This window comes from Streptomyces sp. NPDC050433 (assembly GCF_044458565.1).
Lineage (GTDB): Bacteria > Actinomycetota > Actinomycetes > Streptomycetales > Streptomycetaceae > Streptomyces.
Genome location: NZ_JBITIB010000010.1, coordinates 115344 through 173014 on the forward strand (window position 1 = coordinate 115344; position 57671 = coordinate 173014).

Sequence of the window (57671 nt, forward strand, 5' to 3'; positions counted from 1 at the left end):
TCCTTCACCTGCCCCCGATGCCGTCGGTGCGGCCGAGGAGACGGCACGGCCGCCGGGGCCGCCGGGGCCACCTGGGCCCGCACCCGACACGTACGTCCCGCAGCTCGTCCGCGCGAAGCTCGCCCGGGCACTGGCCGTCGGCGAGGACGAGATCGACGGCTCCCGTGCCTTCGCCGAGTACGGGCTCGACTCGATCCTCGGCATCCGCTTCGTGCACGAGCTCAACGAGGCGCTCTCGCTCGACCTGACGACGAGTGTCCTCTACGACCACAGTTCCGCCGACCGCCTCGTCACGCACCTGCTCGACACGCACCACGACGCCATCGCGCCGACCGTCACGGCCGCGCCCACCGCGCCCACGACACCGACCGTGCCCGCAGGCGCCCGACGCACCACTCGTCCGCCGATCGCCATAGTCGGAATGAGCGGGCGCTTCCCTGGATCCGACACGCTCGATGAACTCTGGGACCACCTCGCCGCCGGCCACGACCTCATCACCGAAGCCACCCGCTGGGACCTCGCGGCCACCGACACCGACGGCAACCCACGCTGCACCCGAGGCGGATTCCTGGACCGCATCGACCTGTTCGACCCGCTGTTCTTCAATATCTCCGGGGTCGAGGCACGAAGCATGGACCCGCAGCAGCGGCTGCTGCTGGAGGAGAGCTGGATGGCACTGGAGGACGCGGGATACGCCGGCAGCGGTATGGGCGGGCGCAGTTGCGGCGTCTATGTCGGCTGCTGGAACGGCGACTACCAGCAACTTCTCGGCGAGGACGCGCCCGCGCAGGCGTTCTGGGGCAACATGGCGTCGCTCATCCCGGGCCGGGTCTCGTACTTCCTCGATCTCAAGGGTCCCGCCATCGCAGTCGACACCGCCTGCTCCAGCTCGCTCGTCGCCATCGACCTCGCGTGCAAGGACCTGTGGTCGGGCGAGACGGCCATGGCCCTGGCCGGCGGTGTCTTCGTGCAGGCCTCACCGCGCCTGTACGACCTGGCCGGGCGCGCCGGAATGCTGGCGCGGACCGGACGCTGCCATGCCTTCGACCACCGCGCCGAAGGCTTCGTGCCCGGGGAGGGCGTCGGCGTCCTGGTGCTCAAGCGGCTCGACGACGCGCTCGCCGACGGCGACCATGTCCACGGCGTGGTCCGCGGCTGCGGCACCCAACACGATGGCGCCACCAACGGGCCTACGGCACCCAGCTCCGTCTCCCAGGAGCGGCTGCTGCGCGAGGTGTACGACGGGTTCGGCATCGACGTGGAGACCATACAGGTCGTCGAAGCGCACGGAACCGGTACGAGGCTCGGCGACCCGATCGAGTTCGAGGCGCTGACGCGCGCGTTCCGCGCGGGGACCGACCGGACCGGCTACTGCGCCCTGGGCTCGGTCAAGACGAACCTCGGGCACACGCAGTTCGCGGCCGGCGTCGCCGGGGTGTTCAAGATCCTCCTTGGGATGAGGCACGGGCAGATCCCCGCCTCTCTGCACTTCGAACGGGCGGGTGAGGCGATCCGGTTCAACGGCAGCCCCTTCTATCCGAGCACCCGCACGCACCCGTGGGAAGTGCCTTCCGGTGCCCTCCGCCGAGGTGCCGTCAGTTCCTTCGGCGCCAGCGGTATGAACGCGCATGTGGTCCTGGAGGAGGCGTCGCCCGTTCCGCGCATCCGTCCGCCACATCCTCCGTACCTGGTCGTCCTCTCGGCCCGGTCCCGCGAGCAGCTCGGGGAGCAGGTGAAGCGCCTGGCGGCGCACTGTCGGCGCACGCCCGGTCTCGACTGCGGTGACATCGCCTACACCCTTGTCGTCGGACGCGAGCATTTCACCGAGCGCTTCGCCTGCGTGGTCCGGGACCGTACGGAACTGATCGGGATACTGGAAGAGGGCATCGGCGGACCGCGCGCGTACCAGGGCTCGGTGACAGCGGCCGGCGTCCCCTCGGCCGATCTGCGGCGCGGCGAGGAGATCCTGAGCCGTCCGGCTGGTCCCGCCGGCGTTGGGAAGGTCGCCACCCGTCGGGCCGGACTCGAAGCGCTCGCCGCCCTCTATGTCCGGGGCGCCGCACTCGCGTACGCCCGGATGTTCCCCCAGGGGGCGCAGCTGCGGGTGCCATTGCCGACGTACCCGTTCGCCCGCGAACGGCACTGGGCGGGGCCGAAACCGGTCCCGGCCCATGCCCTGGCTCGCCCTGGGGCAGAGGGGGCGTCGGGCGGGGCGCACCGGGGCTCTCTGATCGCGAATGTGACGCCCGTCCCGGGCGCGCCCGGGACGGTGCGCGGGTCGTTGACGCTTACCGGGAACGAGTGTTACCTGCGCGACCACCTGGTCCGTGGTCGGAGTGTCCTGCCCGGCGCGGTCCACGTGGAGATGGCGCGCGAGGTCGCGGCCCGCGCGCTGGGCGTGGCCGGCACGGCATCGCTCAGGATGCGCGACATCACTTGGGCCCGGCCTCTCTGCGTCGACGGGGCACCCAGGGACGTCGAGATCGTCGCCGAGCCGGTGGGCAGCGGTGGGGGCGGGGTCAACTTCAGGGTGATGTCGGAAAGTTCCGGGACAGGGCAGGAGGGGGCCGTCGTCTTCTGCGAGGGACGCGTCACTCGGTCCGGGGCCGTGCGCCCGCCGACGCTGGACCTGGCGCCCTTACGAGCCGGCTGCCCGATTCCGGTGCCGGCGGAACGGATCGCGAAGGCCCTGGTCGCGATGGGCGTCACCCATGGTCCATCACTGCGCGCGATCGAGGAGGCGTACGCGGGACCCGGCACTGTCGTGGCGCGGCTCACCGAACCGGCCACCGTGGCACGGCAGATCGCACCGAACGGCGGCGGCTCCCCCACGCCCGTCCTGTCTCCCGCGCTGTTGGACTCGGCGATCCAGGCGTCCATGGCGCTGCACCTCGCCAATGCCGAAACCGGTGCCGGTGCTGACACGTTCCGCGGGCCCGCTGTACCGTTCGCGCTCGATACGCTGGACCTCTTCGCCCCATGCTCTGCCACGATGTGGGCCGTCGTCCGTGTCGCGGACGGCCAGGACACGGTGAGTCCGCTCAGCCGGCTCGACATCGACCTTGTCGACCCCTCCGGTGACGTCTGCGTCCGGATGAGGGGTTACACCTCCCGGCGGATGCCCGAGTCCCCGCCGACGTCCAACCCGGTGCCTTCGATTTACGCCCCGGTCTGGGAACCGCTGCGGGCTGACGTGTCCGGGGCGGACATCATGGCTACCGACGCCCGGGTGCTCGTCGTCGGCGGCACGGCCGCACATGTGACCGACATCGCACGCCACACCCACCGCACCCGGCTGTGGGACCTGCCGCCGACCGCCTCCGTCGAGGAGGCGGCCGAGGCACTCGCTGTGGACGGACCGTACGACCACCTCGTGTGGATCGCCCCCGACACCGCCCCGGCCCCGACAGACGCCGCCGCTCTCACCGCCGCGCAGGAGGAGGGGGTCATAGCCGCGTACCGCCTGATCAAGGCGCTCCTCCGCACGGGATACGACGCACGCGCGCTCGGCGTCACCCTTGTCACCCGGGGCGCCCTCGCCACCCACTCCGCCGAGGAGATCCGGCCGGCGCACGCGGGGCTGCACGGCCTGTTCGGATCGCTGGCCCACGAGTACGGCCGATGGACGGTCCGCCGAATCGACCTCGAAGCCGACGGCGCCTGGCCGCAGGACCTGCAGACGCTCCCAGCGATCTCGGCCGACCAGTCCTGGGCCCGGCGGGCAGGTCAGTGGCTCAGCCGCAGTCTCGCCCCGTGCGACACGCGAGTCCCGGCTCGGCCCGCCTACCGACACGGGGGGGTCTATGTCGTCATCGGCGGCGCGGGCGGTCTCGGCCAGGCATGGACCCGGCACCTCGTGGAGCGCTTCGGCGCCCATGTCGTGTGGCTGGGACGCCGTGAGCGCGACGCGTCGATCGACGCGAAACTGCGCGGAATGCGGGGAAGCGGCACGGTTGACTACCTGACCGCCGACGCGTCCGACCCGGCGGCGATGCGCCGTGCGTACGACAAGATCAAAGCACGCCACGGACGCGTCCACGGCATTGTGCACGCGGCGCTCGTACTGAGCGACCAGAGCCTGGGCGGCATGGAGGAATCGGCGTTCCGGGCGAGTGTCGCGGCGAAGGTGGACACGAGCGTCACCATGGCCGAGGTCTACGCCGGTGAGCCGCTGGACTTCATCCTGTTCTTCTCGTCGCTCCAGTCGTTCACATCCGCCGCCGGACAGAGCAACTACGCAGCCGGCTGCGCCTTCGCCGACTCCTACGCGCACGCGCTGGGCCGTCACCTCGACTGCTCGGTGAAGGTGATGAACTGGGGCTGGTGGGGCAGTGTCGGAAGCGCCACCTCCGAAGTCCACCACCGGAACATGGCGCGGTGGAGCCTCGTCTCCATCGAGCCGCCCGAGGCGATGGCCGCGCTCGACACGCTCCTGTCCGGCCCGCAGCCCCAACTGGGCTTCGTCAAGCTCACCGACCCCGAGCGGATCGGGGTGATCGACCGGACGACCCGGACGGCGGTCCATCCACGGGCCGGATCACATACCGCTGCGGAGACGGTACTTCCGCGAGCCGCGCTGTCCGGCAACGACCGGGAGCGGGAGTTGCTCCGGGCGACCGCACAATGGCGCCGCAAGGAACGCGATCCGCTGCTCGCCCGGATGATCCGGGGCCATCTCGAAGCACTTGGCGCACTGGGCGAACCGGGCACGCTGAGTGACGTGAATGGTGTATGGGCCGGTGCGGACGTCGGAGCCACGCGACGGCCGACCGATGTCGCGGAGGCAAGGGACCGCGCGGGTATCCACGAGAAGTACACCTCCTGGCTCACCCACGCACTACGGGTCACGCCGGCGTGGGCCCCGCCACTGGACGAGCTGAACCGCGAGTGGGACGAGCAGTGCGCGCGGTGGTCCGACGACCCCGACAAGGCGGCCGAACTACGGCTCGCCGACGCCGCGCTGCGCGCCCTGCCGGACATCCTGAGCGGAAGGACCCTCCCCACGGAGGTCCTGTTCCCACGCGGCTCCGTCGAACTCGTCGAGGGGGTGTACCGCGACAACCGGCTGGCCGATGTCTTCAACCGAGCCGTGTCCAGTGCCGCTGCCGACCTCGTCGCACAGCGCCTGCGCCGGGAACCGGCCGCGCGGACGCGCATCCTGGAGATCGGCGCGGGCACGGGTGGTACCAGCGCCGCTCTGTTCGCCGCCCTGCGTCCCCATCAGGACGCCATCGACACGTACACGTACACCGATCTGTCCAAGGCGTTCCTGAACCACGCCCGGACCGAGTATGGGCCGTCCGTCCCGTACTTGACCTGCGCGAGCGTCGACGTGGAACGGCCGCTCACGGAACAGGGCATCGAAGCGGGCTCGTACGATCTCGTGGTCGCCGCCAATGTCCTGCACGCCACCAGAGACATCCGCGGCACGCTGCGCAACGCGAAGGCGGCCCTGCGTGACGGGGGCTGGCTGCTGCTCAACGAAATCGCCGCGTTCGACGTGTTCAGCCATCTCACGTTCGGACTGCTCGAAGGCTGGTGGCTCTTCGAGGACGGGTCGCTGCGGGTACCGGGCTCGCCCGCGCTGTCTCCCGGGAACTGGCGGGAAGTGCTGCACGGCGAAGGTTTCCCCGTGGTCGTCCCCGTACTGCCCGCGGCGCACGAGCTGGGGCAGCAGGTCATCGCCGCGCGGAGCGACGGGATCGTACGGCTGCCAGCCACGGAGGCGACACCCCGTCCGGCAGCAGCCACGGCGTCCCGGCGCCCCTCCGCACCAGCGGCATCGGCCGCGACGACCCCGACGACCGCCGAGGTCACCGGGACGCTGCTCACGTACCTCCGCGACCGGGCCGCGGAGACTATGGACGTGCCGGCGGAGAAGATCGACGCGACGAAGTCCCTCACGGCGTACGGGATGGACTCAATCCTCGTGCTCCAGCTCGCGAACGCCCTCCGGAAGGACCTCGGCGACGTCCCGTCCGCCCTGCTCTTCGAGCTGGACTGCCTCGAACGGCTGGCTGCGCACCTGATGGCGAACAACTGGTCGCAGGTGGGCGAACTCGTGACCCGGCTGAGTCCCGACCTGCGGACGTCGGCGACCATCGACGTGTCCGCCCACGCGTCCACGAACATGCCCATGGGTACGTCCACCGATGAGTCGATCGGCACCCTGTTCACCGCGATGTGCTCCACAGGCAGCGCCGCCCAGGGCATCGGACTGCTGACGGCCTCCGCCCGGCTGCGTCCCACCTTTGCCACCGGCGAGGCCGGTCCCGAGCCGGAGACACTGTTGCTGGCCGACGGCGGACAGCGGCCCGCGCTGGTCTGCCTGCCTTCCCTCGTCGCCCCCACCGGTCCGTACCAGTACCTCAAGTTCGCCGTCGCCCTACGGGAGTTGCGCCCCGTATGGACGGTCACGATCCCCGGCTACGGCGCGGACGAGCGGCTGCCGCAGACGCTGGACTCGGCGGTGGAACGTCAGGCGGACGTCTTGCGGCGTCGGCTCGCCGGTCGTCCGTACGCGCTGGTGGCGTACTCCTCGGGCGGCTGGCTGGCCCACGAGACCGTACGTCGGCTGGAGGCCACCGGTACCCCGCCTGCGGCGTTGGTGCTGATCGACTCGCCCTCCTGCCCCGATGAGAACACCGGGCGTGGCATGGCCACCATCACGCGCTGGCTGATCGACCGGTTTCCGCACCTGCCGGTCGACGACGCCCAGCTCACCGCCATGGCCTGGTACGCACAACTCCTGGACGGCTGGCAGCCGCGGCCGGTGACCACCCCGACGCTCTTCGTGGGGGCGGCCGAGGCTCAGTTCCTCTCCCAGGTTGTCAGCGGGGTGGAAGAGCGATTCCGGCGGCCCGATTGGTTGTTGCCGCATAGCCGCCTGGAGGTCCCCGGACACCACTTCACCCTTCTGGAACAGCACGCCGAATCCACGGCGCTCGCGATTCACCAGTGGCTTGCCGACCGGAGCCAGTGACAGTGAACCGGTGTGCGAGCCACTGACGAGAACTGGTGACGGGTCAGGGCCGGGCCGGACGCCTCAGGGATGCTGGCTCTGTCGGGGATCTTGGAGTTTCCCGGTGCGGCAGCGTGATCAGCGGCATCGGGATGTTCCGCAGGCCGATGTGGTTACCGAGGTGTTCGTTGTCTCTCTGTCCCCGTTCTGGTGAGCAAATTCCGGCACTGACCGTTCAGATCGCACGGGCAGGCAACCCGAACGGCACGACGGCGATGTGGGGGGAGACCGGCTGGACGGGTTGTGGGACGACCAGGACTTTTCCGACTGGTACCCGCGCGACGGCCGGCCGGGGCTCTCGCCTGCCCAGTTGGCCACAGTCTGCGTGCTTCAGTTCCTCCTCGGCCTCTCGGACCGGCAGGCGGCCGATGCAGTGCGCTGCCGCATCAACTTCAAGTACGCCATGGCTCTGGACCTGGACGATCCGGGATTCCACCACAGTGTGCTGGCCGACTTCCGTGAACGCCTCGTCGAGGGTGATCGCGCCGATCGGCTCCTCGACCTGGTGCTGGCCCGGCTCAAGGAAGCCGGGCTGGTGCGTGAACGCACCACGCAGCGCACCGACTCCACCCATGTCCTGTCCGCAGTCCGTGACTTGACCCGGCTGGAGCTGGTCACAGAGGCGGTGCGGGCCGCGCTGGACGAGCTGGCCGGCACCGCGGGGCATCTGTTGGCCGGCCTGGTCGACGAGGAATGGGGGCGCCGTTACGGCCGCCCGGTCCGTCTGGGCATGAACCCATCCCGCCCCAAGACCAGGATCCTCGCCACCGGCGACGACGCCGTCCGGCTGCTGGAGCACCTTGGGCAGCACGGGGCAGAACGCCTGTCCGGACCCGGGTCCAGGCCCTGCGGCAGATCGAGATGCAGAACTACTACCGCGATGCGGCAGGCCGCCTGCGCTGGCGCACCGCCGAGGACGGCGGGCTGCCGCCTTCGTCGGCTGCGGTCGTCTCGCCGTACGACCCGACGGCCCGCTATGCGCGCCGCGGTCATGTCACCCGTTGAAAGGGGTTCGTCGCACATCTCACCGAGACCTGTGATCCTGACGGCGTCAACGTGACCACAGATGTGGCCACCACCGACGCCACCGGCTACGACGCGAAGGCTCGAGACCGCCGACGGCCTTCCAGACCTACCTGGACCAACAGGGAATTCCCCGGTCAAAGTCCTGGCGAACCCTCAGAACCTGATCCCGACCACTCCAAGATCCCCGACAGATTCAGCATCCGTACGAGGTATGAGACCGCGCCCCAGTCAGCTCCCTCGGTCCTCCTGACGGGCACCGTCAGGAGGAGGCCCCCTGGCCGGCGCCGTCGCGCACGGCGGCCAGCCCTCGCAAGATCTCCTCGATCTCCGGTTCCGGGTCGAGATAGTCGGTGTCGAGGCCCTTGATGACCAGTCGGCTCGCTCCCTTGATGAACTCGACGGTCTCTTCCATCGTCATCCCGTTCGCGAGCAGATACGGCAGTGTCCACAGGCTCAGTCCGTAACCCGGCATCAGCGCCGGGCCGTTGACGTTCCGTACCAGGTAGTCCTTCCAGTCGGTCGCCTCCTGCCAGCTCATGGTGGAGTGCCGCCAGGCGTATCCGCTGCCCACGATCCCGTACTTCTCCCGTTGATTCTCGATCGGGGCCAGCACGTCGTGGTAATAGAGCATGACGTTGTAGAACGTGGGCTGAGTCCGGTTGAGGAAAGCGACGGTGTTCTTGACGCTCTCCTCGGTCTCCCCGGGGAATCCCACGATGATCGAGGCGAGAGTGGCGATGCCACGCCGGGTCAGCTCCCGGATGCCGTACTCGTACCGGTCCGTCTTGGCGAACTTCGTCATGTTCTTGAGGATGCGCTGGTCGCCGGACTCGATGCCGAGGAACACCGCGGTGCAGCCGGCTTCCGCCATGAGATCGAATGCCTCGTCGTCGGCGTTGGAGCAGCGGAAGAAGGAAATCCATTTGAGATCGAACTTATTCTCGATCATCATTCGGCAGATCTTCTTGAAGCGCGGCAGCGGCACGTTGAACGTGTCGTCGACGAAGATGAGATTGCGCACCCCGTGATCGCAGAGGTAGCGGAGTTCTTTCTCGATCGTACTCAAGTCGCTGAGGTTCAGCGGACCGGCGAGAGCGGGGTAGTTGCAGAATGCGCAGCCGAAGGAGCAGCTGCGCGAGGTGCGCATGTACGCGGTGGGCGCGTAGTAACTGGGGTCGAAATACGACCAGTCGACCGCGTTCTCGTCAAGGTCGTTGTTCTCGACCGTGGTCAGGGTGTGGAGCATGGGACCGTCGGGGGCAGCCGGGTCCCGGTAGATGAGGTTGGGGGTGCGGCTGAGGTCACCGCCCTTGTCGCGGAGCGCTGCCAGCACGGCCGCGAGGGTGTCCTCACCCTGGGTGCTGTTGATGTAGATGTCGGCGCCGAGAGGCCTGAGCCGTCCGTCACGGGACTCCGGTGATTGATCGGAGCAGAGGTTCTGTATCCGGGGACCGCCCACGATGATCGGGACGTCCGGGTTTTGCTCGCGCACGAAGCGTACAATTTGCTGGATCGGTTCGTCATAGACGTAGTACGTCGTGGTGATCGCCACCGCACGGGGTGAGCCGGCCAGCATCTCACGCAGCTGCTCGGTGGCCGAGTTGAAGGAATTGACGGGGGCGGCACTGAAACCGCGACGGCGCAGAAAGCTGGTGAGGTACGCAACTCCGAGGCTCGGCAGTTCGAAAGCGCTGAGTCGGGAGGGACATCCGGTCGTTCGTTCACGCACGATGTTGAGCAAGTCCATGTACGTCCGGCGCTCACCGCCGAGAAGTACGGAGTTGGTCAGCAGGTCGTGGTATCCGCCGGATTTCCCCTTTTCGGCCCGCTTCCTGCGTGCATGCTCGGCGAAGTCGATCTCGTTGTAGCCGATCACGATGCAGTCCGGATTCATGACGTCCGTCGTCACTTTGGTGTCGTGCACTGGACCTCCCGCAGTGGTAGTGCCGGTGGTCATCGTGCATCGACGCGCTTGCCCACTCTTGGTCGTATCGCTGGCCGCTCTTGCCGCTGCCTTGCGAACAGAGAGATCCGGGCACACAAAGCCGCAATGCACACCACGGAGTTCGACCACAGGGAAGCCGACGCCTTTCCCCGCCGGTTCGCGAGGAATAAGAGGAAGTCTCGCGCGGTGAGTTTCGCGAGTCTCTTGCTGCGGGTCGGCCACCCTGGCCTGGTCAGAAGGTGAGGACAAGCCGGCCGCGAACGCCGCCGGCTTCAAGGCGCCGGTGCGCTTCAGCGGCCTGAGAGGCGGGATACTCCGCAGCCACCCGCATGGTGAGCCCCCCTGTCTCAGCACGCACGCGAAGGGCATCGAGCTTGTCGCGCTCGTGGACGTAGTCCGGTACGAAGACCTCGTGCACCGTGATATCCCCGTGATCCTCCATCGAGGGAGCTCCGGCCATATCGGCGAACCGGACCATGGCAAGCTGTCCGCCCGGACGGATGGCCGGGAGGACCTCAGACCCAATGACCGCGGCGTCGACCAGGCCGGTCACACCACCGGGGACGGCTTCGCGAATGCGCTCGGCAACTCCAACCCCACGGGAGACAATAAGATCGGCGCCCAGGGACCGCACCAGGTTCTCATCGGCGGGAGCCGCATCGGCCACTACACGCAGGCCGATGGCCTTGGCCAGTTGGACGGTGTAGCCCCCCACCGCCCCGGCGGCACCGGTGACGGCCAGCCAGTCCCCCGCGGCCAGCGACAGAAGATCGATGGCCAGTTGCACCGTCAGCCCATTCGCTGGAATGGTGGAGGCCTCGGCGTGGCTGCTGCCGGCCGGAGCGGCGGCCACTTGCCGCGGGTCCAGGACGAGGTACTCGGCGTAGGCCCCGCCGGGGGGCATGTAAGGCACGACCATCGCCATCACACGGTCCCCGATGCTCAGATCGGTCTCGGCGCCGGGGCCGATTTCATCCACAACTCCTGCTGCCTCGTTGCCCGGCCGGTACGGCGGGGCAAGAAGACTGTCGAGCATCGAGTCCATCGCCCCCGCCCGCAGCACGGTGTCGGACGGATTCACCGTTGCGGCACGCACGCGCATGCGAATCTGGCCGCGACCCGCATGAGGTTCGGGAACGTCCACTAACCGCAGGACCTCTGGTCCGCCGTACTCCGAAACCACGACTGCCTTCATGTCTCTCCTCTGAACGGCCGGCTCTCGCCGGCAACCCCAATGCACACTCGTAACCCACGTTGCCGCGGCGCCCTCAGCCGACGCCGGCAAGCAGTCGCAATGTCTCCTCCCGGTTGGGCCCCGTCGCGGGGTCGGTTCCGGCGTATGCGCCTGCGACCGGATTGACCATCACCTCATCGACACCGTGCGAGGCGGCCAGCTCTTCCAGTTGTGCTCGCGCCTGAGCGCCGGATCCGATCACCCAGGTGGACCGGATCGCGTCCAGCAGCGACCTCTGCGAACTGGTCAAGTCGGACTTCTCGGCATCCTCGATCAACCGCTGGCGTTGCAGCGGGGCGCCCGTGCGCAGGGCCAGCAGCCCCAAGGCCAGGGGCAGGGATCGTCGCCAAGCCTCCTCCTCCGTTTCCGCGACGCAAGCATTGACGGTCAGGAACGTCGCCGGCTTGGCCAGTGCCGCCGACGGCCGGAAGGTGTCGCGATACAGGGCAAGGGCCTCGGAAGTGCCCTGGCCGGAGAAATGGTGTGCGAAGACGTACGGCATGCCGTTCTCCGCCGCCAGCCGAGCGGAGAAGTCGGAGGAACCAAGCAACCAGACGGCAGGCGTCGAAGCCGCGACTGGAGTCGCTCGCAACTGGTGGCGCCGCCCGGCCGCATGGACTTCGGCGCCCGAGGCTCCCATCATCGCGACCACCTGGTCGACATGCTCGGAAAAGGTACCGGAGGCGCCCGCGGCCCGGCTCAGCGCCCACGTGGTCAGGGGGTCGCTGCCGGAGGCACGGCCGATCCCGAGATCGATCCTGCCAGGGAAGCCTGCTTCCAGGATGGCGAACTGCTCGGCGACTACCAGCGGTGCGTGGTTCGGCAGCAGCACACCGCCGGACCCCACCCGGATCCGCTCGGTTGCCCCGGCAATCATGGCGATCAACACCGGCGGATTCGTGGCGGCGATATCAGGCATGTTGTGGTGCTCGGCGATCCAGTAGCGCTCGAACCCCAGCTCGTCGGCCAACCGGGCAAGACGCAACGAGCCGTTGATCGCATGGGAACTGGTCTGGTCGGCCCGGACGATGATGATGTCGAGGACGCTGAGTTTCACTTTCTTCCTCACAACGCTCGCGGGTGGGACGGGACGTGCGCGGTTGTCGTGCTCTGCCCTCAACTGACCTGCTCGCTCTCGGCGTTCCGCAGTGCGGCGTCGATGTCGAGGTCAACAACGGCGTCGATGACTTCCTGCAGGGCGGCGGCAGGGAGTGCTCCTGGCTGGGAGAAGACGAGTCTGCCCTTCTTGAAAGCCATCAGGGTGGGGATGGAGGTGATCTGAGCGGCTGCTGCGAGTGCCTGCTCGGCCTCGGTGTCAACCTTGCCGAATACCAGATCGGGATGCTGCTCCGAAGCGGCCTCGAAGACAGGTCCGAACGCGCGGCACGGGCCACACCAATCGGCCCAGAAGTCGACAAGCACGATGTCGTTACCGGCGATGGCCGGTTCGAAATTCTCGCTGGTCAGCGCAGTGGTGGCCATGACTTGAGTTCCTTCCTCAAACAGTTAAGTGGGCGCCATTGCCCACTTAACCGTGCGAGGGCTCCGCTTTATTCCGCTGTCGGGCAAGGCAGCTCGTTTCTGTCCGGCCGGGTGCAGACACCAGATGCATGGCACCGGTGTCGGCGCACCGTCCGGCGACACAGCCCGAAGACGAGGAGCACCGAGGCCGGACCTACGACGCCCGCCACGGTATCGAGTAGGGTTTTTCCCGTGGTGGCCAGCGAATCCGAGGCTCTCCGAGCCGACGCACAGCGTAATCGTGAGGCGATCCTCGCCGCTGCTCGTCGCGTGTTCGCCGAGAGTGGCCCGGATGCCCCCCTCGGCCTGGTCGCCACGGAGGCCGGTGTCGGACGCGCCACCATGCAGCGGCGATTTCCCGCACGCGAAGATCTGATCCTCGCGCTCATCAACGAGAACATGGACCGCCTGCAGGGAGTGGTGGACAAGACGCACGGCCGCCCCGACTGCTTCCTCCAGCTCTTGGTCGAGGTCAAGCGGATCGTGGTCAGGGACCGCAGCTTCATGGACTTCATCTACCGCTATGACGTCCCCGCATCGCTGCACGAGGACGTCGCGCGGCGTTTCCTCGAGATCGCGGCCGAGCCCCTCGCCGAGGCTCAGCAGGCAGGCCTTGTCCGGCCCGACCTGACGCCGGCGGACACGGTGATCGTCATCGACATGCTGACCGGGCCGCTCAATCATCCTGTCCCACACGACAACGACCTCTCGGGTACCGCTGACAAAACATTGGAGCTGATTCTGTCCGCACTGGGCGCGCCCCGCCGACGGTGACCTGAATCCTGATCCGGCGCTCACAGGGTGCGCGATTCCGGGACGCGGGGTGAGATCGGCCGGGTCGGCGCCGACGCCCCAGCCGGCGACGAGCTTGAGAGCGTCTTCGCCGCGGAATCCGGGTACGGCGCTCATCCAGCGGGCTCAGGCACGGTCGTACGGCCTCCGAGTGCGGTGGAGAAGTGGTCCGTGACGTGCGCCAGGGCCTCGACGGCAGTCGGTGCGACGGTCAGCGCGCCGTCGTCATCGACGATGATGTCCGTGTCGAGCGTGAACCAGCCCGGCACGATGTGCGCGGCGCCCATGGAACTCAGCACCGGACGCAGCGCATAGTCGATGGCCAGCGCGTGGGCCGTACTGCCACCGGTGGCCAGCGGTAGCACGATCTTGTCGATGAGCGCGTATTGGGGCAGCAGGTCGAGGAGTGACTTCAGCAGGCCCGAATAGGCGGATTTGTAGATGGGGGTGCCGATCACCACCCCATGGGCCCGCTCGAACAGGGCCGTGGCGTCGGCGATCGCCGGGTGCCGGAGGTCGGCGCCGAGCAGCGCTTCAGCGGGCAGAGTGCGCACGTCCAACGAGATCACGTCGTGGCCCTGAAGCCGGAGCCGATCGTCCAGGCAGCGCAGGAGTCGTGCGGTGCGGGAGGTGGCGGAAGGGCTTCCGGAGACGGACACAATGACGGCCATGTGGGGACCTTCCCTTCGGGATGTGGATGTACCGAGTGGGGTTGCCGGCTCAGGCTCCGTCGGCAGTGATCGGGTATACGTCGGGCTTGACGCCGAGGGCGTCGGCGATGAGCGCGTGAGAGTACCGGCGGGCCTCCTGATCGGGGCTGATGCTCTGGAGCATGATTTCGGTCGCTCCGGTCTGCTCGATCATCTGGAGGAGTTGGTCCCGCACCGTTTCAGGACGGCCCGCGAGCTGTCGGGGCCACCGTCCGTTCACGATCCTGGAAGGTTCGTCCTTCTGCGCGGTGGTCAACGTGCGAGAGGCTTCGTCGACGGACGGGACGATGATGGAACCACCGCTTCGGCCCAGGCCCAGGCTGGCGTAGACGGCCCGGGTCGGCCACGTCATCTGGTGGGCCTCTTCATCGGTGTCGGAGGCGAACACACTGACCCCGAGCATCACCTGGGGGGTCTCAGCACCGTACGGAGTAGGGGTGAACGCCTTGCGGTAAGCCCGCAAGGCGGGAACCGCACCGGCCGGGTTGATGAACGCGGCGAAGGAGTAGCCGATGCCAAGGGTGGCGGCCAGTCCGGCGCTGCTGCCGGAAGAGCCGAGAACCCACGGATCGGGGCGGGCGGTCACCGTAGGCATGAGCGGGATTTGACCGAAGGGATGATCGGCTGGGAAGTCACGGTGCAAGAACGCCAGCACTTCCTGAACTTGCTGACCGAAGTCGTCGAGCGGTCCGGCATCCCGGTCCCGCCTGAGGGCCAGGTCGACGAGTGGCCCGGCGGTCGCCCGCCCGAGCCCCATGTCGAAGCGCCCCGGTGCCATGACCTCCAACTGCAAGAACAGTTCGGCGACCTTCAACGGGCTGTAGTGGTTCAGCAGAATTGCTCCGGACCCAATGCGGATTCGCTTTGTCTCCCGGGCTACGGCGCCCATGAGCACCTCGGGTGAATGGGAGGCCACCGAACTGATCCCGTGATGTTCGGCGAACCACATCCGGTGGAAACCGTGCCGCTCGGCGTGCTTGGTGGTGGCCAGTGCCTCGTTGAACGCGTCGAACGCGGTCTTGTCGCTCGCTACCGTGGCCTGTTCCACGATCGAGAGTTTCACCATGATCCTGATCTCTTTTCGTTGTCTGGGTGGCCGGTCGTGCGCCGGGCGGCGAATGCGTGATCCCGCCCCGCCGGCCGCGTCTGCGGCGCCGCCTTCTCCGCTGTGACCAGCGCGCCATCGTTCGGAGCCACCCCCCGAACCCACTCTCATCTACGTCGTAGCCGCGATGGCGTTACCCCCTGGCCCGGTCGGAACGGATCAGGACATGATCGAGAACGGACGAGACCGGCCTGCGGTTGAGGCGCTTCGTGAGTGGCCACGACGGCTGCCATGAACAGTTGGGGGGGCAACGCTGTTCGGTCTGCTGAGGATGGCCATGATGCGTTCCGTTCCTGAGTACGGGCGCACGATGCCCCGCAACCTGTAGGTGCTAAGATGAAAGCAAGCAACTTCGACCTTAGCAGTAACGGAATGAGGGGGAAAATTGGTAAGCCGGATCAACCTGGAAGGCCGGGAGAACCCCTTGTGCGCGGCGGCGCAGCACGTCTGCGAGTGGTGGACGCTGCTGATCCTCCACGACGCCTTCGACGGCTACACCCGCTTCGACCAGTTTCAGGAGAACCTCGGTATCTCCTCCAGCATGCTCACCACCCGGCTCAAGGCCCTGGTCGCCGACGGCTTGCTGGAGCGCCGCCCCTACCAGACCAACCCCGTTCGTCACGAATACGTGCTCACCGACCTGGGGCAGTCCCTGTGGCCGGTCATTGTGGCGCTGACCGCATGGGGAAACTCTCGCCTGGCACCAGAAGAGCGCAGCATGGTCCTCGTCGACGCGACGACGGGCGAAGAAGTCGACCCGATCGTCGTCGACGCCTCAACATGCCGTCGCCTCGACGACAGCGACGCCTATGTCTACGCCGCCGGACCTGCGGCCAGTGACGCCATGCGTGCCCGCTACGACCGCAAGATCGGCAGCTCCGCCTGATAGTGCGGTGCGCTGTTCGACGTCGACGAGGCTCTCCGTCTCGAAGTCACCGATATCCGGGGCGCCGAGCACCGCCGCGAGCTGCGCGGCGTCCGCGTCGCGAGTACTCTGCCAGTGCGCGCTACTGCGTCTCGTAGGACACCGCGGGCAACTCCAGCGCATCGTCGCCGATCTTCATACGGATACTGCCCGGCCTCCACCGGCTCAGCGGGTCCTGAACGAGGCCGACCAGCACCGGCAGCAGGGCGCCGCTGCCGCGCAGGCCGAGCATCCTTGGTGTGCCAGATGTGATGGGGGATCCGCTCAACCTCTTCGTCCTCCTGGTCCGCGAACCGGTCGGCCATCCGTGCGCGCCCTCGGACACTCAGTTTCTGCGCGGCCTGGCGTGCAGGTTCTGCCGCTCTTCGCGCGACAACTGGTCGATGAGTGTCTCCTGGACCAGGACGTGGGTGAAGGAGAGCCGGCCCCGGGCGAGCGGGTCCTCGCTGAGCAGACCCTCCCTGATCGCCGTGTCCAGTGCCGCCGCCACCGGCTCGTCGTCGGGTGCGGTACGGGACAGGAGGTCCGTGTCGACCTCGGTACCGATGACCGCGCACCGGCGCAGTACCCGCAATACAGGCTCCGGCAGCGCGGACAGTTGCCAGCGCAGCACCTCGCGTACACCGTCGGGGATCTGGGCCAGCAGGATGCCCGCGGCGTCGGGGTCGTGCAGTCGCCGGGCATCGCCGATGTGGGAAAGAAATTGCATGACGAAGTAGGGATTGCCCTTGCTGCGCCGGTGCAGGGTCCGCACCACTTCTATTTCCACCCCAGGCCCTGCCTGCGCCTCTACCAGGGCCGCCACGGCGTCCAGGGAGAGGCCGCGGAGCTCCAGCGTCTCGGTCCTGGGGCCCTTGAGGATCTCAGCCACTGTCCGGCATGCCGCCGACTCGCTGGGCCCTTGATGCCGGGCGCTCAGTACGATGCTCAACGGGAAGGAATGGATGCGGGAGCAGAGCAGTCTGAGCAGGTCGAGGGAGGCCATGTCCGCCCAGTTCAGGTCCTCCACGAGCAGCACCAGCGGACGCTGCGTGGCGAGGGTGAACAGCACCTCGCAGACCGCGTCGTGGGTACGGAACCGCGCCTGGTGCCAAAGGACTTCGGAGAGCTCCGCAGGGGCGTGTCCTGCCGCCTGTTCGGGCAGCAGCGGGGCGAGCAGCGTGCCGAAGGGGGCCGCCGCGGCACGAAAGGCGTCCGGCCGCCCGGCCGACAGCCGGCGCAGGACCTGGGTCCACAGCCAGTAGGGCGAGACTCCCTCGCCGGGAATGCACTGACTGGTGACCACCTCCAGTTCGACCTCCGGGTCCTCCAGACGGGAGCTGAGCTCCAGCAGCAGGCGCGTCTTGCCGGTTCCGGCCGCGCCGACCACGCAGGCTACGTGCCCGTGGCCGGTGACCGCGGCCGCTGCCGCGTAGGTCAGACGGCGCAGCTCCTGGCTCCGGCCGACGAAAGGCACGGAAGAAGAAGAGGCGCCGGCCGGGGAAGCGCCGGGCGAAATGGCGCCGGAAACAGGTTCGGCCGTCACGGCTTCCAGGCCCCTGCCGGGCGTGACCACTTCCGTGGTGAAAGTCTTGCCGGTGGGCTCGCCGATCGCTTCGTCGGTGGGCTCGTCGGGGCGCCCGCCGATGGCTGGCTCCTGGCGGAGGATGGCCGTGTGCACCCGCTGGAGTTCGACGGCGGTGTCCACACCGAACTCCTCGACGAGGTGCCTGCGCGTCCGCTCGTACAACTCCAGTGCCTCGGCCTGCCGCCCGAGGCGGGATAAAGCTGTCATCAAGTGACCGACGAGGCGTTCGCGGATCGGGTTACGGCGTACTTCCGTGCCCAGGGCGTCCGCCACGTCGTCGGCCGCTCCCAGGGCGAGTCCGGCCTCGGCACAGAACTCGACGGCGGTGAGCCGGACTTGCTCCAGCCGAGTGGCCTCGTCGATGAGCGGTGGATGGGCGCTGAACTCCGTGTACGGGGAGCCGCGCCACAGCCGCAGCGCCCTGGTGAGCCTGTCGTGCGCGGCAGGGTGATCCCCCTGGTCCAGTAACGTCCGCCCCGCGGAGACCATGTGCTCGAAGCGGCGGAAATCGACCTGTTCCGGGGGGAGCTGAAGTACATAACCGGGTGCCCGATAGCGCAGTACGGAGGGTGTGCCCTGGCCGGCAGCCGCCCGGTCGAGCACGCGGCGCAGGTGAGAGATATGACTCTGCAGTGTGGCGACCGGCTTGTGTGGAGGTTCGTTTCCCCACAGCTCTTCGATGAGAAGTTCCGTGGGGACAACTCTGCCCAGACGTATCAGCAACAGCGCGAGCACTGCTCGTCGCCGCGGTGGACCGATGGGGAGTTCGCGTCCCTCGTGCTGGGCGGAAATCGGTCCCAAGACGCGGAGCAGCGGCCCGGACGAATCGGCTTGCCCCGGAGAGTGTGACCGGACGGGCGTCTGAGGTACGGGCATGTGAGGCCCCAATCATTCACACCTTGCGACGGTGATGTCGGACGACCCGGAGGGTGACCGGGAACATCCACCACGTGATCTTGGCATGGTGACCAGTTCATTCAAAGATCAAGAATTGCAATCAGTTGGCAATGCCGACGGTGGGTTCCACTGCTGTCCCAGCGGATCGCAGCCTTGTCACCTTCTACGTCCCCAAAGAGTCCGCCAAGGGACAGCTCCTCGCCGTCAAGACGGCATCAACACGATCTCGAACAGGCCGACTTGATGGACGACGAACACGCGCCCTTTGAGCGACCGCGACGCTGTCACCGCCCTATCCGAGCGACTCGCTCACGTTCCGACTCCAGCCAGCCCTACGCCCAGCGAGCTGGGGAACCGGTCCGCCTTCATCCCACTCACGCAGGTCGCTGACACCCTCATAAAGCGCCCGGTCAGGACAGAGCCACAGAAGGAGCTGGAGGTGTACGTCAGTTACAGCGGGGGGCGCGGCAACAGGATCGAGGGAAAGCGGCTGGGCCTCGTGCACAGCGACATATCCGTGGACGCCAGCGGCGCGGCATCGACTGGGGAGAATCTGGGGAGTTTCGACCGGCGTGCCGCTCGCCCTAACTCTCAAGCCGTCCGTCGATCGCCGTGCGCCCCTTGCATCCGGCCTCCGGCATGAAGTGAGCGTAGTAACCGAGGGTGATCTCCGCCGAGGAATACCCGAGCCACCGCGCCAAGGTCACGACGGACTCCCCGGCCTCCAGCTGTTCGCGGCGATCATCTACGTGTTGGTCAGCGGACGCGCCTGGCGGGCATTGCCTCCGTGCTTCGGGATATCGAAGTCGACGGCCCACCGCAGGTTTCTGCTCTGGTCAAGAGCCGGTGTCTGGGGCCGGCTCCACGAAGAGATCCTGCACCGCCTGGACGACGCCGGCCTGCTCGATCTCTGACGGACACTGCAGTACGGCAGTACGTACCTCTGTCAGCCACGAGAACGAGCGCCGTACTGCGGAGGGCCAGGCGAAGACCCAGATCGCCTGCGTGCTGCTCTGGGCCGAGGGCGGAGCGGGGACGGAACCGCAGCAGGTCATGACGCCGCACGCTGCCCCAGGCCATGATCAGCATCGGCGGAAACAGCGGGCAGAAGGGACACGCGTCGTGGGCACGAGTGGAGAAGGTACGTCTGAGCAGGACACCGCTCTGCGGCACGAGCGCGGGTGCCGCAGACAGGCCGCTTCGGCGGGGGGGGGGGGAAGTCGCCCCCTGCGTCTGCTTGCCCGTCCTCAGACGAGATGGTCGGCGAACCATTCGAGCATCAGCTGCGGATTCTCGGGGAAGTAGTTGTAGCCGTCGAACCGGCGGGTCGTGCCTTCGATCCAGTGCAGTTTCTTGTCAGTGGCGCCCAGGTTGTCGTAGATGCCCTGCACGTCGGACGGGTGGGTGCTGGAGTCATGGTGCACTTGCGCGACGAGGGTCGGCACGGTGACGTCCTTGGCGTAGGGCGTGGGCGTCAGCTCGTCGAGGTTGAAGCCGCTGAGATTCTTGAACTCCAGGTCGAAGGCGTCGATCGCGTCCGGTACGCCCTGCGAGCTGAGGAGAGCCTGCGCGACCGGGCGGAACGACGACGGCTGCAGCGCGATCAGCGCGCGGATCCCCTGGAACTCCTCCGGGTGTTTGGACATCGCGATGATCGTCGAGTTCGCGCCGAGGCAGCGACTGAAGAGAGCGATGCGCGAGTTGTCGATGCCCAGTCGTCGGCAGCCGTACCGCAACGAGCCGATCACGTCCTGATATTCGTGCAGCCCGAAGGACATGACACCACCGCCCGCGGAGTCGCTCTGACCGTGGTTGCGCAGGTCGTAAGCCAGCACGTTGTACCCGGCGTTGTGCAGATTCCGGTAGTCGGGCAGGAAGTTGACCTCGAAGTCGACCATGGCGTTGTAGGGCTCGATGTGGCCCGGGAATCCGTAGCGGTTGCCCGGCCCCGGGTGGTTGGCGATCACGAGCTTGTCCGAGTCCGCCGGGATGAACCAGCCTTCCAGAGTGGTGCCGTCCTCGGATGCGAAGCGGACGCCTTCGTAGGCCATGCCGTATTCGTCGGGACGCCGCATGATCGGGGCACGGACCGGGTGAGCGAAGGCGGTCGCCAGGCTGGCGACGATCTGCCGCTCGGTGCTGTCGCTGATGGTCATGTTCAAGCCTCTGTGCGGTCGGTGAAGGGGGTTGTCTCGTCGACTCACGGGCGCCGGACGCCGCTCTCGAACATGACCATCAATGTACTCACTGAGTACATTGATGGTCAATGGCCTCCCCCGATCACGGTGCATGCATCGGGATACGCTGGCAGGCATGTCCGAAAGCCGCCCGTACCACCATGGGAACCTGCGAGCTGTTCTCCTGGTGAACGCGGAGCGTGCCCTGCGCGAGAAGGGGGCCGACGCCCTCTCGCTGCGTGAATTGGCCCGCGAAGCCGATGTAAGCGCTCGCGCACCCGTCCGCCACTTCAAGGACAAGCAGGCCCTGCTCAACGCCTTGGTACTCAGGGGGTACGAACGGTTGGGCCATGCTTTGCAGGCCGCCGACGACCGAGGTGCGCCCTTGGAACTGCGGCTTTCCGCCTTCGCTCAGGCGTACCTCGGCTTTGCCGTCGACAATTCCGAGTTGCTGGAACTCATGTACGCCCGTAAACACGACCCGGACGCCTCTGAGCAGATGACCACGGCCATCGACCGGACGATGGGCGGCCTGCGGCGGGTGATCATGGAGGCGCAGAAGCGCGGCGAGATCATCGAGGACGACCCCGAGCGACTCACGCTCGTCGTGGCCGCTGGTCTGCATGGTGTCGCCGCGCTCACAGTCAACGGCGCGCTCGCCCGGCAGGCGGGCATGGACGGTGCTCGCGACGTGGTCCACCATCTGCTCCGCGGGCTCACGCCCAGGTGACGTCCGCCGGACAACCTGCCTGATGGCAGGGCGGGTTGGTGGCGGCCAGGGCTGTTGTTGTCGTCCTCATGCCGCGTCGACCGTGCTGTCGGCCGCGCGTCGGGTGTGAGGCCGAGGGCTTCGGCGATGAGCGCGTGGGAGTGGCGACGGGCCTCCTGGTCGGGGCTGATGCTCTGGAGCATGACTTCAGTCGCTCCGGTCTGCTCGATCATCTGCAGGAGCTGGTCCCGGTCGGTCTCGGGCGGCCGGCGAGCTGCCGGGGCCAGCGGCCGTTGACGATCCTGGACGGTTCGTCCTTCTGTGCGGTGGTGAGGGTGCGGGCTGCTTCGTCGATGGACGGGACGATAGGGGCGGTTTCGGTGCGGCCCAGACTGTCGAAGATGGCCCGGTCGGCCACGTCATGCGGTGGGCCTCTTCGTCGGTGTCGGCGGCGAACACGGCGACACCGAGCATCACTTGGGGGGTCTGGGCCCCGTACTGGGTGGGCTTGAACGTCTTGCGGTAGACGCGCAGGGCTGGGACCGCGCCGCCGGGGTTGATGAATCCGGCGAAGGAGTAGCCGATGCCGAGGGCGGCGGCCAGTCCGGCGCTGCTGCCGGAGGAGCCGAGGATCCACGGGTCGGGGCGGGCGGTCACAGTCGGCATGAGCGGGATCTGCTGGAAGGGGTGGTCCGCCGGGAAGTCGTGGTGCAGGAAGGCCAGCACTTCCTGCACCTGCTGGTCGAAGTCGTTGAGATGCCCGCTCTCCCGGTCGCGTTTGAGGGCGATGTCGACGAGCGGGCCGGTGGTCGCGCGTCCGAGCCCCCATGTCGAAGCGCCCTGGTGCCACGGTCTCCAACTGCAGGAACGGTTCGGCGACCTTCAGCGGGCTGTAGTGGTTGAGCAGGATCGCACCGGAACCGATGCGGATGCGTTCGGTCTCGTGTGCCACGACACCCATGAGGACCTCGGGTGCGTGCGAGCCGACGTTGCCGAGGCCGTGGTGCTCGGCGAACCACATCCGGTGGAATCCGTGCTGCTCGGCATGCTTGGTGGTGGCCAGCGCCTCCTGGAACACCTACGTCTTCACCGCGGGCCCCGCGGCCAGCGACGCCATGCGGGACCGCTACCGTCACCGCAGGCGGGGCCCTGACAGGAGCAGCCCTGTTCGCCAGGGCTGAACAGGGCTGCTGTGGGGTCGAGTTGGGAAGAGCGTCAATCGGGTGGCGCCCCTACCGATCCGCTGGGCAGCAGGGGCATTTTTGCAGATGAGCCCTCTGTTGCGGGCTGCTGACGCGTAAGGGGGTGCGGCCTGGCTTCGCGGAGGTTGCGGGTGGAGGCCCACTGCTCCCATGCCGGTGGCCGTGAGCGCCACGCCCTCACCACACGACGGGCAGCTCATTGACCCCGTAAACGAGCGTGTTCTCCTTGAAGGAGATGTCCTCGAAGGGGCCGGCGAGCCGCAGACCGGGCAGTCGTCGGAAGAGTTCGGGCAGGGCGATCTGGAGTTCGGCCCGAGCCAGAGGCTGGCCGAGGCACTGGTGGATGCCGTATCCGAACGCGACGTGCCGACGTGCGTTGGCCCGGCCCAGGTCCAGGTTGTCGGGGTCGGTGAAGCTCTCCGGATCGCGGTTGGCCACGTGGACCGGGACGATCACACCTTCCCCGGCGGAGATGGTGACGCCGCCGATCGTCACGTCCTCAAGGGCGTATCGGCGCAGTCCGCCGTGCACGATGGAAAGGAAGCGCAGCAGTTCCTCCACGGCGTTCGCGGCCTCGGTCGGGCCCGCGAGCAGCTGGGAGATCTGGTCGGGGTTGCGCAGCAGCGCGACGGTGCTGAGCGCGATCATGTTCGCCGTGGTCTCGTGGCCCGCGAACAGCAGAAAGACCGCCAGGTCGGACGCGTCCCGCTCGGTGACGGTGCTCGCGTCCACGTGTTCGGTGAGGCGGGTCAGCACGTCGACGCCGGGATTCCTGCGCTTGGTGGAGAGCAGTCCGACCAGATAGGCGTTGAGTTCTTCCCATGCCTGCCCGATCTGCTGTCCCGTCGCGTTTCCGTCCACGAAGACCCGTGAGCGCTGCTGGAAGTACTCGTGGTCCTCGTAGGGCACACCGAGGAGGTCGCAGATCACCAGTGAGGGCAGCGGGAGAGCGAAACGCTCCACCAGGTCCACCGGCCGCTCCGAACGGGTCATCTCGTCCAGGAGTCGTGTGGTGGTCCTGGCGATCCCGGGACGCAGTGCGCTGATCCTCTTGATGATGAAATCGCGGGTGAGTGTGCTCCGCATCGTGGTGTGGATGGGCGGGTCGTAGTTGGCGAAGAACCCATGAGCGAGCGGCGGCATGTCCGGATGTTGGCCCGGGAAGCCGGGGTGTGACTGGTCGCTGCTGAACGCGGGGTTTCCGAGGACCGCGCGGGCGTCCTCCCAGCGGGTCACCAGCCAGGCGCTGAGCCTGCCGTCCCAGATGGTGACCTGGGTGATCGGTTTCTCGTCCCGCAGACGGGAGTAAAGGGGTGGCGGGTCCAGGGGGGCGGTTCCCGGCCGGGTGAGGGAGTAAGCGGGAGTGTCCGCAGAGGACATGGGGGCTCCTGTCGCTGTTGCCTTGGCGTCGTGGGGTTGTTCACGCTGCTGGTGCGGTCCCGGCCGGTGAACGGGCCGGGATGACGGTCCACTCGCGGCGTGCAGCGATGGCCCCACGCCAGGAACGGACGGCGCGAGGTGGCATGCCGACGGCCAGGGCGCCGACCAGGTGCTCACCCTGCCGGTAGGCGGCAATGAAGCGGCGGGCCGCCAAGTCCCCCTCGACCACGACGACTTCGTCATGGCCGCGGAGATGGCCGTACGCCTGGATCCTCATGTCGTACTGGTCGGACCAGAAGTACGGCACCGGCGCGAACGGGCGGCGCTCCCGCGTGCCCTCGCACACGAGGTTGCGGGCGACGGCCATGCCCTGCTCGGCCGCGTTGGTGCGGTGCTCGATGCGCATGAGCGTGCCGAACAGCGGGTTGTACCAACGAGCCACGTCGCCCACCCCGTACACACCGGGTGCGGCCTCACTGAACGCGTCGCAGACCAGGCCGTTGTCCAGGGGCAGCCCGCTGCCTTCCAGCCACTCGGTGTTCGGGTGGGAGCCGATGCCGACCACGACGATGTCCGCCGGTTCGACGGTTCCGTCCGCCAGGGCCACTCCGGTCACCTCTCCGTCGCGGCTGAGGATCTCCCGCACCATGACCCCGGTGCGCAGGTCGACGCCGTGCCCGCGGTGCGCCTGGGTCAGGGCGCGGCCGACATCCTCGCCGACGGCGTGGGCCAGCGGTACTGGGGCCGGTTCGAGCATGGTCACGGAGAGGCCGAGCCCACGGGCCACCGAGGCGGCCTCCGCGCCGATGAAGCCGGCCCCCACCACCACGATCCGCCGCGCGGTGCGGAGTTGTTCCCTCAGTGCCACCGCGTTGTCCAGGGTGCGGATGACGTGGACCCCGCGCACGCCGTCGCCGCCCGGCAGCCGCCGGGGCCGTACACCGGTCGCCACGACCAGGGCGTTGTAGCCGACCATCTCACCGTCTGCCAGAGTGACGCTCCGGTCCTGTACGTTCACGCCGATGGCCGTCCTGCCCAGCCGCAAGTCCAGTCCGAGCGCCTCGATGTCGCCGCGGGCGCGGAGCGGGAGCCGGTCCGTGTCCCACTCGCCGCTCAGGATCTGCTTGGACAGCGGAGGACGGTCGTACGGCAGGTGTGTCTCGTCTCCGACCAGGGTGATAGTGCCGCAGTAGCCCTGCCCGCGCAGTGTCTCCGCAGCGGCCAGGCCGCCGGCGGAGGCTCCTACAATGACCACCCGGTCCATCGCGCTCACGATTCCTGTACGCGGATGGCCGCCGCAGGGCAGACCGTGGCCGACTCACGTACGTCGTCGTGGAGTTCGGGGGCGGGTGACTCGTCAAGCAGTACGACCATGCCGTCGTCGTCGCGCTGGTCGAAGACGTCGGGGGCGATCAGGACGCACTGCCCCGAGGCCACGCACTTCGGGACGTCGACTTCTACCTTCATCGTGGTTCTCCGGTCCTCGTGGGGGTCAGGGGGTGACGGTCAGCAGGCCGGTGGCGATACCGCCGCTGGTGCCGCCGTCTGTCAGAAGCGCCGCACCGGTGATGCAGGAGGCGGCCGGGCTGCCGAGGAAGAGCAGGACGTCGGCCTGCTCGTCGGGGGTGGCCGGGCGGCCGAGGGGGATTGGGAAGGTGTCCCAGAACGCCTTGCCGGTCATCGCCTCGAAGTCGGGTGTCATGGGTGTGGCGGTGGGGCCGGGCAGTGTGCAGTTGGCTCGGATGCCCTGCTCGCCGAGTGCGACGGCCGTGAACTGGGTCCAGATGACGACGGCCTCCTTGGATGCCGGGTAGGCGGCGGCGATCTCGTCCGGGTGTTGTTCGCACCATTCCCAGGCGTCGTCGAATCCCTTGGCGCGCACCAGGGGAAGCAGCTTTTCGAGGTTCGCGGCCCAGCGCGAGGCGGCCTGGGAGGCGACGGTGGTGACCGATCCGCCCGGAGGGATGAGGGGAACGACGGCCTCCGTGAGGTGTCGTACGCCCGCGAAGTTGATGAGCATGGTGTCCAGGGGCGAGGTGCGGTTGCCGGGAACGCCCACGCAGTTGAACAGGGCGGTGACCGGTCCGCCGATCTCGGCGACGGCGGCGCTGATCGCCTCCGCCGCCGATCTCGGCGACGGCGGCGCTGATCGCCTCCGGGTCCCTCAGATCGGTGCTGTGGAAGACAGTGCCCGTGGCGGCCGGCGGCTCCTTGAGGTCCAGCACATGGACCTCGGCGCCCAGTTGGCTGAGCTTTCGGACCAGCGAGGCCCCTATTCCGGCGCCCCCGCCGCCGCTGACGACGACTCGGCTTTTCGCGTAGGACTCGTAAGACTGGTGCGACATGACTTCTCCCCTCCGTACAGATGTGCGCGAGCGGGGTCAGAGACCTGCGACGATCTTCGTCTCCAGATGGGCCTCGAAGCCTTCGGGCCCGCTCTGGCGGCCGATGCCGCTGGCCTTGAAACCGCCGTAGGGAGCGTCGGCGCCGTGGGCCACTCCGCCGTTGATCGAGACCGTGCCGGTGCGGATGCGCCGGGCGACTGCCAGAGCCCGCTCTGAGGAGGCGGAACTGACGGCGCCGGACAGGCCGTACGGGCTGTCGTTGGCGATACGGACGGCGTGCTCCTCGTCGTCGTACGGCAGGACGGCGAGCACCGGACCGAAGATCTCCTCCTGCGCGATCCGCATCTCGGGAGTGACGTCCGCGAAGAGCGTCGGCTCGACGTAGTAGCCGCGCGGGAGATGCGCGGGGCGTCCGCCGCCGAGGACCAGTCGGGCGCCTTCCTCCTGGCCGATGCGGATGTACTGCTCGACCCTGTCCCGCTGCTGGGCGCTGATCTGCGGGCCCTGGATGGTCACCGGGTCGGTCGGGTCGCCGTAGGCGACGGCGCGGAAGGCCGCCTCGATGATGGCGAGGCCTTCCTCGTAGCGTGAGCGCGGCAGCAGTACGCGGGTCTGCAGCGCGCAGCCCTGTCCGCCGTGCAGGCAGGCCTGGAACGCCGAGGCGGCCAGGGCCCTTTCGAGGTCGGCGTCGTCGAGAACGATGTGCGCGGACTTGCCGCCGAGTTCCAGCAGCAGTCGCTTGGTCATCGGGGCGACGCGTTCCTGGATGTGGCGGCCGGTGGCGGTCGAGCCGGTGAACGAGATCATCTCGACCCGGGGGTCGTCCACGATGAGCTGGGCGCGTGCGTTGCCGGCGGTCGGCACGATGTTGACCACGCCTGCCGGGATGTCTGTCTCCTCGGCTATCAGGCGGCCGAGGTGGGTGGCGTTCCACGGCGTCAGGGCTGCGGGCTTCAGCACGACCGTGTTGCCGGTGGCCAGGGCCATGCCGAGCTTGTTGAGCGTGGTCTGGAGCGGGAAGTTCCAGGGCACGATGGCGCCCACGACACCGATCGGCTCCTTGTGGACCTTGCGCCAACTGAGCACCCCGAAGGCGTCGTTGTCCTCCAGGTCCCGTTCCCAGGGAAAGGTGTCGATGGCCTGGGCGGGCCAGAGCAGATCGTCGCCCAGCGGTGTCTCCAGCTGCATGTGGCGGGTCGTCGAGACCGGTGCGCCGACCTCGGCGACCAGGACCGATCGCATCAGTTCCTTGTTCTTCTCCAGGGCCTGCTGGAGTTGCAGGATGCACTGCTTGCGGAAGGCGTGGTCGGTGGACCAGTCGGTCTCGTCGAAGGCCCGGCGGGCCGCGCCGATCGCCCGGTCGATGTCGTCGGCGGTCGCGTCGAAGGTGAGGCCGAGGGACTCCTCGGTCGCCGGGTTGATGTTCGGGAAGACACGGATGTCGCTGCTCTCGACCAGGCGGCCGTTGATCAGCAGGCGCGGTTCGGCCAGTTCGTGCGTGGGCTGGAGGCCGGTGCCAGGGGTGCTCGTGGTCATGCTGCTGACTCCTCGCGGTGAGTCGTGTCCTACGGGGCCGGGGGTCACCAGGTGACGGGCAGGGCGTGGATGCCGTAGATCTCGACATCGGTCTTGAACGGGACCTCTTCCAGCGGAACCGCGAGCCTGAGTGTCGGTATGCGGCGGGCCAGCGTGCTGTAGACGATCTGGAGTTCCACACGGGCGAGCGGCTGGCCGAGACACTGGTGGATGCCGTAGCCGAAGGCCAGGTGGTCGCGGGCGCCGCGCCGGATGTCGAGGGTGTCCGGGTTGTCGTAGTGCTCCGGGTCGCGGTTGGCGGAGAAGGTCAGCGGCACCACGGCTTCGCCCTCCTTGATCTCCTGGCCGCCGATGACGGTGTCCTCCTTGGCGACCCGCCAGTTCGGCTCATTGAGGATGGTGAGGTAGCGCAGGAGTTCCTCGACGGCGAGCGGGGCGAGGGAGGGGTCCTCGTCGAGTGCCTTGTACTGTTCGGGGTGCTGGAGCAGGGCGAGGGTGCCGAGCGCGGTCATGTTGCCGGTGGTCTCGTGCCCGGCGACGAGCAGGATGAAGGCGATGCCCTGTACGGCGCGGCGGTCCAGCTTGCCGGTGCGCAGCTGGTCGTGGACGAGGCGGCTGATGATGTCGGCCTCGGGGTCGAGGTCGGGGTCGGCGTCGCGGGAGTCGACGAGTTCGTAGATGTAGTCGTTGAGTTCGCTGAGCTTGGTGGTGCGCTCCTCGTCGGAGACGTTCCGCCTGAAGAGGTACGTCGTGCGGTCCTGGAAGAAGTCGTGATCGCTCTGGGGGACGCCGAGCAGCCAGCAGATGACGGTGTTCGGCATCGGCTGGGCGATCGCTGTGAACAGGTCGGCGGGCCTGGGCCCGGCCAGCATGTCGTCGATCAGGTTGTCGACGACCTTCTGGATCCTCGGCCGCATCGCCTCCACGCGCTTGACCATGAAGTCTCGGGTGACAAGACGGCGCAGGTCGTCGTGGAGCGGTGGGTCCATGCGCAGGAAGGACGGAAGACCCGAGGTGGCCATGGCCGCGTTGACCTTGCCGCCGGGAGTCAGGGGGAAGTCGGGGCGGTCCTTGTCGGCGCTCAGTGCGTCGCTGAGCAGCGCCTCGCGGACATCGTCGTACTTGGTGACGAGCCAGGCGTCGTGGCCGTGCAGGCCCGCGGGGGCGACGGGACACTTCGTGCGCAGCGTGGCGTACTCCGGCGGCGGGTCGAAGGGCGCGGAGCGTGTCATGGGGAAGGTCAGCCGCTCCGCGCCGCCCGAAAGACGGCGGATGAGATCGCGCGTGTGGTCGTCGATACGGGTGTCGGGGCCGGCGGCCCGGTCCTGGCCGAGATCCGGCGTCCTCTTGGTGTCAGGCATGTCTCACAGCGCTCCGTTCACAGCAGGAACAGAAGTTGGTGAATGATGTTTACTGAGATAGTGAACACCGTAAACCATCTCGCTTGGGAGACGTGGCCCCAGGGGGCGGTTTTGGACACGGCGACCTCGCGCCCGGAGACTGGCAGGGTCGTGCGGACCGGAGGGGTGAGTCGTCGATGAGCGCTGCACCGCAGATCGCGAAGCGGGTGCCGAACCGCTGGGGAGAGGGGCAGCGGTTGCGCCAGGAGATCCTGGACGCGGCGAGGCGTCTGCTGGAGGAAGCGGGGAGGCCCGAGGACATCTCTCTGCGCGCCGTCGCCCGTGAGGCCGGGGTGACGGCTCCGGCGATCTACAAGCACTTCAGGGACAAGGACGAGCTGATGTGGACGCTGCTCGACGACGTCTACGCCACGATGGCCGAAAGGCTGCGCGCCGCACACGGGTCAGCGCCTGCCGAGGATCCCTGGGCCGGACTGCGTGCCGTCGTCCACGCGTACTGCGGCTTCGCGGTCGATGAACCCCGCCGTTACGAACTGCTGTTCCTCACCGGCCCGTCGCTTCCCCCGCCGCCGGAGTCCCTCGGCCACCCCATGGGACGCCTGCTGGATGCCTGGTGCGAGGCCACGGAGCCGTATCTGAGCGAGGCCGGAGAAGGCGTGGGCGATCACCTCGACGCCCGGCTGGCGGCCAAACTGCTGTGGAGCGGGCTGCACGGTCTGTTCGGCCTGTGGCGGAACGTCTCCGAAGTCAGCGACGCGTCCCAACTCGACGAACTGCGCGATGCCCTGCTGTTCTCGTTGTTCGGACGTATCTGACAGTGCGCGACGGGGCGGAAGGTGGCGACGGACTCGACGTAAGGGCGCCGACTTCCATTGTTCGGGCAAGGTGCGGCTTCGGCGGGAAACGGATCAAGCGGCCACGACGATTCCAGCATGCTCACGATGATGTCGTTCGGTGATGGATGGGTCCTGCGCTCCGGGTCAGGGGTGTGCCCGAGCTCTGATGCGTGTGGGCGACGATCTCCGCCGCGAGTTGGATGGCTGTTTCTTCGGGGACGCGGGCCGAGGCCGATCAGGGAGGCAGGCGACGGCGTGCCATGAAGTGGTGGAGCCGGGCCCGGAACGCGCGAGTGTCTGCCCGGGGCGTGCATCCGCTGACGGTGCATGCTCCTTGGACAAAAGGCCGGCGCCAGTTACCCCCTCATCTGACACCTCCTTGGCTCTACGCCTGCGACGGAACAGACGAACCGAACCTCCGTTACGCGCAGACCGAGACGAATGCCAACCGACCCTGTACAGAAAACCGGAGGTCGATCCCGACGGACGGCGCGTCAACTCCTGCCTCATGCTGGCCGTTCGCCTCGACAGTGCCGAGATCACCACCATCGAAGGTCTCGGCGAAGAGGATCAACTCCATCCGCTCCAACAGGCGTTCATCGACCAAGGCGCCTTCCAGTGCGGCTACCGCACCCCCGGCCAGATCATGTCCGGCGTCGGCTGCATCGAAGAAGGTCACACCAAGTCCAAGGGCGAGATCCGCGAGTGGATGAGCGGCAACATCTGCTGCTGCGGCTGCTACGTGAACATCGTGCGCGCGGTCGGGCAGACCGCCGGCAAACCGACCGCCATCGTGCTCATGTCGATCACGAACCGGTAGCGGACATCACCGGCCGCCAGCCGATCAAAAGCGGCGTCGATCTGGTCGGCACGGATGACCTCGACCTCGGCGGCGATCTTGTGCTCGGCGCAGAAGTCGAGCATCTCCTGTGTCTCCCGGATGCCACCCACCAGCGTGCCCGCCATTGAGCGCCGGTTGTACAGCAGGGAGAAGACATCCACACTGATCGGCTTCTTCGGCACACCGAGGTTGACGAACGTGCCGTCCAGCGCGAGCAGTTGAAGAAATGCCTCGTAGTCGAGGTTGGCCGGCGCGGTCGAGACGATGAGGTCGAAGGTTCCCGCAAGTTCGGTGAACGTCGCGGGGTCGGTGGTGATCCGGTACTCGGTGGCACCGCGCCGCAGGGCGTCGTCACGCCTGTCCAGGGTCAGGTCGAGAACGGTCGGGGGCGTACCCAGCGCCACCGCGATGGGCACTCCTACGTGCCCGAGGCCCCCGAAGCCGACGATCGCGACGCGCTTGTCCGGCCCTGCCTTCCAGTGCCGTAGCGGCGAGTACATCGTGATCCCGGCACAGAGCAGAGGAGCAGCGGTGTGCAGGGGAATGGAGTCGGGGATGCGGACCACGTAGGCCTCGTCGACCACGATCTTCTCGCTGTACCCGCCCAGAGTGGGTTGCCCGTCGCGGCCGGTGTCGTTGTAGGTCCTCACATGTCCGACGCGGCAGTACGGCTCCAGGCCGGCCCGGCAGTAGTCGCACTCCCGGCAGGAGTCGACCATGCAGCCGACTCCCACCCGGTCGCCGACCGAGAACCTGGTCACCTCACGCCCTGCGGCCGATACCACGCCTGCGATCTCGTGTCCGGGCACCAACGGATACGTGGTCGTCCCGAACTCGCCGCGTGCGCGACTGACATCGGTGTGGCAGACCCCGCAGTAGGCGATGTCGATGAGCACATCCGTCGGGCCAACGTCGCGTCGGTCGATCGTGGTGGCCTTGAACGGCTCCCCGGGTCCGGCTGTGGAGCGTGCGTTGACGGTGATCATGACTCTCCTCGTCCCTGTCCTCGTCAGCCGATGGCCTTGTACTCGAGGAACTCCTCGATGCCGTAATGCCCGAACTCCCGCCCGATGCCGGACAATCTGAATCCCCCGTGCGGGGCACGCTGGTTGACCGGTGATCCGTTGATGCGGATGCGGCCGGCTCGCAGGTTGCGCGCCAGGGCCCTGGCACGATCCGGGTCACCGGCCCAGATCGCCCCGGCGAGTCCGTACTGCGTGTCGTTGGCGATCTCGAAGGCCTCCTCCTCGCTGTCGAAGGGAATAATCACGACGACGGGCCCGAAGATCTCCTCCCTGGCGATCCGCGAGTACGGAACCGGTGAGGGAGACCATGTCGACCAGCGAGTGGGTCACCAGGGCCTCCCCGACACCCGGACCGGTACCGGAGACGAGGTTAAAGACGCCGTCGGGCAGGCCGGCTTCGGCGAAGATCTCGGCGAAGATGAACGAGCTGAGCTGAGCGACCTCCGTGCCCTTGAGCACGACCGTGCATCCGGCCGCGATCGCCGCACCGGCCCTTCATGCAGACCATGCGCATCGGCCCGTTCCACGGGGTGATCGCACCGACCACGCCCGCCGCCTCACGGGCGACGACGGTGGGACCCACCTGCTCCTCCCAGGTGATGCCGGGCAGGCTCTCGGCGATACTCCTCAGGTCCTCGATCGCCGCGGTTCCCTGCGACTCCTGCGCGATCTTCGCAGGCTGACCTATCTCACTGACCACAGCTCGCGTGATGTCCTCGCTGCGAGCCTCGGTCAGCTGAGCCAGCTTGTGGAGCATCTCGACCCGCTCGTCGACCGAGGTCCTTGACCACGCGGGAAAGGCGTCCGCTGAGGCCCGTACGGCCAAGTCCACGTCCTCGGCCGAGCCAGCCGGGATCGTGGCCACGGTCTCCTCGGTGACCGGGCTGGTCACCGAGATGACACCGGCACCCGAGGAGGGGATCCACTTGCCGTTGATGAAGATCTGGTCGCGTTCGATCACCGGGCACACTCCTGGCTTCTTTTCGACTGCATCGGAGCAACCCGGTCTTGGCGGGCACAGGATCCGCAGGCTGCACACGTGGAACTACGAGCCGTCGGCCAGCAGGCTTCCGGCTTCGCCGGACGCCAGGAAGGCAGCTCTCGTCCGGCGGTCGGTGAGGTCGGATGCCCTCCCTGACGCACACCATTTCGCATATCCGAACTCAGTATCGCAATTTCGACTGATTGCAAGCTACGCTCGGCCGCTGGCAGTGTCAACGGTTCAAGGGAGGGCCCGTGACGGAGACAGACCACGCCCGACGCGAGCAGGTCATGTTCGAAGGCGCACACAGCCTCGGACTTGCTGCCGACCGCTGGGAGCCCGACGAGCCGCAGGGCACGGTATTGATGCTGCACGGTGGGGGTCAGACACGGCACTCGTGGGCGCGAACGGCCAGTCGTCTGGCCGCACTGGGCTGGAGAGCCATCGCATTGGACGCCCGGGGGCACGGCGACAGTGCGTGGTCTCCGACAGGTGTGTACAGCCTGGACGACATGGTCGGAGACCTCCTGCGGGTGATGGACACGCTCGACGAACCGCCCATCGTGATCGGCGCGTCGATGGGTGGACGAACCGCCCTGGTCGCTGCGGGCGAGTACCCCGGCAGCGTCGCGGGGCTCGCGCTCGTGGACATCGCACCTCGTTTGGACCCGGCCGGGCAGGCCCGGGTTCGCGCCTTCATGCGAGGCGCCCCGGACGGCTTCCCCTCGCTGGAGAAGGTCGCGGAGGCGGTCCGCTCCTACATTCCGCGCCGTCGGCCGGCGGCCGGCCTGGACGGCCTGAAGAAGAATGTCCGGTTGGGCGAGGACGGCCGTTGGTACTGGCACTGGGATCCGGATTTCCTCAGCTTCACGGCCGACCCGGCCAACACCTCCGCAGAGAGGATGATCCGAGCCGCCCGGCACATCACGGCACCCACGCTCCTGGTTCGTGGCCGTCGATCAGACATGGTGACAGCAGAGGCCGCCGCCGAGCTGCTCGGTCTCATGCCCACCGCGCGCCTGGTCGAGGTCGCCGCAGGCCACATGATCGCGGGCCACGACAACGACATCTTCACCCGCGAGGTCCACAGCCTCCTGAACCTCGCGGTCGACCGGCGGTCAGATCGGTTCCCTCGCTGAAACGGTCTGCCGCGACCAGGAGTCGACGTGCTTGAGGAGCGCCTTGCGCAGCCTGGTCTCACGGGGCCCCATCTCGGCGGCCTGGCCGATGAGGATAGCTGCGGCGACGCTGTTCCCTGCCTGGTTGCGCACGACGGCCGCGAGCGCGAGCTGAGCCCCGTGATGACGGAGGTTCGTCGCGACGCGGCTCTTGTTGATGTCGGCGAACTCGGCGAGGAACTCGGAGACAAGTTCGGGGTTCTCCGACTGCTGCCGACGCAGATAGGCCTCCCGGTCGACATCCGGGCGCGCCACCAACAGGGCCTTGCCGCCCGCCGTCGTCAGGAGCGTGCGCCGGATGTTGCTGCGTGCCGCGAATCCGGTGAGGGCGTCCGTACCCGACTCCCCGATGTAGATCAGGTGATCGCCGGCCTCGACTCCGAGGAAGACGGTCAGGCCGGTCGCCCTGTGGAGCGCGTCGAGGTCGGTCTGCGTCACCTGTCCGGCGCGGATGTGGCCGCTGGCCAGGGTGAGTCCGTACACCGCGGGGCCGAGATAGAAGCGGCGGTTGTCCTCGTACAGCCAGCCCTTGGCCTGAAGGCCCCGGATGAAGCCATGCACCGAACTCTTCGGGGCGCCCAACGCCCGGGCGATCTCGGCGAAGCCGATGCCCGGGTTGTAGACAACCTCCTCGAGGATCCGGGTCACGCGGTCGACGGTCCGATGGTTCTTCGGGCCGCTGTCGTCGGAAACTGAAGACGTGTCCGTCACAGCGCCCAATGTAGCGGAGCCCGATCAGGAATTCATACCTGCGAACTCGTGAAGCGGGGTGGCCGTTTCTCGGCGGAGAGCGCGGTCCCCTCGGCGAAGTCCGCCGCGAGCGTCGCATCGCGGACCGGATCGTGGGCAACGACAACTGCGGGGGCCGCGATCTCCGCGAGGAAGGTGATCGCCGGGCCGCGCGAATCATCCGCAATCCAATCGCAGAGGTCGGGGAAGCCATCGCCCAGCACCCCAAGGCCGAAATGGCCTCGTCGGCCGGGACGATCCCAGTGTCTTCGAAGACCATGGCGCACCCCGCCGCCGCGACGCTACTACCTAGACGCCGCATGGTCGGCAGGGCCTGGCGCACCGACGGAGCACCTCGGTACGCCGGCCGTGCGAGGACCGCGACCACTCGTCCAAAGCCGTGGCGGCGGCGTCGACTACGCGGTTGACGTCCTCGGCCTTGCCCCCGAGGGGCGGTGGCGAAGACCTCCGCCGTCACCGGAATCTCGACCTCGATGCCCCCGTCCCGGCGGACGGCACCCACTCGCCGCCGATCAGCACCTCACGCGACGGTCGATCACATCAACTTCCCGGCTTCATGAGACCAGGAACAGCCGCCAGGGATGTTCCTGGGCCACCGGTGTGACGCTCATGCAAAAAGACCCCTGCGCACGAGCGTTGACACGCCTGGTGCGGGACCTTACCGTCGATCGCACATGCGGTCTTGAGTTCTCATATACGAACACCTTCATTCTCGAAGCACAGCCGTGTCAAGAGCCGGCCGCCGAGATCTCGTTCATCGACCCAAAGGGACAGGTTCATGAAGGTTGGCTTTATCGGGCTCGGTGCCATGGGCACCGGGATGGCGCTCAATCGACGCAAGGCTGGATGCGACCCCGTCGTCCACGACCTGCGCAGGGATGGAGTTAAGCCGCTGGAGCAGCCCAGCATCGGCATGCTCACCGTGCTCAACCGCCCTGCCCAGCTCAGTCACCACATCGAGGGCGCACTCAACAACGGCTGTACCGTCGACGACCTGAAGGAAGTCCTCCTCCAGACTGACGTCCACTGCGGACTGCCCGCCGCCGGTGAGACCTTCCGTGTCGCAGAAGAGGTCCTGCGCACCCGCGGACTCCTCGACTGACGCTCGCTCCTCAGAGCCTGCGCGGCGCAACCCCGCACCCTGTCGACTGACCGGTTCTGCCCGGTTGTCGGCCCTTCAGACGCCTCGACGAAGCCGCGACGACCACAGGGAGATGCAATGACGCACTCACCAGAAAAGACGATTCCTCCCGCCGCAGCACCCGGTTCACCGACCGAAGAAGCACCTCCGCCAGGAATGAGGCGAGTCGCGACCGCCAGCTTCATCGGCACCGTGATCGAGTTCTACGACTTCGGCATCTACGGCACAGCGGCCGCCTTGGTATTCCCCCAGATATTCTTCCCGGCTCTGGGCCAAGCCGAAGGCACCATCGCCTCGTTCGCGGCCCTCGGTGTCGCCTTCGTGGCCCGGCCGTTCGGCAGCATCCTGTTCGGCCACTACGGCGACCGCCTAGGACGCAAGAAATCCCTGATCGCCACCATGCTGCTCATGGGCCTGGCCACCATCCTCGTCGGCTGCATGCCGACCGCCAACCAGATCGGCGTGGCCGCACCCATCCTGATCGTGGTGCTGCGCGTCCTCCAGGGGCTGGCAGCGGGCGGCGAGTTCGCCGGCGCCGTCCTCTTCTCCTCCGAGCACGCCCCGCAGGGCAAACGCGGCTTCTGGTCGTCGTTCCCCAACCTGGGCGGAGGCGCGGCGATCATTCTCGCCAACGCCACCTTCTTCCTGACCGCGGTGTTCATGAGCGAGTCAACGTTCGTAAGCTGGGGCTGGCGTATCCCGTTCCTCTCCAGCTTCCTGCTCGTCCTCTTCGGACTCTGGGTACGGCTGCGGATGGACGAGACCCCGGTGTTCAAGAAGCAGGCCGCACAGGCCGGTACGTCCCGGATGCCGTTCGTCGAGGCGTTCACCCACCAGCCCAAGCAGGTGCTGCTCGCCGCGGGCACGGTGATGGTCGCATTCGCGCTGACCTACATCGGCGGAACCTACCTGGTCAGCTACGGCACGGCAGTACTCGAACTGCCACGCAGCTTCGTCCTGGGGATGGCAATGGTGGGTGGCCTGTCGATCTCTGCCGGTGTGGTACTCGGCGCGGTCCTCTCCGACCGCATCGGACGGCGCTGGGTCATAGCGGGCGCGGCCTCCGTGGCCGTCGTATGGGCACTGGCCCTGTTCCCCATCCTCGACATCGGCTCCCGCACGGTCTTCGCGATCGGGCTCCCGGTGACAATGTTCATCTCCGGGGTCGCCACCGGACCACAAGGAGCGTTCCTCTCCGAGCTCTTCCACACCCGCTACCGCTACACCGCGGCCGGTCTCAGTTACAGCCTGGCCGGCATGCTCGGCGGCGGTGTGCCACCGCTGATCGCCGCCTCCGTGATCGACTCCTTCGGAGGCTTCGTCTTCGGCTGCATCCTGGCCGGCGTCTGCCTCGTCAGCCTGGTCTGCGTGCTCACCGTCGGCGAGACACAACAGCTCGAACTCGATCGGGACACCGCGGAAGCCACGGTCTGACCCCGTCCGAGGCAGGGACGGCAGGCCAGTATCGGCCCCGAGACAGCTGTGCCACCCACGTCCGCGATCCGGGCGTGGGTGGCACAGGCTCCATCGTTACAGCGGCACCGCGCCCGCTGACCCCAGCGGAACCTACCTCACATCTCACCAGAAACCAGGAGGTGACCTGCGATGTCCGCAGCACCGATCTCGGCGCATCCTCCCTTCGTGCTCCTTCACGGCGGCCGACACGGCGGCTGGTGCTGGAAGCGTGTGGCCTCTGCGCTCAGGCAAGCCGGACACGTGGTGTACACGCCCACGCTGACGGGACTCGGCGAGCGATCACATCTGCTGAATCCAGAAATCGGCCTGGACGTTCATGTTCAGGACCTCGTGGCCACCTTCGAGTTCGAGGACATCGAGGACGCCGTTCTCGTTGCCCACAGCTACGGTGGCATGGTCGCGTGCGGCGCGATGGAACGAATAGCCGACCGCGTCAGGAGGCTCGTCTTTCTCGACGCGCACTTCCCCCGGACCGGGGAGTCACACTCCGACCTGGTCGGTCCCAGTCGTGCCGCAGAACACGTCGCGATGGCGGAGCGCGGCGGCGAGGGCTGGTACATCCCGCCCTCCGACGCCTCCTGGTACGGCGTCACCGACCCGGACGACGCAGCCTGGGTCAACAGCCGCACCACGGCACAGCCGTTGAAGACGTACCAGGACCCAGTAGGCAGTACGGACCGCGCCTGGAGCCACCCCGGCATGTTCATCGAATGCGTGCCGTCGTCCCAACAGCCGCACATCCTCGAAAGGGCACGCAAGCGACATGCCGAGGACCCCGCGTTCCCTTATCGCACCCTTCACGCGACGCACGATGCCATGGTCACGGCACCCGAAGCGGTGACCGAACTGCTCCTTGAGGCGACGAACCAGTGATGAACCAGCGAGTGGATCACCGACGTCCCACCTGCTCGGACACCACGGAGCATGTCTACGGACCAGCCGCTGACGCGGTCACCAGGGGGCGTACGCCTGGCGTACTCCCCGGTGCGGGAACACGAAGCCCAGCAAGTCAACCGCCGAACCGGAACGGGAAATACTCTGGCCCGTCCGGCGCCGTGGCCAGCAGGCCGACGGGATGCCGTCAGCCTGCTGCCCTTATGCGGCTTTGCCGGGGGAGTACGTGTAGAAGCCGATACCGGTCTTGCGACCGAGGTGCCCCGCCTGGACCATCCGCTGCAGCAGGGCCGGCGGCGCGAGGTGAGGTTCGCGGAACTCCGCGTAGAGGGATTCGGCCACGGCCAGGATGGTGTCGAGACCGATGTGATCCGCCAGCCGCAGCGGACCCATGGGGTGTGCGCAGCCGCGGACCATACCCTCGTCGATGTCGTGTGCAGCCGCGAAGTCGGACTCGAACATACGAACCGCCGCAACGATGTAGGGAATGAGAAGGGAGTTGACAACGAACCCGGCCCGGTCCTGGGAGACGATCACATGCCGGCCCAGGGTCTCGGCGGCGAAGGCGCGAATCCGCTCCCAGGCCGCGTCGGCGGTCGCCAGCGACGGAATCAGCTCGACCAGGTCGAGGACCGGCACAGGGTTGAAGAAGTGCAGGCCCACCACCTGGCCGGGGCGGCTCGTGGCGGCTGCGAGCTTCATGATGGGGATGGACGAGGTGTTCGACGCGAGCAGCGCGTCGGCACGGATCATGGCCTGGTCGAGGGCGACGAAGACTCGCAGCTTCAGCTCCTCGTCCTCGGGCACCGCCTCGATGGCCAGGTCACGGTCGGCGAAGTCCGCGAGGTCGGTGGTGAACGCCACCTGCTTCAGGGTCGCATCGCGGTCGTCCGCGGTGAACTTGCCCCGCTCCACCGCGCGGGCCAGGGAGCTCTCGATCCTGCCGCGCCCGGCCTCGACGGCCCCGGCGTCGACTTCGTAGACGAGGGTGTCGAGGCCCCTCCGGGCGCAGAGCTCGGCGATTCCCGAGCCCATGAGTCCGCAGCCCACTACGCCCACGGTGCGCACGTCATTCATACTCGTGTTCCTTGTCATCGTGGGGCTCCTCATACACCGGGCAGGTTGCGTGCCATGACGATGCGCTGGACCTGGTTAGTGCCCTCATAGATCTGGGTGATCTTGGCGTCGCGCATCATGCGCTCGACCGGGTAGTCACGGGTGTACCCGTAGCCGCCGAGGAGCTGGACGGCGTCCGTGGTGACCTCCATGGCGACGTCGGAGGCGAAGCACTTGGCCGCCGCCCCCTGGAAGGTGAGGCCGCCTTCCGTGCCTCCGGCGGAGACGCGCTGGGACGTGGCCGCGGCCGAGTACGTCAGCTGACGGGCGGCCTCGATCTTCATCGCCATGTCGGCGAGCATGAACTGGATGCCCTGGAAGTCGCCGATCGGCTTGCCGAACTGCTTGCGCTCCCGGACGTACCCCTTGGCGTAGTCGAGGGCGCCCTGCGCGATGCCGAGCGCCTGCGCGGCGATCGTGATGCGGGTGTGGTCCAGGGTCTTCATCGCCGTGGCGAAGCCCGTGCCCTCCTCGCCGATCATGCGGTCGGCCGGGATGCGAACGTTGTCGAGGTAGACCTCACAGGTCGGGCTGCCCTTGATGCCGAGCTTGCGCTCCGGGGCGCCGAAGGAGACACCCTCGTCCGACTTCTCGACGACGAACGCCGAGATCCCCTTCGAGCGCTTCGTCGGGTCGGTCACGACCATCACCGTGTAGTACTCCGACTCGCCCGCGTTGGTGATCCAGCGCTTCACACCGTTCAGGACGAAGAAGTCGCCGTCCCGGACCGCCTGCGTCTTCATGCCGGCCGCGTCCGAGCCGGCGTCCGGCTCGGAGAGACAGTAGGAGAACATCCCGTCGCCCTTGGCCAGCGGCGTCAAGTACTTCTTCTTAAGGTCCTCGGAGCCCGCGAGGATGACAGGCAGCGAGCCGAGCTTGTTCACCGCGGGGATCAGGGACGAGGACGCGCAGACCCGCGCCACCTCCTCGATCACGATGACCGTCGCCAGGGCGTCCGCGCCCGCGCCGCCGTACGACTCCGGCACGTGCACCGAGTGCAGGTCGGCGGCGACCAGGGCGTCCAGGGCCTCCCGCGGAAAGCGCGCCTCCTCGTCAACCGCAGCGGCGTGCGGCGCGATCTTCGCCTCGGCCAGAGCGCGGATCGCGTCCCGGAGCATGCCGTGCTCCTCGGCCGGGCGGTACAGGTCGAAATCATTCACGGACATCTCACCCCAACATCTATGGCACTCAGTACCCGCCGAACCTCAACGCCGACGAGCGTCACGCAGCGGCACAGCCCCCTCAGGAGTGGGAGTCGGCACTGGTCGCGAACTGGTCGGCGAAGGTCACGACGTCGTCGAGGTCCTCCAAGGCAACCGCGGTCTTGATCCAGGCGTCGGTGTCGACACCGCTCAACGCGTCGCGCCACTTCGCAGACAGCTCCGACCAGGTCGGGGCCCCGCGAAGGCTGTGGCCACGAGGGTGGTCCACGCGCCGGGTCACGGTCCTTCCGTCCGTCAGGTCGATGGCAACGACCGCGCCTCGTCCGTTCGGCTGGTCGCGATCGAGGTCGGGGTCCACACGAAGGGTGATCCGCTGGCGTAGCGCCAGGAACACGGGGTCCGACTCGATCTCCGGGAAAGCGGATCCGGCCAGACTGATCCCGCCACGGGTCAGGGCCACGCCCAGCATGTCCTGCAGGCAGATGTTGTGCATGGTCCGCCCGTCCACCACGCGCATCGCGTTGCCCGGCATGCCGACGCGTATCGAGCCGATCATCTCGGGGGTGATCTCGTGCTCCGCCACCAGAAGCATCGCGGCCTCGACGGCGGCATGGATCGGGTAACCGGCGCGCAGGAACTTGAAGTTGGCGCCGGTCACCGCGAAGTCGGTTCCGAGGCCGCGAAGAACGCGCTCGCGCCCGTCCTCCACGCCCCAGGCGTCGAGCAGCCCGTGGCGCTCGCCGATGACGTCGGCGACTCCTTCCATGCCGGCCTCGGCCATCAGCGCGGCACCCACCCCGGCGGAGGCGTACTGGCCGTTGCAGAATGCCTTGCTGACGTGGTTGTCCTCGCGGAACAGCGCGCACAGCCCGTTGGCCCGGAACGTGGCCAGGGCCATCGCGTTCGCCGTCTGACGGGGATCCAGCCCAAGCAGCCGACTGCAGGCCACGGCGGCGCCGACGGCGTGCAGGAAGTCCGAGTGCAGGTGGAACTCGTCCTTCAGCCGGAAGAGGCCGCCGCACGCGTCGATCAACCGGGTGCCGACGTCGTAACCCAGCACCACAGCGTTGACCAGGTCACCCCCCGAGCAGTGCCGTAGCTGGGCGACGGCAGTCGCGGCGTGGACAAGCGTCGCACCCGGGTGACCGCCGACGACGTGTGCGCCGTCGATCTCGTCGGCGTGCCCCGCCGTTCCGTTCGCCAACGCGGCGAGCTCGGCCGACGAGCGGTGTGCGGTTCCCAGCACCTGAGCATCGTCGGAGGCGGTCTGGCCGGCCACGTAACGGGCTGCCAGCCGGCCGGCAGGGCAGCCCGCGCCGAAGTACGAGCTCGCGAGTTCGTCGAGGATGACGAGTTTCGTTCGCTCCCGAATGTGGCTGGGGATCGCGTCGACACTGGTGAACGCGGCATACTCCGCGAGCGTGCCGGTCAGCTGCGGTTTCTCCGTCGCCTGCATCTAGGTCCTTTCCTCTCCAGTCCGGCCCGGCCGCCGACGCAGTGCGGGCGATGTCGATCAGGACGTCACCGGAACCGAGGTCCCGGCGGCCGAGCGTGGTGGGTCTGAACTACTCGCCCGGTCCGGCGACCGAACGGGCGTCGACAGTCGTCGTGCCGCTCCCCGTCCGTCAGCCGATGGACTTGTACTCAAGGAATTCCTCGATGCCGTACCGACCGAACTCGCGGCCGATCCCGGAGAGTTTGAACCCGCCGTGGGGCGCCCGCTGGTTCACCGCCGAGCCGTTGATCCGGATCCGGCCGGTGCGCAGCTTGCGGGCGAGCGCTCGGGCGCGTTCGTCGTCGCCGGCCCATATCGCCCCGGCCAGGCCGTACTGGGTATCGTTGGCGATCCGGAAAGCGTCCTCTTCGTCGTCGAACGGGATGATCACGACGACGGGTCCGAAGATCTCTTCCCGGGCGATGCGCGAGGTGTTGTCACCGGAGAAGACGGTGGGCCGGACGAAGAAGCCCCGGTCGAGTCCCTTGGGGGCGTCCGGGCCGCCGGTGAGCAGCCGCACGCCCTCGTCGAGGCCGGAACGGATGTAGTCACGGATACGCTGCCGCTGGTGGACGTTGGCGACCGGACCGAGCGTGGTGGCCGGGTCGTACGGGTCCCCGAGCACGTAGCTCTCCGCCTTGCGGATAGCGATCTCCTCCGCCTCGGCGAGGCGGGACCGCGGGACGAGGACGCGGGACAGTCCGCCGCACACCTGGCCGGAGTTACGGAAGGCGTCCTCGATACCGACCTCGATCGCCCGGACGAGGTCGGCGTCCTCCAGGATGACGTTCGCCGACTTGCCGCCTAGTTCGAGCGCGACCTTCTTGACGGACTGCGAGGCCAGCTCCATCACCCGACGGCCGGCGCGGACGGACCCGGTGAGCGAGACCATGTCGACCAGCGGGTGGGTGACGATGGCCTCGCCGACCTCGGGGCCAGTACCGGAAACAAGGTTGAACACCCCGTCGGGCAGGCCGGCCTCGGCGACCATCTCGGCGAAGATGAACGAGCTCAGCGGCGCGACCTCGGTGCCCTTGAGCACGACGGTACAGCCAGCGGCCATGGCCGCCCCGGCCTTCATGCAGATCATGCGCATGGGCCCGTTCCAGGGCGTGATCGCGCCGACCACGCCTGCGGCCTCTCGTGCGACGACGGTGTGGCCGACCTGCTCCTCCCAGGTGATCTCGGGCAGGCTGTCGGCGATGCTGAGCAGATCCTCCACGGCGGAGGAGCCCTGGGACTGGGTGGCGACCGTGTAGGGCTGGCCGATCTCGCTGACGACGGCCCGGGTGATCTCGTCGGCGCGCTCCTCCGTGAGGTCGGCCAGCTTGCGCAGGAAGGCCGCCCGCTCGTCGACCGACGTCCGCGACCACGCCGGGAACGCCTCGGCAGCGGCGCGGGCCGCGAGGTCGACATCAGCGGCGGTCCCTGCCGGGATCGTCGCGACCGGCTCCTCCGTGACCGGGTTGATCACCTCGATCACATCGGTGCCGGCGGAGGGCACCCATTTTCCGTTGATGAAGATCTGGTCGCGTTCACTCACCGAACACACTCCTCGAACATCGTCACTGATGGTCACGCCACACAAGAGCATGGGTTCGCATATAAGAACTATCGATCAGAATTACGACTAGCACGCTATGGCCCTTGCCTGACGGTGTCAACGCCGCTCCCCAGGTGAAGCAGTGAGCCAGGCTCGATCCGTTCACGGTGCCGGCCTGGCGACACCGCGCCCTCGCAGGCAGGCGAACGACCGAGCCCTCAGCCCAGTGCCTGTCACCATTTCGGGGACGGCCTCAGCCGATTCGCGACCCGCCATGCGTCACTACGACCCCCCGAAGTGAGGGGGGCGCTTCTCGATCGACGCCGCGATGCCCTCGGCGAAATCAGCGGTTCCCAGGAGGGCGGCCTGCGCGGCCGCCTCGCGGTCGAGAGCGGCGGAGACCTCCGAGACCAGTGAGCGGCGCAGCGTGGCCCTGATGGACGGCACCGAAAGCGGGGCCGACTCCGCGATGCGGGTCGCGAACTCGACCGCGGCTTCGCGTGGGTCATCCGCCACCGCGTCGCACAGGCCCATCTCGACCGCTTCCTGCCCATCGACCGAGCGGCCCGTGTAGAGCAGTTCCTGGGCGCGCTGCGGGCCGACGGCCCTCGGCAGAGTGGCCGACAGCGCGAAGCCCTGATGGAAGCCGAGGCGTGCGAAGTTCGCCGTGAACCGGGCTCCGGGAGCGGCGATCCGGAAGTCCGCCGACATCGCCAGTCCGAGGCCGCCTCCAACCGCGCCGCCCTGCACCGCGGCAACGACCGGTTTGCGGCCGGAGAACAGCCGGAAAGCCTGCCGGTAGATGCGGCGGATACCCTCTTCGCCCACTCCCCGCAGGTCGGCGCCGGCGCAGAAGTGCTTCCCCTGCGCGCACAGCACCACGCTGGTGACGTCCTTCTCGTCGTCGAGCGCGAGAAGGGCGTCGGCCAGCTCGGTCAGTAGCGCTTCGTCGAAGAAGTTGTTCGGAGGACGTCTCATCTCCAGAAGCACGACCCGGCTGGCGACCGACTCGCGGACGATGTCACTCATGCGGCGTCTCCCCTCGTGGCGGCGAGTTCGGCGCAGGCCTCCGCTGCGAGCCCCTTCTTGTCGATCTTGCCGGAATGCGTCGTGGGGAGGGGCACCTGTTCGATCCGCCACCGGGTCGGCACCGCGAACGAGGCCAGCCGGGAACGCAGCTCGCGGTCGAGGTCGTCGGCCGTGCGGCCGTTCTCAACGACGACCACGGCCATGACCTCCTCCCCCAGGTCGGGGTGCGGTACGCCGAACACGGCGGACTCGACCACGCCTCCGACACCCGCCAGGGCTTCCTCCACAGCGGCCGGGGCGATGTTCTCGCCGCCGCGGATGATCATGTCCTTCGCCCGGCCGGTGATCCAGAGGTAGCCCTCCTCGTCGAGGTGCCCGAGGTCGCCGGTGTGCAGCCAGCCCTCGTCGTCGATGGGTGAGTCGTCGTCGCCGAAGTATCCGATCATCTGCGTGGGGCACCGGATGAGGATCTCGCCGTCCTGGTGCTCGGTCGGGTCGAGGATCTTCAGCTCGACGCACGGCAGCGGGCGCCCGCTGCTGCCCGGCCGCGCGGTGGTGTCCTTGCCGGACGCCGCAGTGGCCTGGCCGCCGTTCTCGGTCAGCCCGTACCCGGTCGCCACCCGTGGCTCGATCCCGGGCAGCCCGGCGCGCAGTTGAGCGAGGAACTCCGAGTGCACCGGAGCGCCGCCGACGGTGATGGAGCGGACCGATGTCAGGTCCCGGCGGCGCACCTCGGGGTGCTCAAGCACCCGCGAGACCATGGTCGGCACGGCGCTCCACCGGACGATGCGCCACTGCTCGATCAGCCGCAGCACTTCGGCCGGATCGAACTTGCCCGCCGACATGACCAGCGTGTCTCCGACCGTGATCGCCCGGATGAGGGTCTGGATCCCGCCGATGTGGAACATCGGCCCCGTGTGCAGGCCGGCGTCCCCGGTGGACTCGTCCACCTGCTGGGGCAGCCGCCGGGTGATGTGCAGCAGCATGTGCAGCCCGGCGAGCAGGGACCTGTGCGAGAGCACGACCGCCTTGGGCTTGCCGGAGGTTCCCGAGGTGAAGACGAACGCGGCGGGATCGTCCTCGCGGTGCGGGCCCGCGAGCGGGGCAGGCTTCGTGCCACCGGCGTCGGGGACCTCGCACGCCCAGGGACCGACAGGGATGTCGTCGGGCAGTGACCGCGCCCCGCGCGAGTCGGCGAGCACGAGGCTCGGCTTCAGGAGAGCGATGCTGCCGGCGAGCTCGGTGCGCCCCCACCATGCGTTGCCGAGGACCGGAACCGCCCTCGCGGTCACGCACGCCCAGAAGTTGATGATCCATTCCGGGCTGTTGAAGCCCAGCAGCAGGACCCGGTCACCCGGGCGCAGGCCACCCGCGCACAGCTGGGCGGCCTTCGCCTCGGCCGCGCGGCGCAGGCCGGCGAAGGTCACCACGATGTCGCCCTGCACGATGTGGGGCCGGTCGCCCCAGCGGTCGGCGAACGCGAGCAGGCCGGCGATGTCGCGGGGCCGCTCGGTGTAGGTGCGGAAAGGGATGCCGCGGACCTCCTCGGCGCCGATCTCTTTCCCCCACGCCACGAGTGTGGGCACCACCTGCTGTTCGCCCATCACGACGTCTCCTCGGTGCGGCGCGGGAGGGCGACGGTCGCGGTGCCCGGCATGCAGTTCTGCTCCCGCTGGTTGTAGGCCCAGGTCTCCAGGCGCACCACGGCGTCGCCGTCGGCGTCGATCTCCTTGGCAACGACCTTGCCGCCCAGACGCACGACATCGGAGAGGTAGACATGCGCCCGGTACTGTCCGTGGATCGCCTTGACCGAGCCTGCGTCGCCGATCCAGTGCGTCAGCGAGTGCAGTTGCCAGCAGGTGCGCTGGATGCCGACGTCGTAGGCGATCTGCGCGCCCTGCAGCTGCGCCGCGTAGTCGTTGTAGTGCACCGAGTACACCGGTTCGAGGGCGTGTGTGTTGGGGTCGCGGAAAGCCCACTTCGGGTGCTTGCGGTAGCGGCGCAGGGCGACGCCGTGCGCGGACAGCCGCGGGATCGGGGCAGCGCCGGAGGCGACGTAGGCGATCTCGTCGGTGAGCCCGATGGGGCCCTTGGTGATGGTGTCGAGCTCGTCGCCGACCTGCACGTCGTCCCAGTACCGCGGCTCCGCGCCGCGGGGGGTCTCCGCGAGGATGTCCTCCTCGATCCGCTCCAGCTCGGCGTCGGCCCAGGGGTGGGGCAACTCGATCGCGCGGGACTTGCGGCGCTTTTGCATCTCGCTGCGCTCGAAGCGCATCCGCGAGCAGATGAACCGGGCGACGAGTACACCGTCCTGGTTCCAGTACTCCTGGCGCAGGTAGTCCTTGATCCGGCGGCCGCCGAAGCTGCTGTCGGTGGGGCCGTCGAAGCCGTCGAACCAGACACGGGCCGTGATCTTGTCCCCAACCCGGATGGGGGCGTGGAAGGTCACGTCGGTCTCGGCGTGGAATCCGCCGAGACCGCGCCAACCGACCTGCACCGAGCCGAGGCAGGCGAAGATGAAGCTGGGCGGCGCGACGATCTCACCGAACCGGCCCGAGGCGGCGTACTTCTCGTCGGTCCAGAGCGGATTGTCGTCGCCGATACCCTCGGCGAACCGCAGGATGGCCAGCCGGGTGGCGTACTCGTTGTTGACACAGGCGTCCGTACGCAGTTCCGTGCCGATCAGCTCGCGCATCTGGGCGAGCATCTCGTCGGTGAACCTGCCGGTGGCCAGCTCCTTGCCGATCCCGGCGTCCTGCGGGGTCTCGGTCGTTGTCATCGCACTTCCTCGGGTGATCGTCGTTGGTGGTCCGGGGGGCGCCGTCACCAGGCGCTGTCGAGCAGGTCGTGCACGTCCTGGGCCTCGGGCACGCGCGGCCCGGCGCTGATCGCCCAGTCGTCCATCGCGTGAGCGACCACCTCGGCGAGCGACTCCTTGGCCACACCGATGTCCTGAAGCCGACGGGGGGCGTCGAAGACCTCCAGCACGCGCTCCACCCCAGCGATGGCCCCTTCCGCGCTGCGGTCCGCAAGCCCCAGGTAGTCCGCGATCGCCGCCAGGCGGTGGCCCACGACTTCGGCGTTGAAGCGCATCGCGTGCGGCAGCAGGAGAGCTTCCACGACCCCGTTCGGGGCCGAGGACCGCGGGCCGATCGCGTGCGAGAGGGCCTGCGCGAACCCACCACCCGTGTAGTCGCTCCCTTGTCCGCTCATGATCGCCGCGAGCATCAGCTGCAGACGCGGAGCCGCGGCGTCCGGCTCCTTCGCGACGCGCGGAAGCCAGGTCACGACCGTGCGCAGGGCATGCGCCAGTACGGCGTCGGCGAGCGGGTCGACCCGGCGTGACTGCAGGCCCTCCATGGCCATCGAAAAGATGTTCAGAGCGGCCGACCAGCTCAGCCGCGGGGGTGCGGTGAGCGCCATGGTGGGGTCGAGCACGACTCCCTGGGCGCGGGCCTTCGGGTCGTAGAGGGCGAGCCGCTCCCCCGTTTCGGGGTCTCGCACAGCAGCGCCCGCCTTGGCGTAGGCCGTTGTCGGCGAGCTCGGCACCACCCACTGCGGCAGTTTCGGCACCGTCAGCTTCGGGCTCACGAGCCTGCCGTCCGCTTCCCGCCGAGTGCACAGCTCTCGCACGTCCTTGCCCTCGCCGAGCAGGATCGTGGCGGCGCGCGCGGTGACCACTGACGACCCACCGCCGACGGCGATCACCGCGTCCGCGTCGTGGTCGGCCAGGAACGCCCGGGCCTGCTCGACGGAGGGGAGCGGGCTGTGCTCCTCGACACCGTCGAACTGGCCCGCGAGCCGGTCGCCGAGTGCCTCGTGGAGCCTGCCCATCGCGTCGCTGTGCGCGGCGACGGCAGGGATGCAGACGATCACGGCCCGTCGCGCCCCGACCCGCGCCAGCTCGCGCGGCAGCGCGTCGAGCGCGCCGTCACCGGCGAACGTACGGAAGGCCGGGCTCAGGTGTCGGATTCTCGGATCGGGTTCAGGACTCACGTGCAGTCGCTCCTTTGGTCGAGTCGCGTCGCCGCGACCGGTCAGGCCGCACCGGTTGACGTACCTGGCGATCGGATGGGTCCGCCGCCGGCTGTGGTCACAGGTCCAACTCGACGACCGCGCGGCCGCGGACACGGCCGTGGTGCAGGTCGTCGACCGCGGTGTTGAGCTGGTCGAGCGAGTAGCGGTCGGTCACCAGGGCGCTCGGGTCGAACCTGCCGTCGCGGACCCAGTCGACGAAGGTCGTGAAGTCGCGCAGTGGGTTGCAGCTCCCGCCGACACAGCCGACCAGTTGCTTTTCTCCGGTGAGCAGATCCATGGCGTCCAGTTCGAAGGGCACCCGTGGGATCCCGACGAGCACGTCCGCGCCACCGCGAATCCCGGAGCCCCGGATCCCGGGGCGCACTGCCGCGAGGCTGACCGGGAGGTTCTTCCCGAGCCCGGTGCAGTCGAAGGCGAAGTCGACACCACGGGTGCCGTCGGTGTGCGGGGTCAGTGCCCGGATGACCTCGACGGGGTCACCGGCGCGGGCGTCGACCACCTCGGTCGCACCGAACTGCTCGGCCAGTCGGAGCTTGTCGGTGTCGATGTCGACCGCGATGACCGGCGAGGCTCCCAGGATCGACGCGCCGGCGATGGCACACAGGCCCACACCCCCGGCGCCCCAGACCGCGACACTCTGTCCAGGCCGGACCTCGGCGGTATTCATCACCGCGCCGGCGCCGGTCATCAGTGCGCAGCCGATGACCGAGCCGAGATCGAGCGGGGTGCCCTCCGGGGCCTTGACCACCCACTGCTCGTCGACGACGGCGTGGGTGCCCCAGGTGAACGTGTTGTGCGTGCGTGCCTCGTCCCCGTCGGGGAACACGATCCGCGACGGCACCGGTGGGCGGCCGGTGAGCGGCGTACGCGGGATCCAGGTGGTCAGGACTTCGTCGCCGGGACGGACGTAGTCGACCTCCTTCCCCACCTCGACCACGGTCCCGATCGACTCGTGTCCGAGCAGCATGGAGCCGGTCCGGTTCGGATCGAAGATCCGGTCCAGCTGGCTGTGGCAGACGCCGAACGCCCGCTGCCGGACGACGACCTCGTACGGGCCGAGGGCGTCGAGTGTCACGTCACGCAGCTGGAGCTGCTCCTGTCCCGCCGGCAGCACCGCGATGCGCGCGTCCACGGCCATGTTCTGTGCTCCTTGTCCACTGTGATCACGTCCGAGCCCTGATGGCGGACGCTCAGATGACTCCTGCGTCGCGCAGTTTCGCGATCTGGTCCCCGGACATCCCGAGCTCCGAGGCCAGCACCGCGTCGGTGTGCTCACCCAGTCCCCCCGACCGTGTCGGCTCGACCATCGGCGAGTCGGACAGCAGCAGCGGGCTGCCCAGGGTGGTGAAGGAACCCTTCGCGTCGGTGACGGTCCGCAGGACACCGCGGGCTCGGACGTGCGGGTCCTCCAACAGCTCCGGCAGGGTGACCACCGGAGCGCACGGGATCTTGAGGTCCTTGAGCCTGCGGGCCAGGTCGTCCTTGGCCCGGGTCCGGGTCCAGCGGCCGACGATGGCGTCGACCTCGTCCATGTGATCGCAGCGCCCGGTCATGGTCGCGAACCGCGGATCGTCGGCCTCCGGTTCCTGCATCAGCCCGCACAGACGCTTCCAGTGCGCGTCGGTCGGGCACAGCACGGTGACCCAGCCGTCAGTGGCCGGATAGGCGTTGTAGGGCGCGACCGACATCCCGCCATGCCGGTTACCGGTCCGCTCGTGGTTCGCGGTCCCCTCGCTGAGCAGTCCGGCGATGTTCGAGGTCAGCGAGGGCAGGATCGCGTCCTGCAACGAGACCTCGACGTGCTGCCCGCGGCCGGTGCGGATGCGCTGGAACAGCGCTGCCAGCACACCGGCGAGGATGTGCGCGCCGGCCATGAAGTCGACCACTGAGGGCCCCGTGCGGACGGGGGCACCGTCCTCGAACCCGGTGGTGCTCATGATCGCGGTGCGGGCCTGGATGGTCAGGTCCATCGCCGACTCCCCCGCGTAGGGGCCGAACGAGCCGAAACCCGTCCCCGACGCCATGATCAGGGCCGGGTTGACCTCACTGAGCTGCTCGTAGCCCAGGCCGAACCGGTCCATCGCCCCGGGCGAGAGGTTCTGCACGAGGACGTCCGCGTTGCGGACCAGATCGCGCAGCACCTCCTGCCCTGCCGGGTTCTTCAGGTCCAGCCGGATCGTGCGCTTGCCGGAGTTGAGGAAACGGAACTGGATGGGCGTCCCGTCCTCGTCCATGGCCGGCAGGTGCCGGTACGGGTCGCCTTCCGGTGATTCGATCTTGATGACGTCCGCACCCAGGCGGGCCATCAGCATGGTGCAGTAGGGGGCGAAGTAGAACTGTCCGACACAGATCACCTTCACTCCCTCGAGGGCAGTCATCGCGGGCCTCCGTAGGGTCCGTTGGCGTTGGCGTTGTCGCGCACGTCATCCGATCGACTGGTACTCAAGGAACTCCTCGATGCCGAAGCGGCCGTTCTCCCTGCCGATGCCCGAGAGCTTGAACCCGCCGTGTGGTGCCCGCGGGTTGACGGCCGAGCCGTTGAGCCGGATGCGGCCGGTGCGCAGCCGCAGCGCCACCTCACGGGCGCGGTCGGTCGTCGCGGCCCAGACACCGCCCGCCAGTCCGTACTTCGAGTCGTTGGCGATGGCGATGGCCTGTTCCTCGGTGTCGAACGGCAGGATCGTCACCACCGGCCCGAAGATCTCCTCCTGGGCGATCCGCATGTCCGGGCGCCCGGACATGACGGTCGGCTTCACGAAGTAGCCCCGGTCGAGGCCCTCGGGCTGGTCGGGCCCGCCGGCGACCAGGCGGGCACCCTCGTCGAGGCCCGAGAGGATCAGGGCGCGTACCCGCTCGCGCTGCGTGCCGGTGACCACCGGCCCCATCGTGGTCTCCGCGGCGAACGGGTCGCCGAGCACAAACTTCGCGACGGTGGCAGCGGCGATCTCCTCTGCCTCGGCGAGCCGGGCCCGTGGGACGAGCATCCGGGTCAGCCCTCCGCAGACCTGACCGCTGTTGCGGAACGCGTCCGCGATACCGGCGGCTACTGCCCGCTCCAGGTCGGCCTCCTCAAGGATGAGGTTCGCGGACTTGCCCCCGAGTTCGAGAGAGACACGCTTGACCGCCCCCGAGGCCAGCTCCATGACCCTGCTGCCGGCGCGCGGGGACCCGGTCAGCGAGATCATGTCAACCTTGGGATGCGTCGTGATCGCTTCGCCGATCTCCGGCCCGTTGCCCGACACCAGGTTGAACACACCGGCGGGCAGCCCGGCGTCCAGGGTCGCCTCGGCGAAGAAGTACGAGCTCATGGGCGCGATCTCCGTGCCCTTGAGCACCACCGTGCAGCCCGCCGCGATGGCAGCGCCGACCTTCATCGCGATCATCAGCAGCGGGACGTTCCACGGGGTGATCGCACCGACGACGCCCACGGGAGCCCGGTGCACCAGGGTGTCGCCGACCTGGACGTCCCAGTCGACCTCTTCCTCCAGCGCCTTCGCGGTGTTGCGCAGATGCGCCACGGTCGAGAGCGTCTGGTGCGCGGTCGCGATGGACAGCGGCTCGCCGATCTCGGTCACGATGGTCCGGGTGATCTCGTCGGTGCGCTTCTCGACGATGTCGGCGAGGGTCCGCAGCACAGCGGCACGCTCGGGCAGTACGGACCCGGACCAGGAGTCGAAGGCCGAGGCCGCGGCCTCGGCGGCACGCTCGACATCCTGGGCGTCCCCGCGGGGGACGGTCGCGAAGACCTCCTCGGTGACGGGGTTCTCGACCTCGATCACCCCGGCGCCCGCCGACGGCACCCATTCGCCGTCGATCAGGACGTCACGTCGCTCGATCACGTCAGCCTCCAGGGCCACACAGCACCACCGGCGAGTCAAAGCTCACTCCGACCGATGCCCGCGCCAATGAGTAGAAGTTCATTATTACGAACTTGAGTCCGCAATTACAGTCATGAGACTAAAGTGGACCCATGCCACTGTCAACGGAGGCGGGAGTCGCCCGCGGCATTGACACGTACGCGCCCGCATCCTACGTTTCATTCGCTCATACGGTCGCGTGTTCGTAAATGCGATCACTGTATGGGGAGTCGCGGCATCACAAAGCCGCTGCTGTCGTTTCACCGGCGAAAGGACAACGCATGAAGGTCGGTTTCATCGGGCTCGGCGGCATGGGATCGGGCATGGCGCACAACCTGCGCCGAGAGGGCCACGACCTCGTCGTCCACGACCTGAACCGTGCCAGCGGGACGCCTCTGGAGGAAGCCGGGGCGACGTGGGCGGACTCGGTCGCCGACCTCGCGCAGTCGGCCGACGTGGCCTTCACCTCCCTGCCCGGCCCCGCGGAGATGCAGCAGGTGGGACTCGGCGAGAACGGGCTGCTGAGCGCGCTCAAACCCGGCAGCGTCTGGTTCGACCTGACCACCAACTCCCCCACCGTCGTCCGCGAGGTGCACGAGACCTGCCGCAAGCACGGCGTCGAACTCTTCGACGCCCCGGTGAGCGGCGGACCCAAGGGCGCACGCTCGGGCAAGCTCGCCATCTACGTCGGTGGCGACCGTGAGGCGTTCGACCGGCACGGCTCAGTGCTCGACGCCATCGGCGACCAGGTCCTCCACGTCGGTGAGATCGGCGCAGGCAACACCGCGAAGCTCGTGCACAACTGCGGCAGCATGATCATCCGCATGGCGATCTCCGAGGTCTTCACGCTGGGAGTCAAGGCCGGTGTCGAGCCCTCCGCTCTCTGGCACGCCATGCGGCAGGGCGCGATCGGACGGTCACGGACCTTCGACCGGGTCGGTGACCGGTACCTCCAGGAGGCCTTCGACCCGCCGTCGTTCGCGCTGGCCCTGGCGAACAAGGACCTCCGGCTCGCCCTGGAGCTAGCCGAGCAGCTCGATGTCCCGATGCGCTCCGCCCAACTGGTCAAGGAGGACTTCCAGGAGGCGCTCGAACGCGGATGGGGCGACCGGGACTCGCAGACGCCACTGCTCCTGCAGAACGAGCGGGCCGACGTGACGATCCGGCTCTCCCCCGAAGAGGTCCGGGCCGTCCTCGACCAGGGCTGAATCGAGCCGCATTCACTCACGACCAGGAGAAGACGTGGACACGACGGACGAAATGAACACCGGTCGCCGCATCATGAACGACCTCATGGGCGATGGCTACGTCGAGAAGAAGGACCGGAGCCGCAACAGCTTCAACGACGTCATCCAGGACTACTCGGCGGAGGTCTGCTTCGGGCGCGTATGGGCCCGCGAGGGCATCGACCGCAAGACTCGCAGCATCGTCAACCTCGCCATCCTGACCGCGCTCAACCGCCCGGCACAGCTGGCCCACCACGTGGAGGGCGCGGTCAGGAACGGCTGCACCGTCGACGAGATCAAGGAAGTCCTGCTGCAGACGGCGGTCTACTGCGGTCTGCCCGCGGCCGGGGAGGCCTTCAAGGTCGCGGAAGGTGTCCTGCGGGCCGACGGTCACCTGGACTGAGTCCGCCCTGTCCGTACGAGGCCATCACACTCGCCGGCGGTGCCGCCACCCATGACAGGGCATCACCGGCGCGTGGTGGCACGCCTCGGCTTCACGGAAATCTTGCCAGGCCCACGTTCACGTGGACGCCGACACGTGAACAGGCACGAAAACCGAGAGGACCGGCAGTTCATCGACATGCGCACGCTGATACTCCTTCGGCACGGCGAGAGCGTCTGGAACGCTGCCGACAGATTCGCCGGGTGGGTGGACGTCCCACTGTCGGACGTCGGCCGCAAGGAAGCCGCCCGATGTGGCGCCCTGCTCGCCAAGGCCGGTCTTCTCCCCGATGTCGTCCACACCTCACTCCTGCGGCGCGCGATCTCGACCGCCGACATCGCACTCGACATCGCCGATCGGCACTGGATTCCGGTACAGCGGACCTGGCGCCTCAACGAACGGCACTACGGCGCCCTCCAGGGCCGAAGTCGCGAGGATGTCCGGACCCAGTTCGGCGACGAACGGTTCATGGCCTGGCGCCGGTCCTACGACGTTGCTCCGCCTCCGGTCGAGCAGGGCGCCATCGTCGGCCGGGAGCGCGACGAGCGTTACCGACACCTCGGCGTCACCGTTCCCGCGACCGAGTCGCTGAAGGACGTTCTGGTCCGTCTGCTCCCCTACTGGGAGTCGGCCATCTGCGCTGACCTGCGCGTCGGCCGGACCGTTCTGCTCGTCGCGCACGGCAATGTCCTGCGCGCCCTGATCAGCCACCTCGAACGGATCCCCAGCGACGCGATTCATCAGGTCACGGTGCCCACCGGCGAACCCATCCGGTACGAACTCACCGACAGCCTCACGCCGATAGGCGGCCGTGGCCTTCCGCTCGACAGCACCCCCTGAGCAGTGAGAGCGGCCGGTCACGAACCCCGACCCACCGTGTGGCGATACCTGGCACGGGGCCCGGCCACGGAATCGTGGCTGACACCGATGGCTCCATCTGCAAGTTCTTGAGCGAGAAAAGAAGGCAGGCATACCGGTGGTGACCGGAGCCCGCGGCGACGTCGATGATGGCCAGCAGCACCGCGTACTCGGCCGTGAGCCGTAGAGCGCGGCCCGCGCGTCCACCTCCGCGGGACCCGATCCCCGTAAGGAACGGCTGGACGTCTCCGAGCGGGCTGCCCCGGCCGTGCTGAGCCGGCCCGGGCACCGCGCGACAGGACAGTCGCGCGGTGCCCGGACTGCGACCAGCGGCTATCGTGCCGGGCGTCCCGTCGCCGTTGGGGGTCTCCTCCCGCAGCCCGCGGAACCGCAGGGGGCCGAGCGAGCCGCCTCCGGTCACCAGGCGGTACCCGCCCGCACCCCATACCACCCAGCGTCCGGCTGCCCGGGGAGCGAACTCGGGCTACAACAGGCGGCGCAGCGACCCGACATGACGGCGCACCACATCTGTCGGCACGATGCGGTGGGCACGGGCCCACAGCTCGTCGACGATCCCGCACTCACGACGACGGGCAGGCCCGTACCGACAGCAGTGCCAGGAGCGCCCTTTCCTGGGGGCGCCCTGTGTCAGCCGGTTCGCCGACACCCGGGTCACCCTGAACCGCCGGGCCACTTCCCGGCCCGTCGATGCGGCGTCCCGGCCGACGCACGCCTGACGCCAGCCGGCGCCCCGGACGGCCGATTCTGCCGGGACGGCGCGGCTCGCCCGGCGACCGTCGGTTTGTCACTCAGGTCTCGGCGATGGTCGCGACGTCGAGCACGAACCGGTAGCGCACGTCGCCCGTAGTGAGGCGGTCGTAGACCTCGTCGAGTTCCTTGGCCGCGATGACCTCCACCTCGGCCTTGATGCCGTGTTCGGCGCAGAAGTCGAGCATCTCCTGCGTCTCCGGCATGCCGCCGCTCATCGAACCGGCCAGCGTTCGGCGGTTCGTCAGCAGGGTGTACGGGTCGATGCGCAGCGGCTCGTCGGGCACCCCGAGGTTGACGAACGTGCCGCCCAGGCCGAGCAGGTCGAGGTGGGCGGACAGATCGTAGTTCGTCGGGACCGTCGACACGATCAGGTCGAACGAGTCGCGCAGCGCGTCCAGGCCGCCGGTCGTCCGGTAGTCGTCCGCGCCGAGGCGCTCGGCGTCGGCGCGGCGGTCCTCGGTGAGTTCCAGGACCGTCGTGTGTGCGCCGAGGGCGTGGGCGATCTGGACGCCGATGTGCCCGAGCCCTCCGAATCCCAGTATGCCGACCCGCTTGCCGGGGGCCGCGCCCCAGCGCCGCAGCGGCTGGTACATGGTGATGCCCGCGCAAAGCAGGGGGGCCGCGGCGTCCAGCGGCAAGACGTCCGGGATCCGGGCGACGAACCGCTGGTCGACGACCACGAGCTCGCTGTAGCCGCCCAGGGTGGTCGCCCCGTCGCGGCCGACGCCGTTGTAGGTCAGCACCTTGCCGCGACGACAGTAGGACTCCTGGCCCCCGCGGCAGGCGAGGCAGTCCCGGCACGAGTCGATGAGGCAGCCGACGCCGACGCGGTCGCCGGGGGCCAGGCCATCGACCTCGGCACCGACCTCGCGGACGACGCCGGCGATCTCGTGGCCAGGCACGATCGGGTAGCGGGTGTGACCGAACTCCGCGCGGGCGTGGTGGACATCGGTGTGGCAGACACCGGAGTAGGCGATGTCCAGAAGGACATCGTCCGGGCCGACATCGCGGCGCTGGACGGTGATGGTGCTGAACGGTGCCGTCGGACCGGTCATGGCCCTGGCCTGTGTGGTGATCACGCTGAATACCTCTCGCTGGCTCGCCGGGGCTGGGGTTTCAGCTGATGAGCGACTGATATTCGAGGTACTCCTCGATCCCGTACCGGCCCATCTCCCGGCCGAAGCCCGACCTCTTGAGGCCGCCGTGCGGGGCGCGCATATCGATCGGGGCGCCGTTGATCCGTACGCGTCCGGTGCGGACGCGCCGCGCCACCTCCTCCGCCAGCGACGGGTCGGCCGCCCAGACCGCGCCGGCGAGCCCGTAATTGGAGTCGTTGGCGATGGCGACAGCCTCATCCACGTCGTCGAACGGGATGATGACGACCACCGGCCCGAAGATCTCCTCCTGGGCCAGCGTGCTGTTGTTGTCGCCGGTGAACACGGTCGGCCGCACGAAGTAGCCTCGGTCGAGGTGCCCCGGCGCCTGTGGGCCGCCCGCGACCAACCGCATCCCTTCCTCCACGCCGATCTCGATGTAGCGGCGCACGCGGTCGCGCTG

Annotated in this window: 48 protein-coding genes and 4 pseudogenes (2 of these 52 cut by a window edge); 15 read left to right on the plus strand and 37 right to left on the minus strand. The window is 68.3% G+C overall.

Going from position 1 to position 57671, the window contains the following annotated elements:
- Both ACIBLA_RS14575 and ACIBLA_RS14580 read left to right on the plus strand, forming a co-directional pair.
- Positions 1 to 6982, plus strand: the 3' portion of a protein-coding gene (locus ACIBLA_RS14575; RefSeq protein ID WP_399198735.1) for an SDR family NAD(P)-dependent oxidoreductase. It extends 13175 nt beyond the left edge of the window; the window shows 6982 of its 20157 coding nt (coding positions 13176-20157); the start codon falls outside the window, past its left edge; it ends in the stop codon at positions 6980 to 6982.
- 364 nt (positions 6983 to 7346) lie between these two features.
- Positions 7347 to 8081 (plus strand): transposase, encoded by a 735-nt coding sequence (locus ACIBLA_RS14580; protein ID WP_399198736.1) that lies wholly within the window; start codon positions 7347 to 7349, stop codon positions 8079 to 8081.
- A gap of 225 nt (positions 8082 to 8306) precedes the next feature.
- On the opposite strand, the gene ACIBLA_RS14585 is transcribed toward ACIBLA_RS14580, so the two are convergent.
- From ACIBLA_RS14585 to trxA, 4 genes are all read right to left on the minus strand, one after another.
- On the minus strand, positions 8307 to 9971 hold the full coding sequence (locus tag ACIBLA_RS14585) for a radical SAM protein (protein ID WP_399198737.1): 1665 nt from the start codon (positions 9969 to 9971) through the stop codon (positions 8307 to 8309).
- A gap of 253 nt (positions 9972 to 10224) precedes the next feature.
- Positions 10225 to 11187, minus strand: a complete 963-nt coding sequence (locus ACIBLA_RS14590) for an NADP-dependent oxidoreductase (RefSeq protein ID WP_399198738.1) — start codon at positions 11185 to 11187, stop codon at positions 10225 to 10227.
- A 73-nt stretch (positions 11188 to 11260) separates the two neighbouring features.
- Positions 11261 to 12283 (minus strand): LLM class flavin-dependent oxidoreductase, encoded by a 1023-nt coding sequence (locus ACIBLA_RS14595; protein ID WP_399198739.1) that lies wholly within the window; start codon positions 12281 to 12283, stop codon positions 11261 to 11263.
- A 59-nt stretch (positions 12284 to 12342) separates the two neighbouring features.
- On the minus strand, positions 12343 to 12708 hold the full coding sequence (trxA, locus tag ACIBLA_RS14600) for a thioredoxin (protein ID WP_399198740.1): 366 nt from the start codon (positions 12706 to 12708) through the stop codon (positions 12343 to 12345).
- 231 nt (positions 12709 to 12939) lie between these two features.
- Here trxA and ACIBLA_RS14605 point away from each other — a divergent pair, with 231 nt between their 5' ends.
- Positions 12940 to 13521 carry a TetR/AcrR family transcriptional regulator gene (locus ACIBLA_RS14605; protein WP_399198741.1) on the plus strand — a complete coding sequence of 194 codons (582 nt, stop codon included), beginning with the start codon at positions 12940 to 12942 and terminating at the stop codon, positions 13519 to 13521.
- 131 nt (positions 13522 to 13652) lie between these two features.
- On the opposite strand, the gene ssuE is transcribed toward ACIBLA_RS14605, so the two are convergent.
- The gene (gene ssuE / locus ACIBLA_RS14610) at positions 13653 to 14210 is read right to left on the minus strand and encodes an NADPH-dependent FMN reductase (RefSeq protein WP_399198742.1); all 558 of its coding nucleotides are present in this window, start codon (positions 14208 to 14210) and stop codon (positions 13653 to 13655) included.
- Positions 14211 to 14259: 49 nt separating this feature from the next.
- Complete coding sequence (locus tag ACIBLA_RS14615; RefSeq protein WP_399198743.1) at positions 14260 to 15315, minus strand: LLM class flavin-dependent oxidoreductase; 1056 nt, start codon at positions 15313 to 15315, stop codon at positions 14260 to 14262.
- Positions 15316 to 15739: 424 nt separating this feature from the next.
- Between ACIBLA_RS14615 and ACIBLA_RS14620 the strand changes: the two genes are divergently transcribed.
- On the plus strand, positions 15740 to 16240 hold the full coding sequence (locus tag ACIBLA_RS14620; protein WP_399198744.1) for a winged helix-turn-helix transcriptional regulator: 501 nt from the start codon (positions 15740 to 15742) through the stop codon (positions 16238 to 16240).
- Between the two features lie 121 nt (positions 16241 to 16361).
- On the opposite strand, the gene ACIBLA_RS14625 is transcribed toward ACIBLA_RS14620, so the two are convergent.
- From ACIBLA_RS14625 to ACIBLA_RS14635, 3 genes and pseudogenes are all read right to left on the minus strand, one after another.
- Positions 16362 to 16547, minus strand: coding sequence for a hypothetical protein (locus ACIBLA_RS14625; protein ID WP_399198745.1), 186 nt, complete (start codon positions 16545 to 16547; stop codon positions 16362 to 16364).
- 57 nt (positions 16548 to 16604) lie between these two features.
- Positions 16605 to 18722, minus strand: a complete 2118-nt coding sequence (locus ACIBLA_RS14630; protein WP_399198746.1) for a BTAD domain-containing putative transcriptional regulator — start codon at positions 18720 to 18722, stop codon at positions 16605 to 16607.
- A 605-nt stretch (positions 18723 to 19327) separates the two neighbouring features.
- Positions 19328 to 19471, minus strand: a pseudogene (locus tag ACIBLA_RS14635) (site-specific integrase); the annotation flags it as partial.
- Between ACIBLA_RS14635 and ACIBLA_RS14640 the strand changes: the two are divergent.
- A pseudogene (locus tag ACIBLA_RS14640) lies at positions 19466 to 19654 on the plus strand (transposase); the annotation flags it as partial. The pseudogenes ACIBLA_RS14635 and ACIBLA_RS14640 overlap by 6 nt on opposite strands.
- A gap of 336 nt (positions 19655 to 19990) precedes the next feature.
- On the opposite strand, the gene ACIBLA_RS14645 reads toward ACIBLA_RS14640, so the two are convergent.
- Positions 19991 to 20899: an alpha/beta hydrolase family protein gene (locus tag ACIBLA_RS14645; RefSeq protein ID WP_399198747.1), complete on the minus strand. Its 909-nt coding sequence runs from the start codon at positions 20897 to 20899 to the stop codon at positions 19991 to 19993.
- Positions 20900 to 21056: 157 nt separating this feature from the next.
- Between ACIBLA_RS14645 and ACIBLA_RS14650 the strand changes: the two genes are divergently transcribed.
- Entirely contained in the window at positions 21057 to 21650 is a 594-nt protein-coding gene (locus tag ACIBLA_RS14650; protein WP_399198748.1) for a TetR/AcrR family transcriptional regulator, read from the plus strand.
- Between the two features lie 186 nt (positions 21651 to 21836).
- On the opposite strand, the gene ACIBLA_RS14655 is transcribed toward ACIBLA_RS14650, so the two are convergent.
- The 8 genes and pseudogenes from ACIBLA_RS14655 to ACIBLA_RS14690 form a co-directional block, all read right to left on the minus strand.
- Entirely contained in the window at positions 21837 to 22355 is a 519-nt protein-coding gene (locus tag ACIBLA_RS14655; RefSeq protein ID WP_399198749.1) for an LLM class flavin-dependent oxidoreductase, read from the minus strand.
- Between the two features lie 154 nt (positions 22356 to 22509).
- A pseudogene (locus ACIBLA_RS14660) lies at positions 22510 to 22650 on the minus strand (LLM class flavin-dependent oxidoreductase); the annotation flags it as partial.
- 358 nt (positions 22651 to 23008) lie between these two features.
- Positions 23009 to 24211, minus strand: a complete 1203-nt coding sequence (locus ACIBLA_RS14665; RefSeq protein ID WP_399198750.1) for a cytochrome P450 — start codon at positions 24209 to 24211, stop codon at positions 23009 to 23011.
- Between the two features lie 40 nt (positions 24212 to 24251).
- The gene (locus ACIBLA_RS14670) at positions 24252 to 25475 is read right to left on the minus strand and encodes an NAD(P)/FAD-dependent oxidoreductase (RefSeq protein ID WP_399198849.1); all 1224 of its coding nucleotides are present in this window, start codon (positions 25473 to 25475) and stop codon (positions 24252 to 24254) included.
- Positions 25476 to 25480: 5 nt separating this feature from the next.
- The gene (locus ACIBLA_RS14675; protein WP_399198751.1) at positions 25481 to 25678 is read right to left on the minus strand and encodes a ferredoxin; all 198 of its coding nucleotides are present in this window, start codon (positions 25676 to 25678) and stop codon (positions 25481 to 25483) included.
- Between the two features lie 25 nt (positions 25679 to 25703).
- Positions 25704 to 26270, minus strand: coding sequence for an SDR family oxidoreductase (locus ACIBLA_RS14680; protein WP_399198752.1), 567 nt, complete (start codon positions 26268 to 26270; stop codon positions 25704 to 25706).
- Positions 26271 to 26592: 322 nt separating this feature from the next.
- A complete protein-coding gene (locus tag ACIBLA_RS14685) occupies positions 26593 to 28092 on the minus strand; it encodes an aldehyde dehydrogenase family protein (protein ID WP_399198753.1) in 1500 nt (499 codons plus the stop codon).
- Between the two features lie 44 nt (positions 28093 to 28136).
- On the minus strand, positions 28137 to 29453 hold the full coding sequence (locus ACIBLA_RS14690; protein ID WP_399198755.1) for a cytochrome P450: 1317 nt from the start codon (positions 29451 to 29453) through the stop codon (positions 28137 to 28139).
- Between the two features lie 176 nt (positions 29454 to 29629).
- Between ACIBLA_RS14690 and ACIBLA_RS14695 the strand changes: the two genes are divergently transcribed.
- On the plus strand, positions 29630 to 30268 hold the full coding sequence (locus ACIBLA_RS14695) for a TetR/AcrR family transcriptional regulator (protein ID WP_399198756.1): 639 nt from the start codon (positions 29630 to 29632) through the stop codon (positions 30266 to 30268).
- A gap of 493 nt (positions 30269 to 30761) precedes the next feature.
- A pseudogene (locus tag ACIBLA_RS14700) lies at positions 30762 to 31109 on the plus strand ((2Fe-2S)-binding protein); the annotation flags it as partial.
- Here the strand turns inward: ACIBLA_RS14700 and ACIBLA_RS14705 are convergent.
- Genes ACIBLA_RS14705 through ACIBLA_RS14720 form a run of 4 tightly spaced genes read right to left on the minus strand, consistent with a single transcriptional unit; the run spans position 31028 to position 33116 of the window.
- Positions 31028 to 32116: an NAD(P)-dependent alcohol dehydrogenase gene (locus ACIBLA_RS14705; protein ID WP_399198757.1), complete on the minus strand. Its 1089-nt coding sequence runs from the start codon at positions 32114 to 32116 to the stop codon at positions 31028 to 31030. The pseudogene ACIBLA_RS14700 and the gene ACIBLA_RS14705 sit on opposite strands and share 82 nt — an antisense overlap.
- 23 nt (positions 32117 to 32139) lie before the next feature.
- Positions 32140 to 32400 carry an aldehyde dehydrogenase family protein gene (locus ACIBLA_RS14710; RefSeq protein ID WP_399198758.1) on the minus strand — a complete coding sequence of 87 codons (261 nt, stop codon included), beginning with the start codon at positions 32398 to 32400 and terminating at the stop codon, positions 32140 to 32142.
- On the minus strand, positions 32312 to 32614 hold the full coding sequence (locus ACIBLA_RS14715; RefSeq protein ID WP_399198759.1) for an aldehyde dehydrogenase family protein: 303 nt from the start codon (positions 32612 to 32614) through the stop codon (positions 32312 to 32314). Before ACIBLA_RS14715 ends, ACIBLA_RS14710 begins: the two co-directional genes overlap by 89 nt.
- Positions 32526 to 33116 (minus strand): aldehyde dehydrogenase family protein, encoded by a 591-nt coding sequence (locus ACIBLA_RS14720; protein WP_399198760.1) that lies wholly within the window; start codon positions 33114 to 33116, stop codon positions 32526 to 32528. Before ACIBLA_RS14720 ends, ACIBLA_RS14715 begins: the two co-directional genes overlap by 89 nt.
- Positions 33117 to 33427: 311 nt before the next feature.
- On the opposite strand from ACIBLA_RS14720, the gene ACIBLA_RS14725 reads away from it, so the two are divergent.
- Positions 33428 to 34276 (plus strand): alpha/beta fold hydrolase, encoded by an 849-nt coding sequence (locus ACIBLA_RS14725; protein ID WP_399198850.1) that lies wholly within the window; start codon positions 33428 to 33430, stop codon positions 34274 to 34276.
- Here the strand turns inward: ACIBLA_RS14725 and ACIBLA_RS14730 are convergent.
- The gene (locus tag ACIBLA_RS14730) at positions 34256 to 34963 is read right to left on the minus strand and encodes an IclR family transcriptional regulator (protein WP_399198761.1); all 708 of its coding nucleotides are present in this window, start codon (positions 34961 to 34963) and stop codon (positions 34256 to 34258) included. The genes ACIBLA_RS14725 and ACIBLA_RS14730 overlap by 21 nt on opposite strands.
- A gap of 95 nt (positions 34964 to 35058) precedes the next feature.
- Positions 35059 to 35268, minus strand: a complete 210-nt coding sequence (locus ACIBLA_RS14735; protein WP_399198762.1) for a hypothetical protein — start codon at positions 35266 to 35268, stop codon at positions 35059 to 35061.
- Positions 35269 to 35843: 575 nt separating this feature from the next.
- On the opposite strand from ACIBLA_RS14735, the gene ACIBLA_RS14740 reads away from it, so the two are divergent.
- The 3 genes from ACIBLA_RS14740 to ACIBLA_RS14750 all read left to right on the plus strand — a co-directional run bounded on the left by ACIBLA_RS14740 (position 35844) and on the right by ACIBLA_RS14750 (position 38555).
- A complete protein-coding gene (locus tag ACIBLA_RS14740; RefSeq protein WP_399198763.1) occupies positions 35844 to 36167 on the plus strand; it encodes a carboxymuconolactone decarboxylase family protein in 324 nt (107 codons plus the stop codon).
- Positions 36168 to 36362: 195 nt separating this feature from the next.
- Positions 36363 to 37640, plus strand: a complete 1278-nt coding sequence (locus tag ACIBLA_RS14745) for an MFS transporter (RefSeq protein ID WP_399198764.1) — start codon at positions 36363 to 36365, stop codon at positions 37638 to 37640.
- Positions 37641 to 37811: 171 nt separating this feature from the next.
- Positions 37812 to 38555 (plus strand): alpha/beta fold hydrolase, encoded by a 744-nt coding sequence (locus tag ACIBLA_RS14750; RefSeq protein ID WP_399198766.1) that lies wholly within the window; start codon positions 37812 to 37814, stop codon positions 38553 to 38555.
- A 222-nt stretch (positions 38556 to 38777) separates the two neighbouring features.
- On the opposite strand, the gene ACIBLA_RS14755 is transcribed toward ACIBLA_RS14750, so the two are convergent.
- The 11 genes from ACIBLA_RS14755 to ACIBLA_RS14805 all read right to left on the minus strand — a co-directional run bounded on the left by ACIBLA_RS14755 (position 38778) and on the right by ACIBLA_RS14805 (position 52799).
- Entirely contained in the window at positions 38778 to 39653 is an 876-nt protein-coding gene (locus ACIBLA_RS14755) for a 3-hydroxybutyryl-CoA dehydrogenase (RefSeq protein WP_399198767.1), read from the minus strand.
- Between the two features lie 29 nt (positions 39654 to 39682).
- Positions 39683 to 40858, minus strand: a complete 1176-nt coding sequence (locus tag ACIBLA_RS14760) for an acyl-CoA dehydrogenase family protein (protein ID WP_399198768.1) — start codon at positions 40856 to 40858, stop codon at positions 39683 to 39685.
- Positions 40859 to 40934: 76 nt separating this feature from the next.
- Positions 40935 to 42311: an MmgE/PrpD family protein gene (locus ACIBLA_RS14765; RefSeq protein ID WP_399198769.1), complete on the minus strand. Its 1377-nt coding sequence runs from the start codon at positions 42309 to 42311 to the stop codon at positions 40935 to 40937.
- Between the two features lie 169 nt (positions 42312 to 42480).
- A complete protein-coding gene (locus ACIBLA_RS14770; RefSeq protein ID WP_399198770.1) occupies positions 42481 to 43893 on the minus strand; it encodes an aldehyde dehydrogenase family protein in 1413 nt (470 codons plus the stop codon).
- A gap of 282 nt (positions 43894 to 44175) precedes the next feature.
- Positions 44176 to 44922 carry an enoyl-CoA hydratase/isomerase family protein gene (locus tag ACIBLA_RS14775; protein ID WP_399198772.1) on the minus strand — a complete coding sequence of 249 codons (747 nt, stop codon included), beginning with the start codon at positions 44920 to 44922 and terminating at the stop codon, positions 44176 to 44178.
- Positions 44919 to 46526, minus strand: a complete 1608-nt coding sequence (locus ACIBLA_RS14780) for a class I adenylate-forming enzyme family protein (RefSeq protein ID WP_399198773.1) — start codon at positions 46524 to 46526, stop codon at positions 44919 to 44921. Before ACIBLA_RS14780 ends, ACIBLA_RS14775 begins: the two co-directional genes overlap by 4 nt.
- Positions 46526 to 47701 carry a MaoC family dehydratase N-terminal domain-containing protein gene (locus tag ACIBLA_RS14785; protein ID WP_399198774.1) on the minus strand — a complete coding sequence of 392 codons (1176 nt, stop codon included), beginning with the start codon at positions 47699 to 47701 and terminating at the stop codon, positions 46526 to 46528. Before ACIBLA_RS14785 ends, ACIBLA_RS14780 begins: the two co-directional genes overlap by 1 nt.
- A 44-nt stretch (positions 47702 to 47745) precedes the next feature.
- On the minus strand, positions 47746 to 48918 hold the full coding sequence (locus ACIBLA_RS14790; RefSeq protein ID WP_399198775.1) for an iron-containing alcohol dehydrogenase family protein: 1173 nt from the start codon (positions 48916 to 48918) through the stop codon (positions 47746 to 47748).
- 97 nt (positions 48919 to 49015) lie between these two features.
- Positions 49016 to 50098, minus strand: coding sequence for a zinc-binding dehydrogenase (locus tag ACIBLA_RS14795; RefSeq protein WP_399198776.1), 1083 nt, complete (start codon positions 50096 to 50098; stop codon positions 49016 to 49018).
- A 52-nt stretch (positions 50099 to 50150) separates the two neighbouring features.
- On the minus strand, positions 50151 to 51338 hold the full coding sequence (locus ACIBLA_RS14800; protein ID WP_399198777.1) for a CaiB/BaiF CoA transferase family protein: 1188 nt from the start codon (positions 51336 to 51338) through the stop codon (positions 50151 to 50153).
- Positions 51339 to 51383: 45 nt separating this feature from the next.
- Positions 51384 to 52799 (minus strand): aldehyde dehydrogenase family protein, encoded by a 1416-nt coding sequence (locus tag ACIBLA_RS14805; protein ID WP_399198778.1) that lies wholly within the window; start codon positions 52797 to 52799, stop codon positions 51384 to 51386.
- Between the two features lie 299 nt (positions 52800 to 53098).
- On the opposite strand from ACIBLA_RS14805, the gene ACIBLA_RS14810 reads away from it, so the two are divergent.
- The 3 genes from ACIBLA_RS14810 to ACIBLA_RS14820 all read left to right on the plus strand — a co-directional run bounded on the left by ACIBLA_RS14810 (position 53099) and on the right by ACIBLA_RS14820 (position 55325).
- A complete protein-coding gene (locus tag ACIBLA_RS14810) occupies positions 53099 to 54025 on the plus strand; it encodes an NAD(P)-dependent oxidoreductase (protein WP_399198780.1) in 927 nt (308 codons plus the stop codon).
- A gap of 34 nt (positions 54026 to 54059) precedes the next feature.
- Positions 54060 to 54446 carry a carboxymuconolactone decarboxylase family protein gene (locus ACIBLA_RS14815; protein ID WP_399198781.1) on the plus strand — a complete coding sequence of 129 codons (387 nt, stop codon included), beginning with the start codon at positions 54060 to 54062 and terminating at the stop codon, positions 54444 to 54446.
- 177 nt (positions 54447 to 54623) lie between these two features.
- On the plus strand, positions 54624 to 55325 hold the full coding sequence (locus tag ACIBLA_RS14820) for a 2,3-diphosphoglycerate-dependent phosphoglycerate mutase (RefSeq protein WP_399198851.1): 702 nt from the start codon (positions 54624 to 54626) through the stop codon (positions 55323 to 55325).
- An 827-nt stretch (positions 55326 to 56152) separates the two neighbouring features.
- Here ACIBLA_RS14820 and ACIBLA_RS14825 read toward each other — a convergent pair.
- On the minus strand, positions 56153 to 57193 hold the full coding sequence (locus ACIBLA_RS14825; protein ID WP_399198782.1) for an NAD(P)-dependent alcohol dehydrogenase: 1041 nt from the start codon (positions 57191 to 57193) through the stop codon (positions 56153 to 56155).
- A gap of 37 nt (positions 57194 to 57230) precedes the next feature.
- On the minus strand, positions 57231 to 57671 hold the final stretch of the coding sequence (locus tag ACIBLA_RS14830; RefSeq protein ID WP_399198783.1) for an aldehyde dehydrogenase family protein. 975 nt of this gene lie beyond the right edge of the window; the window shows 441 of its 1416 coding nt (coding positions 976-1416); its start codon lies beyond the right edge, outside the window — the gene reads right to left on this strand; it ends in the stop codon at positions 57231 to 57233.

Bases quoted from the DNA above. Each gene is read 5' to 3' on its own strand.
- ACIBLA_RS14590 (WP_399198738.1), bottom strand. From the start codon at position 11,187: ATGAAGGCAGTCGTGGTTTCGGAGTACGGCGGACCAGAGGTCCTGCGG.
- trxA (WP_399198740.1), bottom strand. From the start codon at position 12,708: ATGGCCACCACTGCGCTGACCAGCGAGAATTTCGAACCGGCCATCGCC.
- ssuE (WP_399198742.1), bottom strand. From the start codon at position 14,210: ATGGCCGTCATTGTGTCCGTCTCCGGAAGCCCTTCCGCCACCTCCCGC.
- ACIBLA_RS14615 (WP_399198743.1), bottom strand. From the start codon at position 15,315: ATGGTGAAACTCTCGATCGTGGAACAGGCCACGGTAGCGAGCGACAAG.
- ACIBLA_RS14630 (WP_399198746.1), bottom strand. From the start codon at position 18,722: ATGCCCGTACCTCAGACGCCCGTCCGGTCACACTCTCCGGGGCAAGCC.
- ACIBLA_RS14645 (WP_399198747.1), bottom strand. From the start codon at position 20,899: ATGACCATCAGCGACAGCACCGAGCGGCAGATCGTCGCCAGCCTGGCG.
- ACIBLA_RS14650 (WP_399198748.1), top strand. From the start codon at position 21,057: ATGTCCGAAAGCCGCCCGTACCACCATGGGAACCTGCGAGCTGTTCTC.
- ACIBLA_RS14665 (WP_399198750.1), bottom strand. From the start codon at position 24,211: ATGTCCTCTGCGGACACTCCCGCTTACTCCCTCACCCGGCCGGGAACC.
- ACIBLA_RS14670 (WP_399198849.1), bottom strand. From the start codon at position 25,475: ATGGACCGGGTGGTCATTGTAGGAGCCTCCGCCGGCGGCCTGGCCGCT.
- ACIBLA_RS14675 (WP_399198751.1), bottom strand. From the start codon at position 25,678: ATGAAGGTAGAAGTCGACGTCCCGAAGTGCGTGGCCTCGGGGCAGTGC.
- ACIBLA_RS14685 (WP_399198753.1), bottom strand. From the start codon at position 28,092: ATGACCACGAGCACCCCTGGCACCGGCCTCCAGCCCACGCACGAACTG.
- ACIBLA_RS14690 (WP_399198755.1), bottom strand. From the start codon at position 29,453: ATGCCTGACACCAAGAGGACGCCGGATCTCGGCCAGGACCGGGCCGCC.
- ACIBLA_RS14695 (WP_399198756.1), top strand. From the start codon at position 29,630: ATGAGCGCTGCACCGCAGATCGCGAAGCGGGTGCCGAACCGCTGGGGA.
- ACIBLA_RS14705 (WP_399198757.1), bottom strand. From the start codon at position 32,116: ATGATCACCGTCAACGCACGCTCCACAGCCGGACCCGGGGAGCCGTTC.
- ACIBLA_RS14725 (WP_399198850.1), top strand. From the start codon at position 33,428: ATGTTCGAAGGCGCACACAGCCTCGGACTTGCTGCCGACCGCTGGGAG.
- ACIBLA_RS14740 (WP_399198763.1), top strand. From the start codon at position 35,844: ATGAAGGTTGGCTTTATCGGGCTCGGTGCCATGGGCACCGGGATGGCG.
- ACIBLA_RS14745 (WP_399198764.1), top strand. From the start codon at position 36,363: ATGAGGCGAGTCGCGACCGCCAGCTTCATCGGCACCGTGATCGAGTTC.
- ACIBLA_RS14750 (WP_399198766.1), top strand. From the start codon at position 37,812: ATGTCCGCAGCACCGATCTCGGCGCATCCTCCCTTCGTGCTCCTTCAC.
- ACIBLA_RS14755 (WP_399198767.1), bottom strand. From the start codon at position 39,653: ATGAATGACGTGCGCACCGTGGGCGTAGTGGGCTGCGGACTCATGGGC.
- ACIBLA_RS14760 (WP_399198768.1), bottom strand. From the start codon at position 40,858: ATGTCCGTGAATGATTTCGACCTGTACCGCCCGGCCGAGGAGCACGGC.
- ACIBLA_RS14765 (WP_399198769.1), bottom strand. From the start codon at position 42,311: ATGCAGGCGACGGAGAAACCGCAGCTGACCGGCACGCTCGCGGAGTAT.
- ACIBLA_RS14775 (WP_399198772.1), bottom strand. From the start codon at position 44,922: ATGAGTGACATCGTCCGCGAGTCGGTCGCCAGCCGGGTCGTGCTTCTG.
- ACIBLA_RS14780 (WP_399198773.1), bottom strand. From the start codon at position 46,526: ATGGGCGAACAGCAGGTGGTGCCCACACTCGTGGCGTGGGGGAAAGAG.
- ACIBLA_RS14785 (WP_399198774.1), bottom strand. From the start codon at position 47,701: ATGACAACGACCGAGACCCCGCAGGACGCCGGGATCGGCAAGGAGCTG.
- ACIBLA_RS14795 (WP_399198776.1), bottom strand. From the start codon at position 50,098: ATGGCCGTGGACGCGCGCATCGCGGTGCTGCCGGCGGGACAGGAGCAG.
- ACIBLA_RS14800 (WP_399198777.1), bottom strand. From the start codon at position 51,338: ATGACTGCCCTCGAGGGAGTGAAGGTGATCTGTGTCGGACAGTTCTAC.
- ACIBLA_RS14810 (WP_399198780.1), top strand. From the start codon at position 53,099: ATGAAGGTCGGTTTCATCGGGCTCGGCGGCATGGGATCGGGCATGGCG.
- ACIBLA_RS14820 (WP_399198851.1), top strand. From the start codon at position 54,624: ATGCGCACGCTGATACTCCTTCGGCACGGCGAGAGCGTCTGGAACGCT.